We start from the raw sequence: 56,304 nt of genomic DNA, 5'->3' as shown, positions 1-56,304 counted from the left end.
TCGGCGTGGGCCTTGGACACGCCCGCCGCCACCGTGCCGACGCCGTTCTCGGAGACCAGCTTGACGTGCACGCGCGCCGCCGGGTTGGCGTTCTTCAGGTCGTGGATCAGCTGTGCCAGGTCCTCGATGGAGTAGATGTCGTGGTGCGGCGGCGGTGAGATCAGGCCGACGCCGGGGGTGGAGTGGCGGACTTCGGCCACCCACGGGTACACCTTGTGCCCCGGAAGCTGGCCTCCCTCACCGGGTTTCGCGCCCTGGGCCATCTTGATCTGGATGTCGGTGCAGTTCGTCAGGTAGTGCGAGGTGACACCGAACCGGCCCGAGGCGACCTGTTTGATCGCGCTGCGCCGCCAGGCCCCGTCGGGGTCGCGGTCGAAGCGCTTGACGTCCTCGCCGCCCTCGCCGCTGTTGGACCGGCCGCCCAGCCGGTTCATCGCGATGGCCAGCGTCTCGTGGGCCTCCGCCGAGATCGAGCCGTAGCTCATCGCCCCGGTGGAGAAGCGTTTGACGATTTCGCTTGCGGGCTCGACCTCTTCGAGCGGGATCGGTTCCCGCACACCGGCGCGGAACTTGAGCAGGCCGCGCAGGGACGCCATGCGCTCGCTCTGGTCGTCGACCAGGCGGGTGTAGTCCTTGAACACCTTGTACTGGCCGGTGCGCGTGGCGTGCTGCAGCTTGAAGACGGTCTCGGGGTTGAACAGGTGGTACTCGCCCTCGCGGCGCCACTGGTATTCCCCGCCCACCTCGAGCTCGCGGTGGGCGCGTTCGCCCGGCCGGTCCAGGTAGGCCAGGGCGTGGCGGGCGGCGACGTCGGCGGCGATGTCGTCCAGGGTGATCCCGCCGATGGGACAGCTCAACCCGGTGAAGTATTCGTTGAGCACATCCTCGGAGATGCCGACCGCCTGGAACAACTGCGCACCGGTGTAGGAGGCGAGCGTCGAAATGCCCATCTTGGACATCACTTTCAGCACACCCTTGCCGGCCGCCTTGATGTAGTTGTTCAGCGCCGTCTTGCGGTCGATGCCCTCGATCACGCCCCGGTCGAGCATGTCCTCGATCGACTCGAACGCCAGGTACGGGTTGATCGCCGCGGCGCCGAAGCTGACCAGCGCCGCCATGTGGTGCACCTCGCGGGCGTCACCGGTCTCCACCACCAGACCCACGTGGGTGCGTGTCCGGTCGCGCACCAGGTGGTGGTGCACCCCCGCCACCGCGAGCAGCGACGGAATGGGCGCCATCCGTTCGTCGGATTCGCGGTCGGACAGGATGATCACCCGCGCGCCGTCGGCGATCGCCGCCGATGCCTGCGCGCGCACGTCCTCGAGGGCGGCGGCCAGCCCGGCGCCACCTTCGGCCACCGGGTAAAGGCAGCGAATCACCTTGGAACGCATGCCATGCGGGCGTCCGTTGACCTCGTCGTCCGGGTTGAGGTTGATCAGCTTCGCCAGCTCCCGGTTGCGCAGGATCGGCTGCGGCAGCGCGATCTGGTGACACGAGAGCTCGGTCGGGGTGAGCAGGTCACGCTCGCCGCCGGTGGTGCCCTGCAGGCTGGTCACCACCTCCTCACGGATGGCGTCCAGCGGCGGGTTGGTCACCTGCGCGAACAGCTGCTGGAAGTAGTCGTAGAGCATCCGGGGCCGCTGGGAGAGCACCGCGACCGGGGTGTCGGTGCCCATCGACCCGATCGGCTCGGCGCCGCTGCGCACCATCGGCGCCACCAACAGGTTGAGTTCCTCGTAGGTGTAGCCAAATGTCTGCTGGCGCTTGACCAGTCGGTCATGCGGCATCCGCTTGTAGTGGCCCTGCGGCAGGTCGTCGAGGGGGACCAGGTTCTTGTCCAGCCACTCCTGGTAGGGGTGCTCGGCGGCCAGCTCCGCTTTGATCTCCTCGTCGGAGACGATGCGGCCCTGCGCGGTGTCCACCAGGAACATGCGGCCGGGCTGCAGCCGCATCCGACGCACCACCTTGGCCGGGTCCAGGTCCAGCACGCCGGCCTCGGACGCCATCACCACCAAACCGTCTTCGGTGACCCAGATCCGCGAGGGGCGCAAGCCATTACGGTCGAGCACCGCGCCGATGATCGTGCCGTCGGTGAAGGTGATCGACGCCGGCCCGTCCCACGGCTCCATCAGCGAGGCGTGGTAGCGGTAGAACGCGCGGCGCGCGGGGTCCATCGACTCGTTGCGCTCCCACGCCTCGGGAATCATCATCAGCACGGCGTGGGCCAGGCTGCGCCCGCCGAGGTGCAGCAGCTCGAGCGCCTCGTCGAAGCGCGCGGTGTCGGACGCGCCGGGCGTGCAGATCGGGAACAACTTCTCGACGTCGGCTTCCGAGCCGAACACGTCGGTCTTGATCAACGCCTCGCGGGCCCGCATCCAGTTCTCGTTGCCGGTGACGGTGTTGATCTCACCGTTGTGGGCGACGCGGCGGAACGGATGCGCCAGCGGCCACGACGGAAAAGTGTTGGTGGAGAACCGCGAGTGCACGATTCCCAGGGCGCTGGTCAACCGATTGTCTTGCAGGTCAAGGTAAAACGCCTTGAGCTGCGGGGTGGTCAGCATGCCCTTGTAGACCAGGGTCTGACCCGAAAGGCTCGGGAAGTAAACGGTTTCGCGGCCGGGGCCGTCTTGGCCCGGGCCCTTGGTGCCCAGTTCGTGCTCGGCGCGCTTGCGCACCACGTAGGCCCGGCGCTCCAGCGTCATACCGGACGCCCCCGCCATGAACACCTGCCGGAAGGTGGGCATCGCGTCGCGCGACAGCGCGCCCAGCGACGAGTCGTCGGTGGGGACGTTGCGCCAGCCCAGCACGGTCAGGCCCTCGGCTTCGGCGATCTTCTCCACCGCGGCGCACGCGGTCGCGGCGTCCTTGGACGATTGCGGCAGGAAGGCGATGCCGGTGGCGTAGCTGCCCGCCGGCGGCAACTCGAAGTCCACGACTTCGCGCAGGAAGGCATCGGGAACCTGAAGCATGATGCCGGCACCGTCGCCGCTGCGCGGCTCGGCGCCCTGGGCACCCCGGTGTTCGAGGTTGAGCAGCGCGGTGATTGCCTTATCGACGATGTCGCGGCTGCGGCGGCCGTGCATATCGACGACCATGGCTACCCCGCACGCGTCGTGCTCGAACGCGGGGTTGTATAACCCGACGCGCTTGGGCGTCATATGCACCTGACCCTTCACCTGAACGTTCTGCGCGGCCGTTACCAGCGGCCCCGATGAGATCGCACCCCGGACGTTGCGGGCGAATATCCCTTCGGTCTTGTCTCGATAGGCTGTGCCCCAGGCGGAGATGATCCTGTTCGGGATGTCCGTGCAGCTCTGAACGGTGGCCTGGAACCGGTCTCGACAAGTCGTAAAACGATATGACAATACCCGCCTGACATGCCAACTTCGTCAAGTCTAAACCGTCGGCGGGCACCCTCGTAAATTTCGCGGTTGCCGCTGATCGGCACTCGTGCGGTGCCGGGGTGCGGGCCGGTGATTTCCACCACGGCCGGCCTTCCACCGCGCGCTCGCGGCCTCGATCGACGGGCCGCGATAAGTTTGCTGCTGGCGCTTTGCGGTCCCGGTGGTAACGGCGCCTACGCCGGGGATCGACGTGCTCAGTGCCGCGATCGCGGCGGCGCGCCGATCCCGCAGCGAACCGGGCCGGGTTTGCGGGTTCCCACGCCGCCCGCGTGAGGAGATACTGGACCGGTATTGGTCACGTCCGGCGTCGCACGCCGGACCGTGGCGCTTATCACGTAACACGGCGCGACGACCGACCGCCCGGCACCTGAGGAGCCCATGAACGAGCGCGACGAATTCCTGCGGGACCGTCTGCAGCCCGCGCAGAAAACTGCGGCGGCCCGCCCGCCTGGCCCCCCTGCGCACGGGCCCCACGCCGCCCCGCGGCCACCGGCCCCGGCCCCGGCCCCCGCCCCGCCCCGGCCGTCCGCTCCGCCGCAGGGCTGGGCACCGGCGCCCCCGTCTCCCGCCGCCGCCCCGTCCTTGCGGCCACCACCCGCCGTGGCGCCGCAGCAACCCGCCCCTGCGCCGCCGCCCTCGCAGGACCTCCCCGACCGCGGTTGGCGACGCGTCCTGCGGATCGCCACCTTCGGCCTGATCACCCTGGGCCCTTCCCCGGCCCAGCGGCAGGAGGCTCAGTTCGAGGCGACCATCCAGACCCGCCTGCACGGCAACTACAAGGTCGGTGTGCTGGGCAAGGGCGGCGTGGGCAAGACCTCGGTGGCCGCCAGTGTCGGCTCGCTGTTCGCCCAACTCCGCCGGCAAGACCACGTCGTGGCGATCGACGCCGACACCGCCTTCGGGCGCCTCAGCAGCCGCATCGATCCGGGATCGACGCGCTCGTTCTGGGAGCTCACCGCCGACAAGAACCTGCGGTCCTTCGACGATGTGGTGGCGCGCCTGGGCCGCAATTCCGCGGGCCTGCACGTGCTCGGCGGCGAACCGGCGTCCGGACCGCGCCGCGTGCTCGATCCCGCGATCTACCGGGAGGCCGCGCTGCGGCTGGATCGCCATTTCACGATCTCGGTCATCGACTGCGGTTCGACGATGGACGCGCCGCTGACCCAGGAGGTGCTGCGCGATCTGGACGCGCTGATCGTGGTGTCCTCGCCCTGGGCCGACGGCGCGTCCGCCGCCGCGCGGACCATGGAATGGCTCGCGGATCAGGGCCTGACGACGCTGCTGCAGCACAGCATCGTGGTGCTCAACGATTCGGACGGCCACGCGGACAAACGCACCCGGGCGTTGCTGGCCCGCGAGTTCACCGATCACGGGCGGCCGGTCATCGAGGTGCCGTTCGACCCGCACCTGCGACCGGGCGGGGTCATCGACGTGGCCCGGGAAATGGCCCCGGCCACGCGGCGCAAGTTCCTCGAGATCACCGCGACCATCGCCGGCTATTTCGCGGCGCGCCCCCACCGCCCGGGCGAGCGCGGGCCGAAAGACCAATAGGCCTAGGCGTTCTCGGCAGCGTTGCCCGCCCGCGCCGACGGGTCGGCGATCGCCTCGATTTTGGTCACGCGCGCGCCGCGGATCGTCAGCACGATAACGGCGAACAATCGACGATCGCTGAAGGCCAGCAACACCGGCGCCCCGACCGGACCGCCGACCAGCGTCACGTCCGGCCACAGGTAGCGCAGCAGGTTGGTCGCCACCGCGTCGGGCCCGTGGTTGACCTGTGGTGGCGGCGCCGGGTCGGCGAGAATCGTGCCCACACCCCAGACCGTCGGATCCAGGACGGCGGCCAGCGCGGCGAGATCGCCGTTGGCGCACGCGGTGATGAACTTCTCCGTGACGAGCTGATGCTCGGCCACGGCCACGTCATTCATATTCGGTTGCGCGGCAACGAATTTGGCCCGCGCCCGACGCGCCAGCTGGCGGCAGGTGCCGACGGGACGGCCCACGGTTTCCGCGATCGAGTCGAAGGGAACGCCGAACACGTCGTGCAGCACGAAGCTCACCCGCTCACCGGGGCTGAGCCTCCGCAGGACCTCCAACAGCGCGCTGCGGACCTCGTCGTCGAGGGTGATCCGGTCGGCCGGGTCGGACCGGCGTGGTGCCGGCCGCTCCTCGACGTCGCCGGGGCGTTCGTAACGGGCGCGCGCGGAGCGCACCTGGTCGAGGCAGAGCCGGCTCGCGACTACGGTCAGCCAGCCCCGGACATCCTCGATGTCGCCGACCTCGGCGCGTGAGAGCCGCAGGAATGCCTCCTGCGCAACGTCTTCCGCGTCGCCGATGTCGCCCAGCATCTGGTAGGCCAGGTTGACCAGATACGGGCGGTGATGGCGCCAGGCCTCGGCGACCTGGTCGCCCGTTGACTGCGACTGGTTCATGACTCTTCGACGATCCGCCGCCCCGAAAAGTTACAGGTTCTGTCGTGTAACTTTCCCACCTTTTGCCCCGTCCTTGCAGCAGTGCACAAATCCACGAAAGGAACCGTCCCATGACAATCGTCGTCACCGGTGCGACCGGTAACGTCGGGCGCCCGCTCGTCGCGGACCTGCTTGCCGCAGGCGCGCGCGTGCGCGCGATCACCCGACAGCCGGGGCCGGCCGGATTTCCCCCCGAGGTCGAGGTGTTCGCTTCGGCCACCGAGGCGCTGCCGGGCGCGTCGGCGGTCTTTTTGAACTCCCGCGCGCTGCGCGGGCAGCTCGAAGAAGTGGTGGCCGAATGCGGGCGCGCCGGCGTCGGGAAACTGGTCGCCCTGTCGGCGATCAACGCCGACGACGACTTGTCCCGCCAGCCGTCCCGATTTCGCGGCGACCGCAACAAGGAGGTCGAACGGCTCGCCGTCGACTCCGGGCTGGCCTGGGTGAGCCTGCGGCCCAGCGTGTTCGCGTCGAACTTCGCCGGCATGTGGTCCGCGCAGCTCCGCGCCGGCGACGTGGTCGCGGGGCCGTACGCCGCGGCGTCGACGGCGCCGATCGTCGAGACGGACATCGCGGCGGTAGGGGCGCGCGCGTTGCTCACCGACGAGCTTGCCGGACAGCGCATTCCGTTGACGGGCCCACAGGCTTTCACCAACTCGGAGCTGGTGCAGGTCATCGGCGCCGTGCTGGGCCGGCCGCTCCAATACCTGGAGGTTCCCACAGACGCTGTGCGGCAACGCTTCCTGGGCTTGGGATTCAGCGCCGGATTCGCCGACGCCTACATCGCCATGCTCGCCGAATCGCTCGACAAGCCCGCGCTGGTCACCCACGACGTCGAGAAGATCCTCGGCCGCCCGGCACTTCCGTTCGGCCACTGGGTCGCCGAGCACCGCGACGTCTTCACCAACGAGAACCACGGAGCCTGACATGACCGAACCGCGTCCCCCGCGCTACCTCAAGCCCATGAACAAGTTCATGATGGCGGTGCAACGTCTGGGCATCCCGACCGGGCCGGCCATGGTGCTCACCGTGCCCGGGCGCAAGACGGGTCAACCGCGCAGCACGCCGATGACGCCGTTCGACTTCCAGGGCGGCCTCTATGTGGTGGCCGGCTATCCCGGGGCCGACTGGGCGGCAAACGCCCGGGCGGCGGGCACCGGCACGTTGCGCCGCGGCCGTCGCTCACGCCGGGTCCGGATCGTCGAACTGTCCGCCGGCGAGGCCCGGCCGGTGCTGCGGGAGTTCCCCGCCAAAGTGCCGGTCGGCGTGGCGTTCGCGAAACGTTCCGGGATGGTGCGCGACGGGACCGCGGACGAATTCGAAGCCCTGGCGGGCCGACTCGCCGTCTTCCGCTTCGAACCGGCGTGACGCGCCGGGTCACCAGACGATGGCGGCCATGTCGCGGTTGTCCGAACACACGCTGCGCACCGCCGCCTCGATATCGTCGGCGGAGATGATCTGCAGGTCCTCGACCGTCACCGGTTGGCCCGCCCGCTTTTGCGCGACCACCCGGGTGTCGCGGAAGCCCTCGGCACGTTCGACGACATTGCGGGCGAACCGGCCGTTCTGCATGGCGTCGATGCCGTGGCGCCCACCGGGAGTGGTGTAGTTGCGGATGGTCGTGGCCGCGTCCAGGAACTTCTCGCGCGCGGCGTCGTCGAGCAGGCTGGCGCGCGGCGTCGCATAACGGTGCGCGATCTCGACGATCTCCGCCGGTGAGTAGGACTCGAAGCGCAGCTTGCGGTTGAACCGGCCGGCCAAACCCGGGTTCACGGTGAGGAATTGGTCCACCTGGTCTTCGTAGCCCGCGCCGATGAAACAGAAATCGAAGCGGTGCGTTTCCAGCGCGACGAGGAGCTGGTTGACGGCCTCCATGCCGATCATGTCGGGCGTGCCGTCCTGGTGGCGCTCGATCAGGGAGTAGAACTCGTCCATGAAAATGATTCGGCCGAGCGACTTTTCGATCAGTTCGTTGGTCTTGGGTCCCGACTCCCCGATGAAGTGACCGCAGAAATCCGAACGGCGCACCTCCCGGATCTCGGGGTGGCGCACGATCCCCATGCCCGCGTAGATCTTGCCCAGCGCCTCGGCGGTGGTCGTCTTACCGGTACCCGGCGGGCCGACCAGCAGCATGTGGTTGGTCTGCCCTTCCACCGGCAGGCCGTGCTCGAGGCGCATCATCCGCACCTCGAGCTGGTCTTCCAGCGCCGCGACGGCCTGCTTGACGGCGGCCAGCCCCACCTGCTTGGCCAGCAGCTTGCGCCCCTCGGCCAGCAGCTCGGCCCGCCGGTCGGCGGTGGCGTCGTCGTCGAGTTCGTCGCGGCTCTTGGCCGTCGAGGCGTCCCAACGGTCGGTGCGGCTGTCGATGGTCTCTTCGTCGGTGACCACCAGGTGCAGGTTCGGGTCGGCCAGCGCTTCTTTGGCCGCCGCGGTCAGGACCCCGTTGATGGTGGCCTTGGACAGCCAGATCTGGGCCTTGTCCTCCTCACGCAGCTGGCGGTGCACCATCCCGCGCACGTACGCCAGATCCGCCACGAGCAGCGGAATGTCGGCCGGGCCGATCGACGCGGTCAGCACGTCGGCGTCGAAGCGCGACGACGACTGGGTGTGCCCGATCACGTCCACGCGGTCCAGCCAGTCGAGGGCGACCCGGCCCTGCCCGAGGTGGGCGGCGGCGTGCGCGGCCAGCGCGCAGATCGACGCCGTCACCGCCGACATCACGATCGCCTGCGGGGGCAACTCCTCGGCGGCCGCGAGCAGGACGTCGGGCCAGCGTTGTGTCCGGTACATCAGGAAGGTGCGGGCCAGCTGGTGCCACTGGTAGTTGGTCCAGGAGTCCAGCAGGTCGCGGTTGGCCAGCAGCCGGTCGGCCTCGGCGTACTCCCCGGCGATCGTCAACGCGGACGAGAGCGCCAGCCCGACCTGCGATGCGTCGGTGACGGTGATGCCGATGTAGGGGCCTAGCTGAATCTCCGCGGCCAGCGTCTGCCCGATCCGCGTGGTCTCCCGGTGCAGCCATTCGCTGGTGGCATAGAGACGCCGCAACGAGTCCAGGTCGCTGTCGCCGCAGGCGATGCGCCCCAGCCACGCATCGGCCATCGACGCGTCGGCGTCGGTCGCGGCGACGAACTCCGGCAGGGCCGCCGCCCGGCCCTGGCGGCCCATGATCCCCATGGCCCGGTCGAAATGCCTTCGGGCCGTTTGTAAATCACCCATCACATCCCCCATCGCGAGCGCCGCGACCGTGGTCATCGGGGTTGCGGGTAGCCGCCCTTGGCCGGAGCGAGCTGCCGCCGCGTGCGCTCATCAAACTATGCCTCAAACTCGCGTTGCCGAACTTCTACGTGCCGACCGACATGGTGACCGGATCCAGGCTGACGTAGCGGTGCTCGGCGCGGAACATGTCCATCTCGGCAAGCCAATTCTTCCCCGCGGCACTGACATTCACCACCGAGGGTCCTACTTGCTCGATGATCACCTCGAACCCGTGGCGCTGCCCCTCGGAGAGCCTGACGCCCGCGGGCGCGATGGTGATCACCGTCGCCGGCCGGGGGGTGGGCGAGATCGCGGCGTCCCGAATGTCGGTGCCCCCGCCGTCGGGGGCACCGTTGCCGTCCCTGCCCCGCCGCGCGGCGTATTCCACCACACTGACGGTGGTGCGCGGTGCCGGGCGCGAGCCGTTGACGACGCTGATCTCCGGCATCCGCACGCTGACCCAGCGCGCCATGTCACGGGTGTGCACGCAGACTCGTTCCCCGGCGCCCGCGGTGCGGATCACGATCCGCTTGGCGATCGGGTCGTCGGCGGCGACGAATACGCGCGACAGTTCACCGGCGTCGGTGACCGGCACCAGCAGCCGGTCGCCGTTGCTGAGTTTCCCGATCAGCACGCCCGAGGGCCCGATCTCGGTGACCAGCTCGGCGGGCAGCGGGCTGCGCCGGATTCCGCGCAGGTGCGGCCGGGGTCCGCACATGTTGGCCGAAGCCGCCGCGGCCTGCTCGCCGTTGAGCCGGCGCAAGATCACGCTGGGCGGGGTGGGCGCCGGTGTCGGCGTGCGCACCGTGATGGTCGCGGTGCACTGCCCGTCGGGATACACCGTGATGTTCTGGATGACCTCGTCGGCGCGCAGCGTCCACGCCTGCGACAGGTGGCGCGACGTGATCGCCTCGGGCGGATACGCATAGGTGGTCAGCCAGCCCGCTTCCCCGCGGATGGCTTTCCATCGCTGCGCCGGTCCCGACACCGCGTCCCAGCCGAGCCGGCGATCGAGCTCGATCAAATCGGTGGCGTTGGCCACCTTGGCCCGCAGGCCTTCACAGCGCAGCAGGCCCGCGATGCGCTGCGCGACCGAAATCGCCGCCGCGCCAACGGTCGTGCGCCACACCAACGCGTGCGCGTTGTCGAGCACCGCCAGCCGCATGATCAGCCACGTTTCGCGCCGGCCCGCGTACGGCGGGGTGCCGATCTCGGAGTCGTACACCCGCGGATAGTCGCCGACGGTGCCGTGCCGGGAACCGATGCTGACGACGCTGATCGAGTCGAGCTGCAGGCCGAGGGCCTGGCGCAGCATCGGCACCAGTTCGACGACGTCGAGCACGTTTTCGGTCTCGACGGTCACCGACCCGGTCACCATGGTGGCCCGATGCGCTCTGCCCAGCAGCTGCACCGCGACCACGGCGACACCGTCCTGCACGCGCACGCCGCCACCGGATCGGTTGTTGGCCACGGTGATTGGGGCCGACCAGTCGATCGGGCGCCGGCCGCGCCGCCACAGCACGGCCCACGACCACGCCGGCTGGCCCCACCAGCGCACGAACACCAGCGCGATGCCCACCACCACGGCGACCGCGGCGCCGATGTAGCCGGCCAGCAGCCAACTCGCGAGCGCGAGCACGAACACCACCCACACCCCGACGACCCGGCGATTGCTGCCGCGGCTGAACCCGGTGAGGTTGGGCCTCATCGCGCCCTCCGCAACCGCGCGGCGATCGCGAACACGAGCACGCCGGCGGCCACCACCCCCAGGAATCCGATGGCGATGTTGCGCGCCCGGTGGTCCGGCGGTGGGGGCGGCGCCGCCGGGGTGATGACCCGGCTCTGCGCGCCCGGCGGCATCCGGTCACCCGGCGGGATGTTGAAGGTCAACGCGGCGACCGGGTCCACCAGCCCGTAGCCGACCTTGTTGTCGACCCCGGCGGGCGGATTGTGGGCCGACTGCACGATCCGGTTGATCACCTGGTGCGCGGACAGGTCGGGGTACTTCGCGCGCACCAGCGCCGCGACGCCGCTGACGTAGGCCGCCGAGAAGCTGGTTCCCCAGAACGGCATGTTCTTCTCGCCCGGCCTCGACGGCGGGTAGGCGTTGACCGGCCCGCCGCCCTGGGGCGAGAGACCCATGATGTGCGTCCCCGGTGCGGCGACGCCGACCCACGGCCCCGACATGCTCTTGTCCAGGGCGCCGCCACTGGCATCGACGGCGCCCACCGACAGGACGTAATCGGAGAACCACGACGGCGCCGAGACGACCTTGACCTGATGCCAGTCCCGCGGATCCGACGGGTCCAGCGGGTCGTACATCGGGTTGTTGTTGCAGCCGGCTTCCCCGTCGTTGCCGGCCGCCGCCACGATCACCGCGTCCTTCGCTGTGGCCGCGTACCACAGCGCCGCGCCCAGGGCCCGTTGATCGGCCGGGGCCGCCGCGGGCAGGCACGCGGTGACCGAGATGTTGATCACCTTCGCACCCATGTTGGCGGCATGAACCACCGCGCGCGCAACCGAATTCAGCGTGCCGGCCTTGACTTTCTCGTCGGAGTTGGGATCCCCCGGCGGCGGGTTGACCGGTTCGAAGGCCCGCGAGGACTGCCGGATCGAGATGATCGTCGCGTGCGGGGCCACACCCACCACCCCGTCGGGTGCCCCCGGGGGAAGCGGCGGCACCGCGGGTTCTTCCTCGGTCTGCGGATCGGGTGGCCCGTTCGATGCGGCGGTGGCGCCGCCGCCCTCCGGCGGCGGGGGCGGCGGTGGCGGCGGCGGAAGAACCTGGGTGATCGTCACCGGCGGCGGCGGGGGCGGCGGCGCCATCGGGGGCGGCACCTCGACCGGTGGCGGAGGCGCCCCGGCGACCGGTGGCGGCCCGGCCGGCGGCGGGAACGCGGGAGTGGCCGGCATGGGCCGCGGCATCGGCAAAATCCCTTGCGGCGCAGCGCCGATGATCGAGCTGACAATGGTGCCATGGGCGTCGCAGTCCATCAGGCCGTCCTCGCCCATGATGTAGTCGCCACCGGGTACCACCGGCAGCCGCGGGTTCGGCGTCACCCCGGTGTCGATCACCGCGACGGGCACCCCGTTGCCGGTGCTGTATTGCCACGCCTTGGCGATGTTGAGCAGGTTGAACCCCGGAGCCAGCTGCGCCACGTCGGGGTTTCGCACGACGATCGGCGACGAACAGCTGTTGGCCCGGCGCATCGGCTGTTCGGGCCGCGGCGGTCCGTCGGGGGGCACCATCCCGGGATCCACCGAGGGCGGTGTGATCGCTTGGGCGGCAGGGATATTGGCGGATAACGCGACCAGGGTCAGGGCGGCGGTCAGCGCCGCAACGGTTCTCAGTGGCGAATCCACGTGAAGAGCCCTCCCAGGGCCGCCGCCGCCGGCAGCAGAACGATGAATGCGAGCACTTCCACCCATTCCACGGTCAACCGGATGAACGGTCTGAACCGCATGGCCGGAACCAAAAGCGCTGCGGCCAAACCCAATCCGGCGAACGTCGCCACCGCCACCACCGGCCACAGCAATCCCGCCATGGCGTCGTGGGCCCCGGCGACGGCGTATTTGACGACCCCCGCGCACACCGCGGCCGACGCCCCGCACACCAGCGCGACGGCCTGGTATTTGGCGGCGAATCCGCGGCCCTGGGTGATGAAGATCCCCACCACCAGGCCGGCGACCACCAGCGCCAACCACGCCCACGGGCGGCCCGGCGTCAAGACCCACCAGACCGCGGCGGGCAGCACGATCGAGACCCCGACGCACAGTCCCACCTGGACCGCGTTGACCAGGCGCGCCGAGGCGGCGATCGCGGCGCCGCGCGCGGTGATGTCGGTGAGTTCGTTGTCCTCGTCCTCGGATTCGTCCTCGCTGACCGGGGACACGGTGTCGACCGGCATCCCCTCGCGCCGCGCGAACAGGTCCCGTCCGGTGATCGACCCGAAGTGCGGCGGCCTGACCCGGGCCACCCACAACGCGATCAGCGGGGTCATCCGGACGAGGACCAGCAATCCGACCAACACGCACACCGCCAATACCTGCGCCGAGGCGGGGCGGAACATCCGGACGGCGGCAACGACGGCCAGGACGCCGCACACCGTCACGACGGCGGTGACCACCGCGGTCTGCCACCGGTTGCGTGCCGTCACCCCGATGGCGACGGCACCCAGGATCACCACCACGGCGCCGATCAGCCCGTGCGCCGCGCCCAGCACACCCGGCGGCGCGCAGGCGCCGGCGGTGGCCAGCGAGACCACCGCGAGCCAGGCGAACCCGCTGAACAGATCGCGCCGCTCCCGCCACCCGCTTCGCACCACCAGGGTCGCGATGACCAACAGGACGCCGACCCCGCCCGCCACCGCCGCCGGGATCGGGCCGTCGGTGAAGGTCCGTGCCCGCAGCGTCAGGGCCACCACCACCGAGACCGCCATCGCGATGACCGCGACCGCCGTGTGCGCGGCCGTCAGCGGCGTCACCGGCGCGAACATCCGATCCCCGCCGTCGCGGCCCAGCCACTTGCCCATCGCGGCCAGGCCCGTCGACAGGGACTCGTACTGCGGTTCGAACGACTCCCCGTCGACCCTGGGCACCAGCACCAGGGTGTCGCCGTCCTGGACGCCGAGCTCGTCGAGGCTCTTATTGATATCGAGCCGGACCCCATTGATCTTGTGGAGTTCGTAGCTGCCGGCCGGCAACGAAATGCCGTCAAAACCTTTGCGCTTCAGGTCCGCGTCGAACAGCTCGACCATTCCCTCGAAGAATCCCTCCATCGGAATTCCGGCGGGGAAGACTTGGGAACACAGATGCTTCTCGTAAGAAATGTTGACCGCACAACGCGCCGGAAAAGCGACCTTATGCGGCGAGGTCACGGTACCGCCCGCTCGGCGTCTGGAATGTATTTGTCGGCCAGCCCCGCGGTGATTTCAAAGAGGCGCAACCGCGTCTTTTTCTTCAACTCGTGAACCGTATCGATGATGCCGCCTTTGGCAAGATGCGGATCAAACGGCAGCGCCTCGACGGTCGCGCCGACCTTGGTGAACCGCTCGGTCAGGTACGCCAGCGCGTCCTTGTCGGTGATCTGGTCGGTGTGGTTCACGATCACGGTGCTGCGCGAGACCAACTCGTGGTAGCCCTGCGACCGCAGGTAATCCACCGCCCGCAGCACCGGACGCGAGCGGTCCGCGGTGATCCCCGAAACGAACACGAGGGTGTCGGTGTTCTCCAATACCGGCTTCATCACTTCGTGTTCGAGATCGGGGGAGGTGTCGACGATCATCACCGTGTGGGTGCGCCGCAGCCGCGACAGCACCCCGGAGAACATCGCCGGCACCAGCGGCCTGGGTTGGTCCGAGGTCCGGTTGCCGGCCAGCACGTCGAGCCCGATTGCGTTCTGCCCCAGATGTTCTCGGATATCAGCGTAGCCCTGGACATCGGTGTCGTTGATGATCGCGGTGTAGTCGCCCGGCGGGGAGTCGTCGATGCGGTCGGCCAGGGTGCCGAATCCGGGGACGGCGTCGATCGCAATCACGTTCTGCGGGCGGCATTCCCGGAACACGCCACCGAGGCAGGCCGTGAGCGTCGTGACCCCGACGCCACCCTTGCCGGAGACCACGGTGATCACATACTGCCGTCGAATATGCCGGCGGATGCGGTTTTGTAAGTCACGGTAGTGCCGTTCTCGGGGCGATTCACCGAGATTTATTTGTCGAAATGAGATGGCGTAAATGAATTTACGCCATCCTGACCCCGGTGGAATCTTTCGTGGTGCGGCCAGATCGGTAATTCGCATCGTGTCGGATACCGAATCCGGGAAGTTGCTGCCCCCTGACGGATCCCCCCGTCTGAGCGCTCCTTCGTCCGACATATTCGGGTCATTCCAAGGGCTCGTCACGACGAGATGCTAACACGGTTCGCGATACCGCGTTTACCCGTTGAGAAACCACCCATCAAGCGCGACAGGCGTTGTTATTACAAGACTTTGGTTAACTAAGTTACTTCGGCATCCGATAACACCGTCACACCACCCGCCGATACGAGTGCCACTCGTCGCCGGCGGGCAGCCGGCGGATGAGCCGTTGCACCGCTCCGCCGATGTCGCTGCGCGAGCCGGGCGAAAGAATCTGGTACCGGCGCTGCCCCGAGATGACGCTTTCGATGCACACGCGGCCCCCGGGGGTGTCGACGATCGACACCGTCGCATCGCCGACGGCCACGCGCGCCAGTTCGTCGGGCCCGACGCCCGCCTGCAGCGCGACGATGTTCGCGTGCGCCGAGCGCGCGGGATCGGCGGCGGTGAGAACCACCTGCAGCTGGTCGGCGTCGAGGCGCTGTTCGAGCAGGAATGCGCGCAGGCTGGCGGTGTCGCGCACCGAGTTCAGCAATTGCTCGGTGTCCAGGGTGATCGGCCGCAGCGGCGCCGCCTCGGCCACGCCGCACAGCCGCTCGATCTGACCCACCACGAGCTCGCTGGCCGAGGATTCGTTGCTGGCCGTGCCGGCCGGGTACAGACGCACCATCTCACCGTGCCGCTCCAAGACCACCCACCAGGTCGCGAAGCGGTTGATCGACGCGCGCGTGGGCTCGCGACCCGGCACGCCCATCATCACGACCAGACCCAGGTCGCGCCGCAGCAGGACGGTGAGCCATTCGCGGATCATCGGGTCGACGTTGCCGGCCTCATCGAGTGCGCCGGCGGCTATCAGGTCGGCGGCCGCGGGGTGGCCCAGCGCGCGTTCGGGGGTGTCCAGCCGCGGCAGCATCGGCCGCAACCCCAGCTCAGGGCATGTTTGCTCGACACCGGTGATCGCCTGCAACACCCATAGGCCATCGACCGTCGTCGTCAGCATGTCGCCCCGCCCCTAATCAGCGACTCCCTCGAATCGGCGTAGCAGAGACCGAAGGTGGGGCACATACGCTCGGCGCTCTGCCCCACCTTCGCTGGTCCCGGTGGTCGAGCGGGCTCAGAACAGGCCGGCGATGTGCTGGTCGGTGCTGAGCGCGCTGTCGAGCACGTGCGAGGTCGTCTGGCCGTGCTGGCGGATGGTGTCGATGAGGCCCTGCAACCCCGACAGCATCTGCGCCTGCGCCTCGAAGAAGCCCGACGCGCCGTGGCCGGCGAAGAATTCCTGCAGCGCGTGCGTCCGGTTGGAGGTGTCGTCGAAAATGGACTGCAACTGGCCGGCGCGGGAGGCGACGTCGGTGGCGAAGTCGGCTACGGCACCCGGGTTGTAAGTGATCGGGTCGGACATGGTGAATTTCCTTTCAAAAGACCTTTATGAATTGACGAATGGGTGGGCGGGTCAGGAGCCGTGGCCGCCGAATAGGGCGGTAAAGGCGTGCGAGGAATCCGCCTCGTGGCCTTCCATCAGTGCCGCCGCCTTCGTGAGGCCCTCGGCCAGGCGGGTGCCGCCGGTCAACACTTTGTTCAAGTCGTTTTGAACCTCGATGGCCGTCGCGTGCGACGCGGCGACCGCGTCACCGGACCAGGTGGCCGGGTTCATCACATTTTCCTGATTTGCGACGTATCCCTGACCGATCCCGATCGCATGTTCCATGTTTGCCTGAATCGCGTTTGAAGTATCGCGAAGCATTTGCGGGGTCACCTTGATTGTCACGGAATTCTCCTTCTGCGGTTGGCCGCCCCCCGTAAGGGCATGAAGCGAAGTGTATGGCGGCTATTCGGACCTGTCGATTCACCTTTCACCAGGGGGTGTGCTTCAGACTCTGGCGTCGACAACCCGCACGGTCGCCGGCTGTTCGGCTTTGTCACGGGATCCGCGGTCGCCTCCCGCCGCATGCCCCACGGGCATGCCGCCCATCGGGGCGCCGCCCGTCGTCGTGGTCTGCGGTCGCATGGCCTCGGCGCCCAACGCACCGGCCGGGCGCAACCCCACCGGCCGGCCACTGGTGGCGGGCTCGAATGCGCTGACCGGACGGGTGAAAGTGCTCGCGGGGACGCCCGCACTGCCCAGGGACGCGCCCCCGCCGGCCTCCGCCGCCGAAAGCCCGGTGGCCGAGACCGCGGAAACCGCGGGCGTCGCCCCGCCCATGCCCATGGCGCCGGGATTGGCGAACATGCCCATCAGCGGCTGCATCATCTGCATCGGGGCCTGCATCGCCTGCATGGGAGCCTGCATCATCTGCGGGGCCGCCCCCATCATCTGCTGCACGGGCTGCATGAACGTGCCGGCCTGACCCATGAAGTCCTGGGCGCCCGAGGTCGCCTGCCCCGCGCCCTGCGTACCGGTCTGGGCGCCCTGCATGGCGGCGCGCATGCCGTCGCCCGCGCCCATTTGCGCCGCGGACTCCCCCACCGCCGCCGCGGCCTGCGCCGGCGCCGCCGGCGAGGCGCCCATGGTCGCGATCGGCGGCGGAATGGTCAGGCTCGAGGACAAGGCCGTGAGGATCGATCCGTAGCTGGCCCCGACCGCGGAGTTGTTCGGCCACATCGACCCGAAGTACTCGAGCTCCAGCGACGTGATCCGTGGGGTGAGGGCGCCGAGCACCAGCGGGTTGATGCCGTAGTCGGTGGCGGTCTCGGTGCGGTTTTCGATGCATTCGGGCGCGGGCCGCATCGAGCCGTACGCCATCTGATACGCCGAGACCGCCGTCGAAACCACCGCCGGCTTCACGTCGACCCAGCCGGCGAGCCCGTGCAGCGACGCGTTGAGCGCGGTGGCGTTGGCCGCCGAGGCCAACGAACCGGCGCCGGTCCAGCTGGCCGACGTCGCGACGGTGTTGATCGTCGAGGCGATGCTGGAGCCGTGATGGGTGGCCGCCAGCGCGGTCCAGGCTGCCTGGTTGGCCAGATGAGTGACGACGCCCGCGCCGGCCTTGAGCAGCAGGTCGTTTTCCTCAGGTGTACGCGCAGCCCACCCAGGATCGGCCATGCGCACCTCCCCCTTTAAACGTTGCTAGCGACTAAGCGCCAATAGCCAGCGTCAGGCTGCGCATGAGCTCGGTGACCACATAGGTCCCCGAGGCGAGGGTCTGCGTGCCGGAGAACAAGCCGCGTTGGGCGGCGTGCTCGGAAACCACGCCCAGGTAGCTCGCGCCGCACGCGTTCAGCGCCGCCGCGAACATCGCCGAGTCGGGGTCGCCGCCCATCGGCAGCACTCCCAGCAGGACCGGCGACGCCGCCGAGGCCGCGGCCTCGGTCTCCGCGCTGATCGCCGACTCGGCGGCTGCAGACGCCAGCACCGCCTCCGACTGCACCGAAACAACCATGATTCCCTCCGAACCCTCAACGCCAAAGCCACGTGCTCGGGGCCTTCTTGGGGCCTTAGTGTAGTGCGGATTGGTTGATCTTGTATTCACTGCCAATCGGCCGGATGCGTGGCCCCTGATTTCGGTAATTCAGGCTGGTCCCAAGCGCGAAACTGGTGATTTCCCACAAAGAGTCGTTAATAAACCTCAATCGCCACTCGAGACTCGGCAGTCACAAAATCCCCGTCTTTTCTCGCCGGGGCGTCGAGTTTGATGCCGAATGGCAGGTTCCGAACGGCGGCGTAATGGTGTCGGGGATATTTGCGGGAAATGGCGGGCGGGTGAGTGCGCGCCGGCTGTCGAGGTTATCGGAGTAAACATTTCGCGGCGCGTTAAGAACGGCTCCGTCGGTCCAGGCAGGCGGCTAGGCCGGGCCACGCCCGTCGCCGGCGAGCCGCAACAGAAGTCGGGTGCCACCGAGTGGGCTGGTCTGCAATGCCGCTGTGCCGCCGTGCAATTCGGCCTGCTGGGCGACCAGCGCCAGGCCCAGCCCCGATCCCGAACGTGAGGCCGTCGATCCGCGGGCGAAGCGCTCGAACACCGTGGCACGTTCGGATTCCGGGACGCCGGTGCCGTCGTCGTCGATCGCGATCTCCACGCCCTCGCCGGAACTGCTGACGGTCAGCTGGATCTTGCCGGCGTTGCCGTGCTTGACGGCGTTGGCGATCGCGTTGTCGATCACCAGCCGCAGGCCGGTGGGCAGCCCGACCATCAGCACCGTCGGCGAGGGCACCAGGGAGACCTCGACGGCGGGGTAGCTGCGCAGCGCGTCGTGCGCGGCGCGGTCCAGCAGCTCGGTGATGTCGAAGGGGACGAAATCGTCGACGGTGGTCAGTTCGCCCTGCGCCAGCCGCTCCAGCGCCGTGAGCGTCCCTTCGATGCGGCTCTGGGTGCGGATGACGTCGCCGATGACCTCGTGCCGCTGCTCGGGCGGCAGGTCCAGGGTGGACAACACCTCGAGATTGGTGCGCATGGCCGTCAACGGCGTGCGCAGCTCGTGGGAGGCGACCGCCGCGAAGTCGCGCGCCGACTCGAGCGCCGCCTTGGTGCGCTGCTGTTCCTTGCCGATGCGGGCCAGCATCCCCTCCACCGCCTCGGCGATCTCCACCGCCTCGCGCACGCCGCGCACCTGGACCTCGTCCGGGCTGGACTGGGCGTTGATCGCACGGGCCTGCTGGGCCAGCAGCAGGAAGGGATTGACCATGATCAACGAGATCACCCAGCCCACCACGACCGTGCCACCGATGACGCTGGCGCAGATCAGCAACACCCGCAGGTGCAGTTCGTTGATCCGATGCTGGGCCTCGGCCAGCGGCGCGGCCAACGCTATCGAGGCGGGACCCGCGGTGAAGGTGCGAACGCGGTACTGCACCCCGTTGATGGTCGTGTTGGCGTAGCCGTCGGGCAGTTGGGGCAACACGATGCTGCTGGGCGCCGACACGGTCACCCCGCCGATGCGCGCGGTGCGCACCAGGTTGCCGTCCGGCATGTGCCGATCGGGGGTGGCGGGCGGCGCGGTGTTGAGCAGGCTGCTGATGTCGCCCAGGCTGCTGACCGAATCGAGCCGGCGATCGAGCTGGCTGTACTGGTCGTTGGTGACGCCCACCCACACCCAGGTGCCCAGCAGGACGACCAGCGTCATCACCGAGATGGCGGCGACGATGAGGATGGTGCGCAGCGACAGCACCCGCATCGGCAGCTGTACACGCGGGAAGACGCGGATGTCGGGCTCCTTTGTGGGTTCGTGACGACCAGCCTGAGTACAACCCTCACAGCCGCGGGGGTTCGGCACGTTCAAGCGCGATGGCGTTTCGCAAGAATTTACCGTCAACCGCGCCGCACCCGTGCCCGCCGCCGGCCGGGGACCGGACGCCGTTTGCTCGCCCGCATGGTGAGTGAGTACTCTCTCACCATGCTCACCGGGCCCGGCCGCGGACGTGACCGCCTGCTTTCCGCGGCGTTACGCCTGTTCGCCGCGAAGGGGTACGCGGCCACGTCGGTGGCCGACATCCAGCGCGAATCGGGCCTGGCGCCCGGCTCGGGCGCGCTCTACAAGCACTTCGGTTCCAAACGCGAGTTGCTCGAGGCCGCGGTCGCGCACCGGATCGACAGCATCGTGGCGGCCCGCGAGCAGTACGACGCGGGACAACCGGGCAGCGTCGAGCACGCGGTGCGCACCGCCGGGCAGCTGATCTGGAGCAACCTCAAACACAGCGAGGATCTGCTCAAGGTCATGCTGCGCGAGCCCGACGAGCTCGGCGATCTCGACGAGAAGACGTGGCAGGTCATCACCGACAACGCCTACCAACGCTTCGCCGACGAACTGGCCGCGTCGAATCGCTCCGGGCGCACCAGCATTCCCGACCCCGAAGCGGCCGCGGCGGTCGCGATCGGCTCGCTGTCCTACGCCGCGACCCTGCAAGCGCTCACCGGCCGCCTGCCCGGCAACACCGACGAAGAACGGTATTTCGAGGCGTGGGTCAACCAGACCGTCAGCGTCCTGGCCCAGCACGCGAATCCCCGAAACCCTTTGAACACCAACAATTCAGGAGACCAGCAGTGACGTTTTCACTACAACTGTCCGATGACGTGATCGAAGTCCGCGACTGGGTGCACAAATTCGCGGCCGACGTCGTGCGGCCCGCCGCCGCGGAATGGGACGAGCGCGAGGAAACACCGTGGCCGGTGATCCAGGAGGCCGCGAAGGTGGGGCTGTACTCCCCCGACCTGTTCGCCCAGCAGGCGGCCGAGCCGACGGGCCTGGGCATGCTGACGGTGTTCGAGGAATTGTTCTGGGGCGACGCGGGTATCGCGCTGTCCATCATGGGGACGGGACTCGCCGCGGCGGCGCTGGCGGGCAACGGAACCCCCGAACAGCTGGGCCGCTGGCTGCCCGAGATGTTCGGCACCGCCGACGAACCCAAGCTGGGCGCGTTCTGCTCGTCGGAGCCCGACGCGGGTTCCGACGTCGGCGCCATCCGCACCCGCGCGCGCTACGACGAGGCGACCTCCGAGTGGGTCCTCAACGGCACCAAGACGTGGGCGACCAACGGCGGCATCGCCAACGTGCACATCGTGGTGGCGTCGGTCTACCCAGAGCTCGGCACGCGCGGCCAGGCGACGTTCGTCATCCCGGCGGGCGTCAAGGGCCTGGCGCAGGGCCAGAAATTCAAAAAGCACGGGATCCGCGCCTCCCACACCGCCGAGGTGGTGCTCGACGACGTCCGGCTGCCCGAGGACCACATCCTCGGGGGCCGGGAGAAGTTCGAGGCGCGCATCGCCCGCGTCAAGTCCGGGGCCTCCGCGCGCGGGCAGGCCGCGATGAAGACCTTCGAGCGCACCCGGCCCACCGTCGGCGCGATGGCCGTCGGCGTGGCCCGGGCCGCCTACGAGTACGCGCTCGACTATGCCTGCCAGCGTGAGCAATTCGGCCGCAAGATCGGCGAATTTCAGGCGGTGGCCTTCAAACTGGCGGACATGAAGTGCCGCATCGACGCCGCCCGCCTGCTGGTGTGGCGCGCGGGATGGATGGCCCGCAACAACCAATCCTTCGACTCCGCGGAGGGGTCGATGGCCAAGCTGGTGGCCAGCGAAACCGCGGTCTATGTCACCGACGAGGCGATCCAGATCCTGGGCGGCAACGGGTACACCCGCGACTACCCCGTCGAGCGGATGCACCGCGACGCGAAGATCTTCACGATCTTCGAGGGCACCAGCGAGATCCAGCGCCTGGTGGTCTCCCGGGCGCTGACGGGTTTGCCTATCCGGTGACGATCGCCGCTTGACGCGTCGCGCGGCCCGCGGCCCGCGCCGGCCGGGGAACGCGACATGATGGCGGGATGGCTACCGAGATCCGGGTGCTCGACAGCGAGGACGATCTGATCGCCGCCGCGAACGTGTTTCGCACGGCCATGGTCGGGTTTCCGCCGCTTACGGGGCTCGCCCCCGGCCAGATCACGACGCTGCTCGAGCCGGGCCGGACCGTGGGGGCATTCGCCGACGGTCAACTCGTCGGCACCGCCGATGCCGTGACGAGCCGGTTGACGCTGCCCGGCCCCGTGATCGTGGGTCACGCCGCCGTCACCCATATCGGGGTGCTGCCGTCGTTCACCCGGCGAGGCATCGCCACCGAGCTGATCCGTCACCAGCTGCGCGACTTCGCCGCACGCGGTGAGGTGGTGGCGACGCTGCGGGCCTCGGAGGCGACGATCTATGGGCGCTACGGCTACGGCGTCGCGAGCTCGTCGCAATCCGTCGAGGTCCACACCGCGCGGGCGGGGCTGCGGCGCGACGTCGGGACCGGCGGTCGGGTGCGCCTGCTCGACACCGCGCAGGCGTGGGAGTTGCTGCCGCGCATCTATGCCGAGAACCGTCCCGCCCGCCCGGGCACCATCGACCGCCCACAGTCGTGGTGGCAGGGCGTGCGGCTGCGCGCCGAATCCGACCCGGGGGCCGCGTATGTCGCCGTGCACGGCGAGCCGGGATCCGAATCCGGCTTCGTCCGATACCGCCCGATCGACACCGAGCGGTGGTTCGTCAGCGACCAGCGCACCATCGTGGTGGAGGATTTCTTCGGGCCCACGGCCGAGGCCTATCTGGGGTTGCTGCGCTTTCTGCTCGGACTGGATCTTGTTGACCGCGTGCTGTTTTGGATGCTGCCGCTCGACGATCCGCTGCCCTGGCTGGTTGCCGACCGGCGCGCCGTGCGGGTCACCGCCGTGCACGACGAAACCTGGCTGCGCATCATCGATGTGGCGGCGGCGCTGTCCGCCCGCGGCTACGGTGGCGACGGTGCCGTCACCATCGCGGTCAATGACCCTGCGCTGCCGGCCAATTCGGCACGGTTCGCCATCGCGGCCGACGGCGTCACGGTCACCGACCGGCAACCCGACGTCACCGTCGACGTCGAGGGGCTGGGCGCCGTCCTGTTGGGCGGCACCACGTGGCGCGATCTCGCCGTGGCCGGGCTGGCCCGTGCCGACGATCCCGAAGCGCTAACGGCGGCCGATCGATTGTTCGCCGTGCCCGAGGCGCCCCACGCCGGGTTTTACTTCTGAGGGCGGGGGTGATGCGGATGATCGTCGTCATCGGCGCGGGAATATGTGGCCTCGCGGCGGCCTACGAGCTTTCGCGGCGCGGCCACGACGTCGTCGTGCTGGAGCGCGGGCGGCCATTCGGGGAGCAATCCGCCGGGCTGGCGCGGATATTCCGGGTCGCGCATCGGCGCCCGGCGCTGTGCCGGTTGGCGCTGACGGCGCGAACGGGCTGGCAACGGTGGGAATCCGAGTTCGGCGCGGGGCGACTGCTGGGCTCCGAGGGCTTCATCGCCGCCGGCGTCTGCGACGACGTCGCGGCGGCCATGAGCTCCGCCGGCGCGCAGTTCTCCCGGCTCGGGCGTTCCGAAATCGCGGCACGGATTCCGTTCGCGGTCGTGCCTTGGGAGACAGGAGTTTTCGATCCCCTCGGCGGCAGCCTGCGCATCCGCCGCGCCCTGAGCGCGTTGGCGCGCCGCGTCGCCATCCGCAACGCACACGTGCTGTCGGTGGCAGACGACGGCGCGACGACGCTCGCCGACGGCACCGTGCTGCGCGGCGACCGCGTGCTGATCTGTGCGGGTGCGCACACCCCAGACCTGTTCGGTCCGCTCGGGGTTGACTTCGTTCCGCACACCCGCTTCACCTACCGCGGCGCGGACGCGGTCGGCGCGCCGTGCCTGTCCGCGCCCGAGGGCTACGGATTGCCGCTCGGCAGTACCGGCCGGTGGGCGTTCGGCCAGGAGGTGGCGGACCCCGCGACCGTGCGCACGCTGTTCCCAGCACTTTCGCCGGTGGACCAGGTGGACTGCGTCAGTGTCCGCGCCCCGTGGCTCGATCCGGGCGGCGACGGCTGGACGGTGGCGCAGCGTGGGCGCGTGCTGGCGTTCGTCGGTAGCAATCTCATGAAATTCGGGCCGCTGCTCGGTGAACTGCTGGCGCGGGCCGTGCTGGACGACGAGGTGCCCGCGCAGTTGCTCCTGGACTAGGCGCTAAACCGCAAGGGCGGCAACGTAACCCACGTCACCGACCGAGTGCGTCAGCCGTGCGGCGCCTCGGAGATCTTCGTGTCCGGCTTTCCGAGCGTCTGGCAGTACGTCGTCACCGAGAGCCGCGTCGCCGAGATCTCGACGTTGCTCGGGTCTGCGCCGCTCTTGTCCTTGAGCATCTTGCTGACTTCGTCGTTCTGCTTCTTCTCGTCCTGCGTGGTGAAGTCTTTGCACTTTGTGTCGCCGCCGGTGTTGATGACCTGTGAGGCCGAACACGCGCTGGACAACAAGACGGAGATCGCGATCGTGGCTGCCGCAATGTACTTCATCGTGTGCCTTCCTGGGTGCGAGTAGTGGTATCAGTACACCAAATCCGCTGATTTCAAACCCCTTCACACCGCGAAGTCCGCGCCCGCAGCGGCGGCGCGATCACGTCCACGGGAATAACCACCCGGGTGGCGTCGCGTTCTACGATCGTCGGCCGCGCGTTGGAGGGGGAGAAGACCAGTGATCTCGTCGAGCGTGCGCAGCGGCCGCAACCGCCGAGCGCGTAACGGCCGGGCCGCCACCCGGGCCCTGTTCGTCAGCGTGCTGGCGTTGCTGCTGGCGACGGGATGGGTCGCCAACCACTTCGTCGCGTTGATGCCGGTGATCAGCGGCCGCGAACACCTCAGCACCGCGACCCTCGATGGCATCTTCGGCATCTACGCGCTCGGGCTGCTCCCCGGGTTGCTGATCGGCGGCCGCGCGTCGGACGCGTTGGGCCGGCGGCCAATGGCGCTGGCGGGCGCGGCCGCCACCGTGGCGGGGACGGTGGCGATGCTGCTGTCCCAGCACACCGGCGCGCTGCTGGTGGGCCGCCTCGTCGTCGGGGTCGGTGTGGGCCTTGCCATCAGCTCCGGCACCGCGTGGGCGTCCGACCTGAGGGGCCCGGCCGGCGCCGCGACCGCCGGCGCGGTACTCACCGCCGGCTTCGCCATCGGGCCGTTCGCCGGCGGGGGATTCGCGTGGGCCGGGCAGTCCGGCATCCAGGTGTCGTTCGCCGTCGCCGCCGCGATCGTCGTGCTGGCATCGCTTGCCGTCGCCGTCGCGGCCACACCCGGCGCACACGTGGCCCGGCCGGCGCCGCCCCCCGACGCGGGCCCGACGGGACCGGCGGCACAGGGAGTGTCGCGGCCCCTGAGTTGGGCCATGCCGCTCGCACCGTGGGTATACGCCTCGGCGACACTGGGTTTCGTCACCATCCCCACGCGGTTGCACACCGCGCTGGCGGCCCCGATCGCGGCGGGCACGGCCACCCTGATCGTCAACGGGGTCAGCGGTGTCGTTCAGGTCCTGGCCCGCACGCGCCGGTGGGGGCCACAGACCGGGACCGCCGGCGCGGCTTTGGCCGCGGTCGGCTACGTGGTGGCCGCGACGACGCCACCGGCCCTGACGCCCGCGGTCGGGATACCGCTGTTGTTGATCCTGGGCTGCGCTTCGGGCCTGTGCCTGCGGGAGGGCTTGATCGATCTGGAGGCCGCGGCGCCGCAACACCTGCGGGGCGCTCTGACCGGGGTGTTCTACGTCGTCACGTACATCGGCTTCGCGCTGCCACTGTTGTTGGCGACCGCCGAGCCTGGCGTCTCGGCGGCGATCCTGTCGGCCATGGCGGCGCTGGCGTCGGTGAGCGCGGTCGGCAGGGCGATGCGGCTACGACGAGATAGTCACCGCCAGAACTGATTTGGCTCCACAGCGGCCGTCACACCAGTTCGCGCAGCGTTTCGATGAGCTTGATCCGCTCGGCCGTGGTCGACGCGATGGGCGCCACGTTCAGCGTGGTTACCCCCGCCTCGCGGTAGGCCGCCAGACGTTCCTTGACGAACGCTCGGGAGCCGATCAGGTTGACGTCGCGCACCAGATCGTCGGGCACCACCTTGGCGGCGCCGTCCTTGTCGCCGGCAAGGTAGAGCTCCTGGATCCGGTCGGCCTGCGGGCCGTACCCGTACTTGGTGGCCAGGGTGTGGTAGAAGTTCTTGCCCTTGGCGCCCATCCCGCCGATGTAGAGCGCCAGGTGCGGTTTGACGAATTCCCTTAGCGGCTCGACGTTTTCGCCGATGGCCAGGACGGGTCCGGCGTAGACGTCGAGCTCGCCCAGCGCGGGGTCCCGCTTGGCCCGCCCGGTGGCCAGCGCCTCCCCCCAGACGTCCTGCGCCTTTTCGGGCAGGTAGAAGATCGGTTGCCAACCCTCGGCGATCTCGGCCGCCAGTTCGACGTTCTTCGGCCCCAGCGCGGCTACCAGTATCGGGATGCGTTCACGCACTGGGGAATTGATGAGCTTGAGGGGCTTACCCAGCCCGGTCCCCCGGTCGGGCGGCAGCGGGATCGTGTAGTGCTTGCCCTGGTGGCGCACGGTCTCGCGCCGCCACACCTGGCGGCAGATGTCGATGACTTCACGCGTCCGGCCGATCGGGGCGTCGTAGGGCACACCGTGGAAGCCCTCGATGACCTGCGGGCCGGACGCGCCCAGGCCGAGGGTGAACCGGCCGTCGGAGACGTAATCCAGGCCCGCCGCGGTCATCGCGGTCAGGGTGGGCGTGCGGGTGTAGAGCTGCAGGATGCCCGACGCCAGCCCGACCCGCTGTGTGCTTGCCGCCAGGTAGCCGAGCGCGCTCACCGCGTCGAACGAATACGCCTCGGGGACAAAAACAATATCCAACCCGGCGCGTTCCAGGTCGGCCACTTCGGCGGCCACGTCCTTGAAACCGCCCGCATAATTGACGCTCAAACCAATCCGCATGGTCCCTACTTCTACGCGGTGCCGGATTGATTGGCCAACTCCAGCGCCTCCCGCTGGATGCGGTCGAACTGGGCGCCCATCGCCTCCGACAATGCCGTCGCGCCCGACAGCGGCCGCACCATCACCACGAAGTCGTCGATCAGCCCGTCGTCGTCGAAATGCAAGAAGTCGCAGCCGGTGATCTTCAACCCGGGCGCCCCGACGATCCCGGTCTCGAAAACGAAGGCGTGGTCGCGGCCGCCTGCGTCGTGAATCTCCCGGATGTAGCGGAAGTCCTCGAAGACGCGCAACACACCGCGCAGGATGGCCGCGGTGATCGGCTTGCCGACATACGGCTTGAACGCCACCGGGCTGGTGAACACCACCGTGTCGGCCAGCATCGCCTGGATGGCCTGTTCATCGCGCTCTTCGACGGCCGTGCGGAACGGGTGCATCAGCGACCTCGCATAGTCAACTTGTTGAGTAATGAGGTCGACGCTAAGGCCGCCGTCGGGAATTGTCCAGGGTGCGGTTGGTCACTTTGTTGACTAGTCGCATCGCTGTACGATCGGCCGGTGTCGCTGCGTGACGCGGTGTTGGCGGCCCTCCTCGAGGGCGAGTCGTCGGGATACGACCTGGCCAAGGGTTTCGACGCCTCGGTCGCGAACTTCTGGCCGGCCACCCCGCAGCAGCTGTATCGCGAACTGGATCGACTGGCCGAGCAGGGCCTCATCCGGGCACGGGTCGTGCGTCAAGAACGGCGGCCCAACAAGCGGATGTTCTCGCTGACCGAGGCCGGGCGCGAGGCGATCCGGCAGTTCACCGCGAAGGCGCCGAAACCCTCGGTGATCCGCGACGAGCTGTTGGTCAAGGTCCAGGCCGCCGACGCCGGCGACATGCCGGCTGTGCGCGAGTCCATCCTCGAGCGGATGCAATGGGCGCGGGCCAAACTGCAACGCTACGAACGGTTGCGGGCGCGCATGATGGACGGTCGCACCGAGAAGGAGTACCTGGCCCACACCGACCGGGTCGGCCCCTACCTGACGTTGGTCCGCGGAATCTCGTTCGAGGAGGAGAACATTCGATGGGCCGAGCAAGCCCTGGCTGTCATCGAACGACGCCTGTCGGCGATTCGCGGACCGCGGTGAAGAACTTGGTGCGCATCAACCGGTCGAAGACCGCCGGCAATTCGTGGAAGGGCCGACCATACTCGGTGGCCGCCTTGTCGACCAGGTTCACGGCCGTGACACGCCAATGCCGCTGGGCCAGAAACTCTTTGGTGTCGATGCGCGCATCGTCGTACCACAGCTCGGCCACCGGAGGCTGACCGGTGTCTTGGCTGATCGTGGGGACATTGTCGGCGAATTCGCGCACTTCGCCCGGGGCGGGACCGAGTTCGGCGGCAATATGGCTACCGGTCGCCGACAACTCGTGCAGCCTTTCGAACAGCGCATCCTGGGCCGGCCCGGGCAAATACGGCAGCAGTCCCTCGAGCGCCCACGCCGTCGGCCGGTCGGGGTCGAAGCCGGCCGCGATCAGCGCGCCGGCCCAGTCATCCCGTAAATCCGTGGCGACGGTGATGCGCCTCGTCGAGGGCACGGCGCCCTGCCGGTCGAGGACCTGTTGCTTGAACGCGAGCACCCGAGGCTGATCCACTTCGTAAACCGTGTGGCCCGCGGGCCAGTCCAGCCGGTACGCCCGCGAATCCAATCCGGCCGCCAAGATGACCGCCTGGCGCGTCCCCGATCGGGTGGCATCAGCGAAAAACTCGTCGAAGAATCGCGTCCGCACCCCTACCCACTGCGCGTTGAAGGCCGCGGCACTGCTCATGTCGGCGTTGTCCACGGCCGCAATCAGATTCGGTTCACCGGCGGCGGCGACGAAGCCGGCGGCGAAGTCGTCGTTCGCCAACGGCGGCTGCAGACCCGCGTCGAGGGCCCGCGCCGCACACACCGCCAAGGCGGTGAAGCCGACGCTCGTCACGATATCCCAGGTATCGCCGGCGCTTCGGGCCACAACGGCCTCCCTTCGGTCATCAATCGGGAAGTCAAAGATTCGTTCGCACAGCTAACGATAGCGTACGCCGTGCACCGCCGGGCGCATCGCAGGTGACGAGCGCAGCGTTAGCCTGAGGCATGACCGACTACCGCTCACCGTCGACCGGTCGGGTAGTGCGTGCAGTTCTGTTCGATACGTTCGGAACGGTCGTCGACTGGCGCTCGGGGATCGCCGCCTCGGTACGGCGTTTCGCGCAGCGCCAACACATCGACGTCGACCCCGACGCGTTCGCGCTGGAGTGGCGCAGTCGATACCTGCCCTCCATGTCCGAGATTCGCTCGGGCCGACGGGAATTCGTGTCGCTGGACGTTCTGCATCGAGAGAACCTCGTCGCATCGCTCGCGAAGTTCGGCGTCAGTGCCGACGCGCTGCCCTGCGACGAGGTGCAGGCACTCGCCCGGTCGTGGCGCTGGCTGCCACCGTGGCCGGACAGCGTCGACGGCATCGCGGTCATGAAGCGGCACGTCATCGTCGGGCCCTTGTCCAACGGCAACACCGGGCTGCTGGTCGAGATGGCGAAGTACGCGGGCCTGCCCTGGGATGTGGTCCTGGGTTCCGACGTCAGTCAGGCCTACAAGCCCGACCCGCGGGCCTACCAGACTCCCGCGCGATTGCTGGGCCTGGAGCCCGGTGAGGTGATGCTGGTGGCGGCGCACACCGCCGACCTCGAGGCGGCCCGCGATAGCGGCCTGGCGACCGGTTTCGTCGCGCGCCCGCAGGAGTACGGGCCGGACCCGGTGCCCGCCCCCGCGCCCCCGGGCCCCTGGGACGTCTCAGGCACCTCACTGGTCGAACTGGCGGGCTCACTGTTCGGTGCGCAGGGCCGACCTTGAGTGCCCCGACTTTCGAAGAGGTTGCGCGAAAGCTACTTCCAGGCGAAAACGGGTTGTTCCAGCCCGTCGACCGGGTCGTGGCGGCCTTCCAGTCCCAGCCACCGCAGCTGCAGGAGCACCGCCCCGGTGGGCGCGTGGATCAGGTCGCCCCCCAACGGAATCTGGACAACCGGTCGCGGGCTCTCCGGGATGGCGATGAATCGCGGCGAATCGTCACGTTGCAGTTGGTGCAGGCCCACCCGGTACACCGCGACGACCTCGTCGGGCGATGGGCGCGGATCCAGGCGGCCGCCTCCCCAAATCACCACCGGCGTAATGACATATCCGGACCGGGTCGGGTAATCGTCGAGCAGTCCCAGCACGGTCGCCTCGGGGAGTTCGATGCCGACCTCCTCGCGCAATTCCCGCAGCGCGGCCTCGACGGCGGTCTCGCCCGGGTCGAGGCGGCCACCGGGTAACGCCCACTGCGCGGCGTGCGAAGTGAGTCGAGAAGCCCTGCGGCACAGCAGGAAAGCCGCCCCGCCCGACACGTCGACCATGCGCCCGTCGAGGCCGGCCGCGGGCAGCCCTCGATCGACGTTCCAGTCGTCCACCGGCGCCGGATCCACCCGGTCCTCCCCGACATCGGAGTCGACGAGCACCACCGCCACGGCGGCGTGCCGCTTGGCCGGATCGGCCACGCTTCGACGCTCGTGGCCGGCGAGATTGCTCCGGATCCGCTCGTGTAGTACCTGGTCATAGGGGATGGTCACCGCTCGAGCCTAGGCGGGGTCGTCCGGGCCGCGTGCTTGGTCCCCACCCGTCACCGGTGGTTAACTGCCAGCATGCGACGACAACCCGAGTTGGCCCGACGCTTCTTCGATCGCTACGAGCCGGTGCACGCGGTGACGTATTTCGCGCCCGAGGCCCGGGCGGCGTTGGACGCGTTGGGTTACCGGGGTTTCTGGATGGGCTATTTCGCGGCCCGCTCCGCGCCGCTGGGCATGGTGCCGCGGGAGGTCGTGACCTCGGTCTTCTACAACTTCGCGCCCGAACGGGTTGCCAAGGCGTTGCCGGCGGCGTGGGAGATCGCGGGTCCGGAGGCCGCATTGCGGGCGCGCCAGGAGTCCGCGGTGGCGGCGCTGCGCCGCTACGGCCTCGGGTCGGACGAAAACGTCCGCGTGGCAGCCGAACTCGCCGGGAAGGCGGCGCGCCACGCGCCGCTCGATGCCCGCCCGCTGTTCGCCGCTAATCTGGCCCTGCCCTGGCCCGACGATCCCCTGGCCGCGCTGTGGCACGCCACGACGCTGCTGCGCGAACAGCGCGGTGACGGGCACGTGGCGGTGCTGGCGGCGGCGGGCATCTCCGGACGTGAATCCAACGTCTTACACGCCGCGGCGGGCAACGTCGCGCGCGACTACATCGCCCGCACCCGCGATTACGACGAGGCGGCATGGCGCCATCACGAACAGCGCCTCGCCGAGCGCGGGTTGCTACGCGATGACGGGACGCTGACCGCCGCGGGGCGCGAACTGAAGGACCACATCGAGTCGAGCACCGACGCCCTTTGCCTGTCGGTGCTCGACGTGCTCAGCGACGACGAGGTCGAAACGCTGTTTCGGGCGCTGTCCCCCATCACGCGCGCCGTGGTCGCCGCCGGCGATATCCCCGCCGCGACCCCGATGGCGTTACGCCGCGACGAATTGCAGGATGACAACGCACATTTGGTGGACCGATGAGCGCCCGGCGAGTGCCCGGCGGGGTGGTGCACAAGCTGCCCGCCGACCTGCGCGAGTCGTTGCTCGCCAACCCCACGGCCCTGGCCGCCTGGAACGACATCACGCCGCTGGCCCGAAACGAGTTCATCTGCTGGGTCGAGGATGCCAAGCAGGAGGCCACCCGGGCGCGCCGCATCCGCCGCACCGAGGAGGAGCTGGAGGAAGGCAAACGCAGGCCGTGCTGCTGGCCGGGCTGCAAACACCGCGAACGCACCGGAAGGTAGGCGCCCTAGCGTCCCAGCGGTTTGTAGAAGACCAGGCCGTTGCCCTTGTTGTCATAGACCACGGCGCGTCGTTCGTGGGCGTCGTCGTAGGGGCCCTTGACGATGCCACCACCGCTGGCCTCGACAGCCTTCGCCGCGGCGTCGACGTCCGCGGTCTTGATGCCGACGACGACCTGGCCGGGGATGGGATGGTCCACGGCGGTTGCCAGCGCCAACGTGACCGGGCCCGCATCCAGGGCCGCGAAGTGCGCCCCGTCGCGAAACTTCAACGGCATGCCCAGGGTCTCGCTGTAGAACCGGATCGACTCGTCCAGGTCGTCGGTGGACAGGATGATCATCTTTGCTTCGTGCTCGGTCATGGCGCCTCCGTGTGGCTGGATCGCTATCAGCCTAGGCGGACGGGCATCCCGGGGAGCGGCTCAGGCGGCGTCGGTCGGAACCGGTTGCCCCTCAAGGTAATCCATCGGCGGCGCCTCCCCATGTCCCGCGCCGCGGTAGGCCACCGCGGTTGCCAGCGCCGAGCCACCTTCGATGGTGCCCACCACAACCACCCGGTCGTTGACGGTGAATTGCGGTGCCGCGACGGCGGGTTGGCTGCCGCGATGGGTGATGACGGTGGTGTCCGGGGTGAAGCGATAGGTCTGGGTGTACCCGTCGGGGCTGCGCATGGTGACCGAGTCCACCGTCACGGCGATCACGGTGCCCTCCTGCTTCACCGGCTGCGAGACGGAAGGCGGACTGACCTCGGCGGTCACGGTTCGTTTGTCGGCGCGAACCCCGTTGAGCACCAACGCCGTCAGGCACGCCGCGCATATCAGGGCAGCACAGACGATCTCGCACACCTTCGCCGCACCGGACAGACGCTGACCTCGATCGGTCGGCGTCTGGGTTTGCTCCAGCGACTCCGGCATGCGGTGTTTGGCGGCCACGATCCGTCCTTCCTGCGGCTTGCGCCGAAGGACATCGACACCCACCGAATCAGGTTGTTGCCGTGGAACTACCCGCCGTGCTATGCCGGTAAACCGGGCGCCCCCCGGGATGGGGGCACAGGACGGGCGTCAGCCTTTGGTCAGGGTGAACTGCGCGACGTCGGTGTAGCCCTCACGGAACAGGTCCGCGCAGCCGGTCAGGTACTTCATGTACCGGTCGTAGACCTCTTCGGACTGAATCTCGATGGCCTCGTCGCGGCGCGCCTCGAGTGCGGCCGCCCAGGTGTCGAGGGTGCGCGCGTAGTGCAGGCGCAGCGGCTGCACCAGCTTCACCCCGAAGCCGGCACGCTGGGCGTGCTCCACGACGCCCTTGGCCTGGGGTAGATCCCCGCCCGGGAAGATCTCGTCCATGATGAATTTCATGAAGCGCAGCTTGGTCATGGTGATGGGCAGCCCGCGCTCGGCGAACTCCTCGTCGCTGGGCTTGATGATTGTGTGCAGCATCATCACGCCGTCCGCCGGAAGAGCCTCATAGGCGGTCTTGAAGAAATCGTCGTAGCGGTCACGCCCGAAGTGCTCGAAGGCGCCGATCGACACGATGCGGTCGACCTTGTCGTCGAACTGCTCCCAGCCCTGCAGCAGCACCCGCTTGGACCGCGCGGACGGATGCGCGTCGAGGCGGCGCTGCACGTGCGCCTGCTGATTGCGGCTCAGCGTGAGCCCGACGACGTTGACGTCATAGCGCTCGAGCGCGCGGACGATCGTGGTGCCCCAGCCGCACCCGACGTCGAGCAACGTCATGCCCGGCTGCAATCCCAGCTTGCCCAGCGAGAGGTCGACCTTGGCGATCTGCGCCTCTTCCAGCGTCATGTCCTCGCGCTCGAAATACGCGCAGCTGTAGGTCCGCGTCGGATCCAGGAAAAGCGCGAAGAACTCGTCGGACAGGTCGTAGTGCGCTTGTACGTCCTCGAAATGCGGTTCCAAGCTGACGGCATCGCCGGGATTTTCGGACAAGGCACAACCTCTGACTTATTCATATCGGGTTCAACGGCGCGATCGAATCGATCGCCGCACGGACGCCCCAGTGTATCCGGCCGGCACACCGTGCCCCTCCGCCGAGTTCCCGACCAGCCTAGTGCCGCCGAAATGGCTCTCAGCCTGCCAGAACACTTACGTCGGCGCAAATTTGCTAATCCCCTGCGGCGCAGAGCAACTCGGGCACGCACATCCAGGCGGTGCCGGCGGGGTCGTTACATCGACCCCGCAAGCGGGTAAGACGAGGCTGGCGTTCTTCAATGATGTCGAACGCGATAACCCAGCCGGCTGACCGGCGTCACAGGGGCGGAGGAGCACCGATGGCCGCCATCACCATGTTGATCCTCGCCGACCACGATTGGTTCCGCGAACAGTTCGCCCAGCTGGATTACCTCCAGGCACAGCAGCCGGCCGACCACACCGGGCTCGAACGGGTGTGGCGGCCGCTCGCCGACAAGCTCGACGTGCACGCCTACATCGAGGAAAAGATCTTCTACCCCCAACTGCTCAAACGGGGTGGCGAGGACGCCGAGGGCGAAACCCTCGACGCCATCGGTGACCACAACGACATCCGCGACGGGGTCCGCGACGCCGACGCGGCCGAACTCGGCAGCGAGCAGTGGTGGGCGGCGGTCGGGCGCACCCGCGAGGCCAACGACGATCACATGGGCGAGGAGGAACGCGAAGGGCTCTCGGACTTCCGCCGCAACGCCCCGATCGGCCTTCGCGAAGCGCTCGGGCGCCAATACAGCGAGTTCATGGCCGAGCACCCCACCACCGAGGGGCTGCCCATCACGGACCGGGACCCGCGTCGCTATGTCGAGCAGGTGGAGGCCCCCCGCCCCGAGCCCGCGGACTTCTCGTTGCGCATCGGCAGCCTGAAAGGCCAGTGACGCGCGCCCGTGACCGGGCGAACGTGACAGGGATAACCGCGCGTCGGCTCCGGTGGCGCAGCGATGCCGCCGACGTCAATGCCGGCGACCCGTTCTAGCTGGCGTTTGTCGCACGCGATCGTGGCCGAGCGGGATCGCGGCGATCGCCGCCGGTCGTCCCACGTCAGGCCCGTGAAGCCCACCCCGCCGGTTGTCCCTGAGAAAGTTGTGGGTAAGTCTTGATTCGATGGTTATTCGACGCCGCCGGAGGAAATGGGCACGTAGAGAAATCAGGGTCGCCGACCCCGCGATGCGCCGAACCATCATGGGCACCGCGATCGGGAACTTCATGGAGTGGTACGACTTCGGGGTCTACGGGTACATCGCGACCACGATCGCCCAGGTGTTCTATCCCGGCAAGAACGTCAGCGGAGTCCACCTCATCGCGACCTTCGGAACGCTCGCGGCGGCGTTCGTCGTGCGTCCGCTCGGCGGGTTCATCTTCGGTCCGCTGGGCGACCGGATCGGGCGCCACCGCGTCCTGGTGGTCACCATCCTGATGATGACGGTGAGCACGACCGTGACCGGCCTGCTGCCCACCTACAGCACCATCGGCATCTGGGCGCCGATCCTGCTCGTCCTCGCGCGAATATTCCAGGGCCTGTCGACCGGTGGTGAATACGTCGGCGCCATGACCTATCTCGTCGAGCAGGCCCCCGATCACAAACGCGGCATGATGGTCGGGTTCCTGCCGATGGGCAATCTAGTGGGGTTCGTCCTGGCGGGGTTGCTGGTGACCGGGCTGCAGACCTGGCTGCCCGAGGACGCCATGCTGACCTACGGCTGGCGGATTCCGCTGCTGTTGGGCTTGCCTTTCGGGCTGGTCGCGCTGTTCCTGCGGCTGCGGCTCGAGGAGTCCTCGGCCTACCAGAGCGCCCACGACGACGCGCACGCGGGCGACCAGGGCCGTCAACAGATTCACCGCACCATCGTCGAGCAGTGGCGACCCATGCTGATCTGCGCGGCGCTGGTGCTGACCTCCCAGGTCGCCGACTTCATGCTCACCGGATACCTGCCGACGTACCTGCGGCTGTTCGTGCGCGTGGGCCACACCGCCGGACTCGTCATGATCGTGACCACGTTGGCGATCCTGATGGGCACGGTGGTGCTAGTCGCGGCCTTGTCCGATCGCATCGGCGTCAAACCCATCATGTGGACGGGGTGCGGCCTGCTGATCGTCGCCTCCATCCCGGCGTTCCTGCTCATCCGCTTCGGCGGCATCTACCCGGTGATCTTCATCGGCGTGCTGCTGATCGGCCTGATGGAGCTGTGCTTCGACAGCACCGGGCCGGCCATGCTGCCGGCGCTGTTCCCCACCAACGTGCGCTACGGCGCGCTGGCCATCTCCTACAACATCTCGATTTCACTCGTCGGCGGCATCACGCCGCTGATCGCCCAGGCTCTGGTTTCGGGCACCGGCAACGTGATGGTGCCGGCCTACATGCTGATCTTCGGGGGCGTGGTGGGCGCGATCACGCTCCTGTTCACCCCCGAGGTCGCCGGCAAGCCGTTGCCGGGCTCCGGGCCCGCGGTCGAAACCGAGCGGGAGGCTCGCGCGCTCGCCGACGACGTCCGCTAGCGACCGTCCCGCGGCGGATGGCCGTTTGGGCCGCCACCCGCTGTGGCTATTAGGAGGTAGGCCGTCCCTCCGGTGGGCGGCGCGACGGCAACAGTTGGGGGCGACACGCATGGAACCGATATCACCGACGGATGCGCTGTTCCTCATCGGCGAATCACGCGAACATCCGATGCACGTGGGCGCGCTACAGCTCTTCGAGCCGCCCGAGGATGCCGGCCCGCATTTCGTCCGCGAGTCCTATCAGGCGATGCTCGAATGCACCGACGTGCAACCGGCCTTCAGCAAGCGTCCGGCCTTCTTCGGCGGCGTCACCAACGTCGCGTGGTCCTTCGACAAGGAGGTCGAGCTCGACTACCACCTTCGCCGTTCCGCGCTTCCGGAACCGGGACGGGTGCGAGACCTCCTGGAGCTGGTTTCCCGGCTGCACGGCAGCCTGCTCGACCGGCACCGCCCGATGTGGGAGGCGCATTTGGTCGAGGGCCTGCAGGACGGGCGGTACGCCGTGTACACGAAGTACCACCACTCCCTGATGGACGGCGTCTCGGCGCTTCGCCTGATGCAGCGGGCCTTCACCTCCGATCCCGACGACGACGAGGTGCGGGTCCCGTGGAGCATGGCGCCGCGCAAGCGCGGCGGACGCAGAAGTCCGTCCCTGTTCGGGCGGGTGGGCCGCACCGCGGGGTCGGCGCTGGCGCTGGCGCCGTCCACGCTGAAGCTCGCGCGGGCCGCGCTGCTCGAACAACAACTCACGCTCCCGTTCCAGGCGCCGCGGTCGATGTTCAACGTCCGGATCGGCGGTGCGCGGCGGGTGGCGGCCCAGTCCTGGGCGTTGGAGCGCATCAACGCGGTCAAGGCGGCCGCCGGCGTCACGGTCAACGACGTCATTCTCGCCATGTCGGCCGGGGCCCTGCGCGCTTACCTGCTGGATCAGAACGCGCTGCCGGACGCCCCACTGACCGCGATGGTCCCGGTGAATCTGCGCAAGGACGACGACGACCGCGGCGGGAACATGGTCGGTACCTTCCTGTGCAACCTCGCCACCGATCTCGACGATTCGGCGAGACGGCTCGAGGTCATCAGCGCATCCATTCGCGACACCAAAGAGGTGTTCTGGCAGCTGCCGCCGGTTCAGCAGTTGGCCCTGTCCGCCTTCAACATCGGGGGCCTGTTCCTCGGGTTGGTCCCCGGCTACCTTTCCGCGGCCTCGCCGCCGTTCAACATCGTCATCTCGAACGTGTCGACGGGTCGCTCGGAGCAGCTGTACTGGCGCGGGGCCCGCCTGGACGGAAACTATCCGCTGTCCATTCCCCTCGACGGCCAGGCGGTCAACATCACGGTGACCAACAACGCCGACAACCTCGACTTCGGCCTGGTCGGCTGCCGGCGCAGCGTCCCGCACCTGCAGCGGATGCTCGGTCATCTAGAGGAGTCGTTGAAGGACCTGGAGATCGCCACGGGTGCCTGAGATGCCGTGCGCCACAGCCCTTTTCGGATCGGCGGTCAGGGCAGCTTGATCACCGACACGTACATCTCGACGATCGGGCGGAAGAGGTCCACGTCATCGAGTTGACTGCCCAACACCACCGAGTCGCTGGTGGCGACGAGGACCTGGGCGAACGTCGACGCGGGGATCAGCAACGTCCCGCCGAGCCGGTCGATGCCCGCCACGATGAACTTGGCCAGCGCCTCGACGGCCTCTGATCGCTTGGCGGCCACGCGTTCCCGCGCCTCGGGGTTGCGCAGCAGGTACAGCATGAACTCGTGACCCAGCGCGGCGTGCTCCGCCCCCCGATCGCGGCTGAGCTGACTCCAGCGCTTGGCGATCTCGTCGAGTTCGCGCGCACCGACCTGCGTCGCCGGCGCCATCACCTCGGTGAAGTTGACGAAGTACCGGCGCCAGTAGCGGTCGCTGACCGCCAGAAACAGGTCTTCCTTCGTCGAGAAGTGTTTGTAGATGGCGCCTTTCGTGTACCCGGCGGCGTGGGCGATATCGTCGAGCGTCGCGGCGACGAACCCCTTTTCGCCGAAGACTTCCTCGGCGGCGTCGACCAATAGCGAGCGAGTGTGCTCGAGGCGGCGCTCTCGCGTCCAACGCTCAACCATGCGCCAGATTCTGCCAGAGCTTGCGAGAAGCTATTCCGTTTCTCAGATACTCGTGAGTATATTGCTCGGAGCGTGGAATGCCGACCCCGGAGGACACCAGCGTCATGAGCGATCTCGCGAACAGGAACCAGCCGTCGTCCGTCACCGAGCCACTGCCCGGCGCGGGCGAACTCGGCGCGCAGGCCGCGTCGCCGGTGCGACCGATCAAGATTTGGGCCGCCGCCGGTGGCGCGCTGCTGGTGCTCCAGCTCTACGTGTGGATCCGGTGGATCACCGGCCCGTATTTCGAACGGGTGCCGTCGGGGCCGAGCGAGCCGCCGATGTACATGAAGGTGCCGCTGATGGCGAACGCGGTGGTGTTGTGGATCGCGCTGCCGGTCGTCGTGTGGTGGTTCTTCATCAGGCCGTGGCGGCGCGAGCGGCGGATCACGTTGGACGGCATGCTCGTGCTGTCGATGGGCCTGATGTTCTTCCAGGATCCGCTGCTGAACTACTTCAACACGTGGTGCACCTACAACACCTGGCTGTTCAACCGCGGCTCCTGGTCGTCGAACATTCCGGGTTGGGTCTCCCCGGAGGAGCCGGGCCGTCAGGTGTCCGAGCCGTTGTTGACCAACGCTCCGGGTTACGCCTACGGCGTCCTGCTGATCACGATCGTCGGGTGTTGGATCATGCGCAAAATCAAGACGCGCTGGCCGAACCTCAGCAATCTTCGCTTGGTCCTCGTCACCTACGCGCTCGCGTTTGTCTTCGATTTCGTCATGGAGGGTCTGGTCCTGCTACCGATCGGCTTCTACACCTACCCCGGCGCCATCAGGTCCGTGTCGATCAATGCCGACACCTACTACCAATGGCCGGTCTACGAAGGCCTGATGTGGGGTGGTGTGCAGGCCGCGCTGTGCTGTCTGCGCTTCTTCACCGACGATCGCGGCCGCACCGTGGTCGAACGCGGATTGGACCACGTGCGAGGCGGATTCGCCAGACAGCAGTTCACGCGCTTCCTGGCGATCTTCGCCGGCGTCAGCTCGTGCTTCTTTTTCTTCTACAACGTGCCCGCGCAATGGATCGGGATGCACTCCGACCCGTGGCCCCAAGACCACCAGAAGCGTTCGTACTTCAACGGCGGCATCTGCGGCGACGGGACGGACACGCCATGCCCGAATCCCGCTCTGCCCATACCCACCAAGCGTTCCGGGTACGTCGACGTGCACGGCCATCTCGTCCTCCCGCCGGGCGGCCAGCTGCCGGAGGTCGTCCCCTTCGAGCGCGCGCGAGGGCGCTAGGTGCTGACGAATTCCCAGACCACCGTGCGCCCGGCGTCGGAGGCGCCGTTCTATCGGCCCGCCGGCGATGAGGTGGAGGTGTTCCGCGCCGCCGCCCGCCGCGGCCTGCCGGTGCTGCTGAAGGGCCCGACGGGATGTGGGAAGACCCGGTTCGTGGAGGCGATGGCCCACGCGCTCGGCCGCAACCTGATCACCGTCGCGGCGCACGAAGACATGACGTCGGCCGACTTGGTCGGGCGTTTCCTTCTCAAAGGGGGAGAAACGGTCTGGGTGGACGGGCCGTTGACGCGGGCCGTTCGCGAGGGCGCGATCTGCTACCTGGACGAGATCGTCGAGGCGCGCCAGGACACCACGGTGGTCATCCATCCGCTCGCCGATCATCGCCGCGAACTTCTGGTCGACCGCCTGGGAACGACGGTGCCCGCGGCACCGGGATTTCAACTGGTCATTTCCTACAATCCCGGCTACCAGAGCGTGCTGAAGAACATCAAAGAGTCGACCCGGCAGCGATTCGTGGCCATCGAACTCGACTTCCCGCCCGTCGAGGCCGAGACGGAAGTCGTTGCCCACGAAGCGGGAATCGACGATGCGACGGCGCGCGCCCTGGTCACCGTGGGCAACGCGATCCGAAAGCTCGATGGCTCACCGCTGCGCGAAGTGTCATCCACCCGCACGCTGATCCTGGCCGGCAGCCTGGTCGCCGAAGGACTCAGCCTGCGCAGCGCCGTCCAGGCGGCGATCGTGCGGATCCTCTCCGATGACCGGGAGGTCGTCACGGCGCTCGGCGAGCTCGTCGATTCCCTGCTGCCTCCAGGATGATGGAACCCGTTGGCCCGCAACGGTATCGGCTCCTCGCCACCCACCTGGCCGGCCGGGCGGTCGACGTCGCCCAGGCGGCGCCCGGCCAGGACGCCTACACGAACGGCGGCGTCATCTTCGTCCCGGCCGCCGACCCCGCCGGGCAGCAGCGCCGGCAGGTGCTGGTCCAGGCCGCGCTGCTCGGCGCGGGCAGCCTGGATCGGCGGCTGGTGAAGCGGCTGCGGGGCCGGCCGGCGATCGCGCGCCGCTACCTCGCGCTGGAAGGCCACCGGGTGCTCGCCGAACTCGCCCCCACCGTTGCGCTGGCGGCGGCGCTTTGCCCCGACGGTGAGCCCCGCACCGCAACCGCGGACGGGTCCCTCGAAATGGCCAGGGGCACAAGCCGAATCGCGGACCCTCCGGCGTGGTTCGGTGTCATCCGGCCGGCCCAACTCCTGGCGTCGTCCGACAGCGGGGCCGCGCCGGCCACGAATACGAACCTGCGGACGGCGAGCGAGCTCGTCGCCGAGCGGGAGCCCGACGACGAGGACGAGGCCGCCTCCGAGGAAAGCAAGGTCCTCAAGCTGTTCGAGAACCCGCTGTTCAGTTCGCGGGCACTGATGGACTTTCTGCGAAAGCTGTTGGGCGAGGCGCCGTCGCGCGGCGACGACCCGTCGGGCGGGGAGTTTGAGGCGCGCTCGATTCGGCCGGCACGGGCGGTCGGCGCGTCAGCCCGTCCACTTCCGACGCGCATCAATTTCGTCGGCGACCGGCCCGGCGCGGCGCTGGGAATCGGCGGTGCACTGCATCCGGAATGGGACGTCTTCAACAACCGCTATCGGGCGGACTGGTGCCGCGTCATCGATTTTCCGCTCACCGAGCCCACCCACATCTCGGCCGCGCACGTCTCGCACGACGACGAGCTGCGGCGACGATTGGCACGCGTCGGTCTCGGCCCCAAGCTCCTACGTGCGCGCCCCGACGGTGACGAGATCGACATCGAGGCGCTCGTCGATCTCTTCGTCGACCTGCGCTCCGGTTGTTCACCCACGGACGCCGTCTACACCCAGCGCCGCAACGTCGTTCGGAACCTCGGCGTCCTCATCCTGCTCGACGCGTCCGGATCGGCCACCGACGCCGACCAGCGGGGGAACAGGGTCCACGACCACCAGCGGCGCGCGGCGGCAACCGTGGCGATGACCCTGGAGGAACTCGGCGACCGCGTGGCCATCTACGCGTTTCGGTCCCACGGGCGGCACGCCGTGCACCTGCCGGCGATCAAAACGTTCGGACAGCGTTTCGGCGCCCCGCAACGCGCGCGGCTCAATCAGCTTGAGCCGTCGGGGTATACGCGCCTGGGTGCGGCGATCCGCGGCGCGGGGGAGATACTCAACACCGAGTCCGGCACACCCAACCGGCTGCTTCTTGTCCTGTCCGACGGGTGCCCCTACGACGACGGCTACGACGGTCGCTACGCGGAGGCCGACGCGAACAAGGCGCTCGAGGAACTCCGTGGCGACGGCGTGGCCTGCCTGTGCCTGTCCATCGGGAGCGCCACCGCCGCCGAAGAGCTCGAGCGCGTCTTCGGCTCCGCGCGCTACGTCAGCGCCGCGACCCTGGCCGAGGTGAGTCCGCGGATGGACGAGATGTTCCTGACGGCGCTACGCGAGCGCGCCGCACCGGGGCCGGCGTGAGGGGGCGATTGCTACCACGGCACCTACTGTAAGGTCCACGGTAAGACCGCGCATGCCCGATTCGGGGAAGGGTGAGCCATGCCAAGCATTGTTGACACGCGAAATCGGCCACGGCCCGACGTCGATCTGACCGACGGCGCCTTCTACGCGGGCGACTCGCGCCCGGTCTATCGGTGGATGCGCGAGAACGAGCCGGTCTTTCGGGACCGCAACGGGTTGGCCGCCGCGGCGACGTATCAGGCCGTGATCGACGCCGAGCGGGCGCCCGAGCTGTTCTCCAACGCCGGCGGTATCCGGCCGGACCAGGACGCGCCGCCCATGATGATCGCGATGGATGACCCCGCCCACCTGTTGCGGCGCAAACTCGTCAACGCGGGCTTCACCCGGAAACGCGTCAAGGACCGGGAGGCCTCGATCGGCGCGCTGTGCGACGCCCTGATCGACAACGTCTGCGAACGCGGCGAGTGCGACTTCGTCTGGGACCTTGCGGCCCCGCTGCCCATGGCGGTCATCGGCGACATGCTCGGGGTGCTGCCCGAGGAGCGGCAGATGTTTCTGCGCTGGTCTGACGACATGGTCACCATGCTCAGCAGCACGACCGCGCAAGAGGACTTCCAGGTCTCCATCGACGCCTTCGCCGCCTACACCGAATACATGACGAGCATGATCGCGGCGCGCAAGGCCGAGCCGACCGATGACTTGGTCAGCGTGCTGGTGCACGCGGAGGTCGACGGCGAGAAGCTCGCCGACCACGAGATCGTGACCGAGGTGTTGTTGTTGCTCATCGGCGGCGACGAGACCACCCGGCACACGCTGTCCGGCGGCACCGCGCAGATCCTGCGCCACCCGCGACAGCACCGGCAACTGGTCGACGACGTGGCGCTGCTGCCCAACGCGATCGAAGAGATGCTCAGGTGGACCGCGCCGGTCAAGAACATGGCCCGCACCATGACCGCCGATCTCGAGTTCCACGGCACCCAGCTCGCGCGGGGCGAGAAAATCATCCTGCTCTTCGAATCGGCGAACTTCGACGAGGCCGTGTTCGGGGATCCCGAGAGCTTCCGGATCGACCGCTATCCCAACAACCATCTGGCGTTCGGCTTCGGAACCCATTTCTGCCTGGGCAACCAGCTGGCGCGTCTGGAGCTCTCGATGATGCTCGAGCGACTACTCAAACGCCTGCCCGACATGGAGCTGGTGTCTCAGGACCCGCTGCCGCTGCGGCCGGCCAACTTCGTCAGCGGCCTCGAGCGCATGCCGGTCACGTTCACGCCCTCGGCGCCCTCGGGCGGCTGAGCTGGAACCCAGCGTGAAAGTTATTGTTGGACAGCGTTATCCGCGTCGGTTGTGTAGTCCAAGTAGACGCTGGTGCCGTTGGGGCGGGCGTGGATCGTGCAGTGATCGGCGAGGCGGTGCATCAGCGTGATGCCACGCGAGGCGCGGGGATCGGTGGTCAGCCTCGACGAGGGCTTGCGCCAACTTCCGCGATCGCTGACGCATACCCGGATTGACTCGGCGCCGGGATCGTAGCTGGCCTGCAATTTCATTGCGCCGGCCTCGCGACGGGAGCGGTAGGCGTGCTCGACGCAATTGGCCAACGCCTCGTTCACCCCCAGAACGACGTCCTCACGAATGTCCTCCGGCGCGCGCACCTCGTGCCGCAGCCAGTGTTGCAATACATGGCGCCACTTCGCCGCCGTGTCGGGGCGCGCTGTGCCGGCGAGCGTCAAGCGCACCGGCGCGGCTGTCTCCTGCAGTAGCGGACTCATGAGAGCCGGATACCCAGATGCGGTTGCGGCGATAACCTTCTCGCGGTATCGCTTCGGCCACAGACCGGTTTCCATCCAGGATCGCCTGGTCACGGCGCCGGGAGGCGGTCAGCGCCGACGGCGCGGCGTCAGCACCGGCGTCACGAGTTCGCCGGTGTCGAGGTAGCTGTCGAGGTTGCGGATCGCCAGCAGCGCCATCGCCCGGCGGGTCCGGGCCGTGGCGCTGCCGATGTGCGGGAGAAGGACCACGTTGTCCAGGTCGCACAGTTCGGCCGGCACATGCGGCTCGTCGGCGTAGACGTCCAGGCCGGCCCCCGCCAGCCCGCCGCCGACGAGCAGCTCCACCAGCGCGTCCTGATCGACGACGCTGCCCCGGGCGATGTTGATCAGATACCCCTCGGGACCCAAGGCCGCCAGCACGGAGCGGTCGACCAGCTTGTGGGACTCGTGGTCGCCCGTGGTGGCGACGACCAGCACGTCGACCGACTCGGCGAGCTCCACAGCCGACGCGGCGTAGCGGTAGGGCGACCCGTCGATGCGACGCCGGTTGTGATACGCGATGGCGCAATCGAATCCGAGCAGCCGGGTGGCGATCGCCGAACCGATGCGGCCCAGGCCGAGGATGCCCACCTGGAGGCCGCTGACGTCCCTGGCGTACGGGAACCGGCCCTCGCGCGCCCAGCGGCCCGCCCGCACGTAGCGGTCGGCGGCGCCGAAGCGGCGCAGGGTCATCAGCATCAGGCCCAGCGCCGTGTCGGCGACCGTGTCCGACAGCACGTCCGGGGTGTTGCTCACGCCGATGCCCCGGCGCTTCGCCGCCGCCAGGTCGATCAGGTCCACCCCGGCCCCGTCGTTGACGATGGCCTCGAGGTTGGGCAGCGCGGCGATGGTGTCGGCGTCGACGCCCGGCGGTCCCCACGTCAGCAGCACGCGCACGTCGGCTCCGTGCTCGGCCAGGAATCGGGCTCGCGCCGGGCCGTCGGGAAGCTTCGCAATGTCGTAGCGCGCCGCCAGTTCTTCTGCCAGCGTCGGCTCCAGCTCGCCGACCCTCAGCACGCCGCTCAGTTCCTTGGCCGTCACGTCCCCATCATGCGTGAAGCCCGCGCGGTATCCAGCGACGGGCCGCGTGGGAAGCAATCGCGATGCGGGACGGTTGAACCGCGAATGCGCATCGGAGTCGTCTTCCCGCAGACCGAGCTCGGACCGGACCCCGCCGTCGTACGCGCCTACGCCGAGCGCGTCGAAGAACTCGGGTTCGCCCACATCCTGGCCTACGACCATGTCGTCGGCGCCGACACGACCGTGCACCGGGGCTTCGAGGGCCCCTACGACATCGACTCGACGTTTCACGAGCCGTTCGTCATGATGGGCTACCTGGCCGCGGTCACCAGCCTGGAACTCGTCACGGGCGTCATCATTTTGCCGCAGCGGCAGTCGGTGCTGGTGGCCAAGCAGGCCGCCGAGGTCGACCTGCTCACCGGCGGGCGCTTGCGGCTCGGTGTCGGATTGGGCTGGAACGCCGTGGAGTACGAAGCGCTCGGGGAGACGTTCACCAACCGCGGAAAACGTTCCGAAGAACAGGTCGAGCTCATGCGCATGCTGTGGACGCAGCGATCGGTCACCTTCAAGGGCAAGTACCACACCGTGACCGGCGCGGGCCTGGCCCCCCTGCCCACCCAGCGGCCGATCCCGGTGTGGTTCGGGGCGGCCTCCGATCGGGCCTACGAACGCGCCGGTCGCCTCGGCGACGGGTGGTTTCCGATGACCGCGCCGGGCCCCGACCTGGACCACGCGCTCGCGCAGGTGAACCGGGCGGCCGAGGCGGCGGGCCGGGACCCGCGGAGCATCGGCATGGAAGGCCGGGTCAGCTGGACCGGTGACCCCGACAAGCTCGCCGCCGACATCGCCGCGTGGAAAGCCGCCGGGGCCAGCCATCTGTCGGTGAACACCATGAAGGCCGGCTTCGCGCACGTCGACGACCACCTCGCCGCATTGGAACGAGTGGCCGCCGACCTGAGCTAGCGTCCCGCGTCAGGCGCGCGCGTCCGCGGACAGCTGAGCGACCAGGCTCAGGTGCGCGTTGCGGCGGTGGGGTTTTGACGGCTTGCCCTCGTCCCCAACGGATTCCGTCTCGAACGTTTCGCGGAGATGAACCTCCCCGCCCATGGCGGTATGCCGCCGCTCCCAGTCGCTGATCGCCTGATGGGCCGCATGGTCGAGATAGGTCGTGAGCAGGTGCAGCGTCACCGACGTGCGTTCCGGGATGGACGCCAGGACACCGGTCAGCCTCGGCAACGACAGGAACGTGCACGCCCCCTCGACGACGACGTGCCATCCATCCCCCACGGGCTTGGCCTCGATCCGGGCGCGCACCACCCGCCAACCGGTCACGATGACGGCCAAGGCGAGTCCGATCATGACGCCGTGCAGCAGGTTGAGAAAGACGACGCTGGTGATGGTCACCAGGTAGACGGCGAGATCACCGTTGCGCAAGGCGGTTTCGATGTGCGCCGGTTTGAGCAGTTCGATCCCGATGACGATGAGTAGGCCGGCAAGCGCAGCGGTCGGGATCTTTTCGACCAGCCCGGCGAAGGGCACGGCGAAGAGCAGGATCCAGAACCCGTGCATGATCGTCGAGGCACGCGTTCTCGCACCGACGTTCACGTTGGCCGCACTGCGCACGATGACACCGGCGATGGGCAGCCCACCGATCGCCCCCGATGCGATGTTCGCGGCGCCCTGCCCGATCAGCTCGCGGTTGAAGTCGGTTCGCGGTCCGTTGTGCATGCGATCGATCGATACCGCAGTCAGCAGGCTCTGAACGCTGGTGATCAGGGTGACCGTGATGACGGCGATCACGACGGCGCCCCAATTCCCGTGCGGCAGCGTCGGTAATTGCAGCGCGTCGAGCACCGAGCCGTTCAGCACGATCCGGGATACGTGGAAGGGGAACACCACCGAGATCGCCGTGACCACCACGATGGCGACCAGTGGCCCGGGGATGCCGGCCACCCGCGCCGGAGCCCAGCGCCAGGCGACGAGGATGGCGATCACCAGCAGCCCCAGCACCAGCCCCGGCCGGTGGGCGCCGACGATCTGCGCGGGCAGCCCGGTGACATTGCTCCATGCCGAGCTTTCCGAGGCGCCGCCCAGCAGCACGTGCACTTGCTGTAGCGCAATCGTGATCCCGATGCCGGCCAGCATGGCGTGCACGACGACCGGCGAGATCGCCAGTGCGGCGCGTGCAATTCGGCTGAATCCCAACACAACTTGCAGGATTCCGGCGACGACCGTGATGAAACATGTGATGCCCCAGCCGAACTGATGGACGACATCGGCGACGATGACGGTCAGTCCGGCGGCGGGCCCACTGACCTGCAGCGGCGATCCGCCGATCCATCCTCCGACGATGCCCCCGACGATCGCCGCGATCAAGCCGGCGAGAACGGGCGCATCCGAAGCGATTGCGATCCCGAGGGACAACGGGAGCGCCACCAGGAAAACCACCAGCGATGCGGGCAGGTCGTATTGGGCGATCTCGCGGAACCGGTCAATGCGGGACGATACGCCCTGCTCCACGCCTTGCCGACCCGACGATTCAGCGTGTTGCAAGAGCTTCTCCTGAATTCGTCAATGACGGTGGACTTTTGGGGTATCCATCCGACAACGGCAACCGGAACACTTCGTAAAGCCGTGCGGCCCAGGCGATTCAAATTCACTGAACATCATTGTTCAGCGGGGCGTGCCTGGCCTCTGCGTACGAAAGTAGGTGGGCAACCAAGACCGGTCAACCGGACGGGCCGGGCGCATATCGAATGCAAATGTTTGCGCGGGCCCGTCAGCGGTGCCGCAAATCTCTCATTCCAGAACGAAGACCGGGATCTGTCGTGCCGTCTTGGTTTGGTATTCCGCGTAGGGAGGAAAGGCCTCAACGGCCCGCTGCCACCACTCGTCGCGCTCGGGCCCCTCGAGTTCGCGAGCCGTGAGCGTGGCGACCTTGTCGCCGTCTTGCAGCGTCACCGTCGGGTTCGCCTTGACGTTGGCGTACCACGCGGGATGCTCGGGGGCGCCACCGTGGGACGCGACGATGACGTAGCGGCCGTCCTTCTCGACCCGCATCAGCGGTACATAACGCCGTTTGCCGGACTTCGCCCCCGTGACGGTCAGCAGGACGATGGGCCGGTCGAAGACCTCGACCCCGTCGGTGGTGCCGCGGCCCAGGATTTGTTCGGTCTGCTCGCGGACCCAGCCCCTGGGGCTCAGCTCGATGTGGTCGCCCATAACGACAGTGAACACCACCGCCTGCTCCGGCGGAGCGGGTACAGTCGAGTCGACACTTACATAAGCTAACTAATCAGGCGTTCGTGGCCGAGAGGAGATTGGCGTGGCCCGCACCGAGAACGACACGTGGGATCTGGCGTCCAGCGTCGGAGTCACCGCGACAGCGGTCGCCGCACAGCGCGCGATCGCCTCCCAAGGCCCGGACGCCCTGCTGAACGACCCCTGGGCCGACCCGCTCGTGCGCGCCGTCGGCACCGAGACCTTCATCAAGCTCCTCGACAGCCCGCTCGACCGCAGCGACGATCCGCTGCTGAACCGCCAGGCCGTCAAGGAACAGATCACGGTGCGCACCCGGTTCTTCGACGACTTCTTCCTGCAAGCGACGGGCTCGGGCATCCGGCAAGCCGTCATCCTGGCGTCCGGACTGGACACCAGGGCCTACCGGCTGGCCTGGCCCGCGGGCACGATCGTCTACGAGATCGACCAACCCGAGGTCATCGAGTTCAAGACGCGGACGCTGGCCGGCCTGGGTGCCGCGCCGGGCGCGGAGCGGCGGACGGTTCCGATCGACCTGCGAGACGATTGGCCGGCGGCGCTCGCGGATGCCGGATTCGACGCCGCACAACCGACCGCCTGGAGCGCCGAGGGCCTGCTCGTCTACTTGCCGCCCGAGGCGCAAGACCGCCTGTTCGACAACATCGCCGCCGCGTCGGCGACCGGCAGCCGGATCGCCACAGAACACTTGGACCTGCGCAAGATTCCGTCGGATTGGGCACAGAAGCTGACCGAGCGGTCACGGCGCATCGGGTCCAGCATCAATCTGGCCGAGCTTTTCTACACCGGCGAGCGCAACACCGCGGCCGAATACCTCGCCGCGCGCGGGTGGCAGACCGACATCTGGACCACCGAGCAGGCCTTCGCCGCCCAGGGGTTCGGCGTGCCCAACGATGAGCTGGCCTCGTTCGGCGACGCGTCGGGCTACCTGACCGCGACACTTCGGTAGCGGCCACCACGGGCATCGCCGGGCCGATCCCCGCTATATCAACTTTGTTGACACATATCAGGTTGGTTGATATCAATGGTGGTATGACTCAGCCAACGCAAGAGATGTTCGAAGCTGCTTACCGGGGCGAGGCCCCCGAGATGGGCGAGGGCAACCGGCCGCCATGGAGCATCGGTGAGCCGCAGCCCGAGATCGCGGCCCTCATCGAGGCCGGCAAGTTCCACGGCGACGTGCTCGACGCCGGTTGCGGTGAGGCGGCGGTGTCGCTGTACCTCGCCGAACGCGGTTTCACCACGGTGGGCCTGGACCAGTCGCCCACCGCCATCGAGTTGGCGCGCGAGAAGGCCGCCCGGCGCGGCCTGACCAGCGCCAGCTTCGACGTCGCGGACATCAGTGCCTTCACCGGGTACGACGGCCGCTTCGGAACCATCGTCGACAGCACCCTGTTCCACTCGATGCCCGTCGAGCTGCGCGACGGCTATCAGCAGTCGATCGTGCGGGCCGCCGCGCCCGGAGCGTCGTACTTCGTGCTGGTCTTTGACCGCGCCGCCATGCCGGCCGATGGCCCGGTCAACGCGGTCACCGAAGACGAACTGCGCGACGCGGTCTCCAAGTACTGGGTGATCGACGAGATCCGCCCGGCACGTATCCACGCCAACGTGCCGGAGAGCTTTCTGGAAGGCTTCCAGGCCTTCGCCGGTGCCGACATCCGTGACGAGGGCAACGGCCGCAAGTCCGTAGGGGCCTGGTTACTGTCCGCGCATCTCGGTTAGCGGCGCGACCTACGGGCCGTCCCAGCTCTCCGGCAGCATCGGCAGACGGGCGCCGTCGCCGGGCTGATCGCCGGCCAACGTGATCAGGCCTCCCGCCCGCACGCCGGGCTTGGGCAGCGTCCCGGTGAAACCCTCGATCGCACCAGGGGAGTCCGACGCCAGGGCGCGGACGGGCTGGGACGGGCTCACCGCGCCGGAATCGTCGTCGGCCTCGATGAATTCGTACCGGTAGCCGGGGTCGATGACCGAACGCGGGCGGCGCCGCGACCGTGCCTGCTCCCGTTCCGGTGCGCTCACGCGCGCCGGCGCCGCGGCGCCCTGCGCGGCCGGTAGCTCGGTTCTGGTGCGGCTCTGCGCTTTCGAACCCATGCCGAGGCCGAGGCCGCCCACCATGTAGCCGAAGCCCTCGGCGCCGGTCACCGGAGCGGGGGGCGTGGGGGGCGCCGCGGGCGGCGCGACGGTGGAGACCGTGGTCGCCGGGGCCGACGCCACCGACGTGACCGGCGCCGCCGGTGAGGCCGGGGCCATCGGAGCCATCGCCGGCGCAACCGACACCAGCGGCGGCTGCATCCCCACCACGGCGGGTTGCGGGGCGGCGACGGGCGCCGGGGCCGGCGCAGCCACCCCGGCCAGCCCCGCCAGACCCGCCAGTCCGGCGAGTCCTCCCAGGCTGGTGATGGACAGGCTCAAGCCGACCTGCAACAGCAGCGGCAGCTCCTGGAGGATGAACCGCAGCGTCCTGATCGTCCAGTTGATGATCCGGAAGGTCTGCCAGGCGATGAAATAATTCATCAGCGCCGGGAATGTGGACGGGTTGAGCAGACCTGACGCGTTCTGCTGAAGCCACGCCAGCGCCTGGGCGTTTCCGTTGAAGAAGTTCCCCAGATTCTGCAGATACTCCGACGGGCTCCAGTTCGGCTGTCCCTGGCCGGGGATCTTTTCGCCGTCGGGCCCGAAGAGCATCTCCCAGATCTCTTCGGGTGTGGGCAATTGGAACGACCCCTGCCCGCCGCCGCCGCCTGACCCAGTTCCGGTCCCGCCGCCCGCCCCAGTTCCGGTCCCGGTGCCGGTCCCCGCGCCGGCCCCGGTTCCAGTGCCGGTCCCCTTGCCACCGCCCGACCCGGCGCCGCTGGTCAATTGCACGGCTTCGGTCGTGACCTGATAGGTGCTCATCGTGGTGGCCGCCTGGGTCCACATCCGCGCGTAGTCGGCCTCGTTGAGCGCAATCGGAATCGTATTGACCCCAAAGAAATTCGTTGCCACCAAGGCGGCGTGCATGGCATGGTTGGCGGCCAACTCGGGCAGCGTCGGCATCGCGGCCAGGGCGGCCGTGTAAGCGGTGGCCACCCCCTGATGTTGGGCGGCCGCCTCGGCGCTCAGCGTGCCGGCCAGCTCCAGCCAGGCCAGGTACGGCATGTGCGCGGCGACATACGTTTCCGCGGTCGGGCCATCCCACACCCCGGCCGATCCGGTCAGTACCGCCGTCAATTCCGTTGCCGCCGACTGGTATTGGGAGCTCAGGGCGGCCCAGGTGCCCGCCGCGGCGAGCAGCGGGCCCGGCCCGGGACCACTGCTCAGCAACGTCGAATGCACCTCGGGGGGCAGCGCCATCCATACCGGAGCGGTCATCGTCAGCCGCCTGCCCCCAGGTACGTCGCCGCGTCCGCCGCGTCCTGGGCGGCGTAACCGACGCCCGCGAGGCTCACACCCAGCCCGGCCCGGCCCAACACCTCGACGCCCTTGGCCGCCGCGGCCGTATGCTGGCTGCCCCTGCCGCTGAAAACCGCGGCGGCTCCGAGCGATACCGGATCGGCCGCCGGTGGAACCACCGCCGAGACCACCGGGGCGGCGGCCGCGTGTGCGGCCGCGAGCTGGGCGGTGATGGCCTCCACCGCCGCGCTCGTCGCGGCCAGGCCCTCGGGAAGGACTCGTAGCGTCATAGCGGCCACTCCTCACATCGGTTTCTGCCCATGAACATCGCCGCCACCCAGGCGAGCAGACCGGCTGACAATCCGAAAACCAGATGCCAGCCGGCCTTTTCGAGCAGCCCGCTCGACACCCAGGTCGACACATGACCGCCGGCGCGCAGGCCGAACACCGAACTGGCCAGTGCGACAAGATGAATCGGGGCGGCGGCTGGCGCCAACAACCATCGCCGCACCCGCACCGCCGGCAGCGCGGCGGCGGTGTACAGCAACGCCGCCGCGGCCACATAGCGACTACTCCACAACGGGTCGCCCCACCCGTGCATCGGCAACGTCGCCACCGTGGAGGCCGCCCCGACCACGAGTACCGTCTCGCGCCGGACGGTTACCAGCGCCACCGCCACCAAGAGGGTCAGCCAGACCAATCCACGGTGCCCGGGCAGGCCCAGCGGGATCCGGACATCGGTGGAGGCGACGATCGTGGCGGCGGCAAGCAGGGGGAACACCGCCTCGCGGGCGGCCATGAAGCCGGCCGCGGGGCGTTGCATCACGGTCATCCGGAAAGCATAAATTGCGAGCAGCTACCCTGACCCTCATTTGCGGCGTATTCACAGGATAGGATCCGAAAATGCGCAGCTATACGCCGTCGCTTCGGGCAGTCGCGGTCCTGGCCGTCAGCGCTGGGATCGCGGCGTGCGGCCCCTCCGGGACCGACAACCGGCTCGTCGTCCAGGACAACCACCGCGTCCTCGACCAGTTCACCATCGCGCAGCTGCAGCAGCTCCCCCAGGTGGAGATCACCACGCCGCAATCGCACGGAGCACAGGCCCAGAAGGGGCCCAGCGTGCGCTCGATTCTCAACGCGGCGGGCGCGGCCGACGCCACCCGGGTCCGGGTCGAGGGGCGTGACCCGGCCCAGACGCTGATCGCCGCCGCGCTCGACGATCAGACCATCCTCAGCTTCACCAAACGCAACACGCTCAAGCTGACGGGCGCGCGGCTCAGCCGCGATCAATGGGTTCGCGATGTCACCGCCCTGGTGGTCAACCCATGACCGAAGCTGTCGCGCTCGCCGGTGTGGACCTGCTCGTCGGCATCGACGACACCGACAACGCCTACACACCCGGCACCGGTCGGCGCGCCCGCGCGCTGCTTCGCGAGTTGGCGGCGGCGGGCCTCGGCGCCCCCGCCGGCGCCACCCGTCACCAGCTGCTCGTCGACGACCGGATCCCCTATACGTCCCACAATTCGAGCGCCTGCCTGGCCTGGCGCAGCGCCGACGGCGACCCCCACGGGGCACGAGGCGAAATCATCGAACTCGCCGGGCGATTCCTGGAACGGGTCTGCCCACCCGACGCCGACCCCGGCCTCGCCGTCGTCATTCCGGGGGATCTCGACGACGCAGCGCCACTCATCGAGTTCGGTCGCCGCGCCAAACGAGAGGTGTTGCATCCCAGCGAAGCCCGCGAACTCGGCCCGGCGCTCGGGGTGCATCTGTCGGGACACGGCGGCACCCATGAGGGCATGACCGGCGCGCTGGCGGCGATCGGACTGCACCTGTCCGGCAACGACGGCCTGTTCATCACCCTGCCCGGCATCCGCAAGCTGCCCCATCACGCCACGCTCGACACCGTCCGCACCCTGACACCGATCGATCTCGCCCGCGACGACCTGCACCGCCAGCCGACACCCGGCGAGGTGATCGAACTGGGCGACTGGGTGCGCCCGGTGCTGCTCGACGGACTGGCCGTCCTGCTTCTCGAGCCTCCGCGCGGTCGGGACGGGGGCGGCAGAACCTGGCGAACCGCCCCGCGCGCCGTGGTCAAACGGTATTGAGTGTTTCGACGCGTGCGATTCGGGCGACCCTGACAGGAGCCATCGCAGACGTTCGGAGGAGATCCCGGTGGATCAGGAAGTCAACGCCGACTCGCCCGCTGCGCCCCAGGACGCGCGGAAGACAACCGAGGAACAACGCAAACTGCAAGAACAGCTCGAGCACCAGCACGAAGACCCCAACGCGCCGGGTTTGCACCAGTCGCGGCATGACACCCCCGACGAGAGCACGCGATAGGCTCACCGACAACTGTTGATTACCAAGCGTTTTCGGATCCCGATTATTGTCGATCAGCCTTCGCTGTGCTCGATGCGGGCTCGACGATCGTGGGCGAGCGCCGCGGCCGCCACCCAGGTCAGGGTCAGGCCCCCGAGGGCGGCCGCGGGGATCGCCCACGCGCGCCGGGCCATCAGCGCGTTATTGCACTGGCGCACGTAGTTGTTGCCCGCCGCGTGCGGCGCACCGGCGCTTGCCTTTTGGCCGGGCGGCTTCTTCTCCGCATTGGAGGCCTGGGTCAGATCGGTGGTAAAACCGCTGCCGCATTTGACTTGCCAACCGAACTGGTCGTAGGCCTCGATGAAAACCGGGAACCGGAGCGCGAAAAGTCCGCCGGCCAAGAACACCACCGCCGCGAAGACAATGAGCGGTCCGCGGGTGACCATCCCCCTGAGCCCCTAGGTCATGCACACGTTGGCGAAAAGCAGCACCGGCCAGGACACGATCGAGCCGAGGAACGACACCACCAAATCGACGCCGTGCATGTCGTGCAGATGCGCCGTGTGGGTGCTCGACCAGATCACGCCGACGATCAGGTACGGCGTACCCAGCAGGATGCCCAGTCCCAGCAGTTCGGCGATGCTCAACTGATACTCGAGGAGCTTGCGGAGTCTGGCGAGCATGAGCGTCCCTTTCGCGCGGGCGCCGCCGGAATTGCCGCCGGCCCACACCAAGCGATGAGGACCACCACATTCCGGCGCGCGGACTAGACGCTGAATATGTTAATCCCTATTCGCACGTTTTGGTAGTGCAGGGGAACGGCCGGCGGTGATCGGCATGGCGACTTTACGCGGAGATATGCTGCTGCAACAGCACGTTCAGTACCACCGACTCGTCGGTCGCTGCGCACGCATCACAGCAAGTGCAGCGCGGTTCTTCGGAGTGAATTGTCTTTCAGCGACGTTGTCGGATCTCGCCGACCGCGTCGGGCGACGCGGCCGGCCGCCCCAGCACCGTCACTTCCATCAGGCGACGAACCGTGAGTGTGGCGGACTGACTGGTGTCGGGGTACACGAGTCGCCCGATGTCCACCGCGAGCGCGAACGCGGCGTGCACGGCGTACCGCGCGCGTCCCAGGGTGAGTTCCGGTCTTGCCGCGACGGCCAACCGGGCCCAGGATTCGACGGTCGAGCGCTGAATGTTGTAGAGCAGCACCGCATCTGACTCGGGCAGGTTGTGACGCTCGGTGTAATAGACGCACGCGAGCTCGGGGTTGGCGAAGGACCGGGTCACATAGGCGTCGATGAGCCGGGCGAGTGCCTGCTCCGGATCGTCGCTGGTGGCCAGGATGCTGGACAGGTCGCCGGAGAGTTGGTCGGCGGCGCGCCGGTAGTAGACCGCCAAGATGGCGGCCTTCCCCGGAAAGTATTGGTAGATGCTGGCAACCGGTATGCCCACCGCGGCGGCGATGTCCTCCATCCCGGTCTCGCGGTAACCGCGCTCGTTGAACAGGCGCATCGACTCATGGAGCAGCAGCTCGTAGCTGCCCGCGGCGCTGGTCAGCGTCGACGTCCGCAGCGGTTCGGAGCCGCGTGGGTGCTGCGCCGGCAACTCGGCGTGCAACACCGCGGTCGCGATATCGGTGAGCGCTGCCCGGATCTCCGCGTTGCCGAGGCGGGACCGATGGTCGGTGATACTGCCGATGACGCTCAACGTGGCCGCCGACAGCAACCAGCGTTGCCGCGATGTGAGTTTGGGGCGCAGCCTGACCAACGGCCGCTGCAGGCGCCGGTTGATCCGCTTGATCTGCTCCGCCGAAGCGCGTTGGTCGTCCCCGCGCAGATAGCGGCCTTCCCACCGATACAGCCCGCCGGTGGTGCGGTTGACGATGGTGGTGTCGATCAGCGCACGGGTGAGCGCGCTGAGGACCTTTTCGGGATCGGCGTCGGCGGGCACGTCGTCGGCGAACGCCGTCGCGTCGACCAGTTGCTGGCCCAGCGCCAAGACGACATCGCGGAACAGGTCGTATTTGCCTTGCGAATGCCGGTACAGCGCGGCCGCGGAAATCCCGACCCTCGCCGCGATGTTCTCCATGCTG

56 protein-coding genes and 1 pseudogene (2 of these 57 only partly in view) are annotated in these 56,304 nt (G+C 68.5%); 25 read left to right on the top strand and 32 right to left on the bottom strand.

Annotation, left to right across the window (positions count from 1 at the left end; translation table 11 throughout):
• On the bottom strand, positions 1–3,158 hold the 5' portion of the coding sequence (gltB, locus tag OCQ_RS00835; protein ID WP_008262912.1) for a glutamate synthase large subunit. The gene continues 1,426 nt to the left of window position 1, outside the view; only the first 3,158 of its 4,584 coding nucleotides appear in the window; its start codon is at positions 3,156–3,158; its stop codon lies off the left edge, out of view.
• Between the two features lie 624 nt (positions 3,159–3,782).
• Between gltB and OCQ_RS00830 the strand changes: the two genes are divergently transcribed.
• On the top strand, positions 3,783–4,955 hold the full coding sequence (locus OCQ_RS00830; protein WP_231504820.1) for a MinD/ParA family ATP-binding protein: 1,173 nt from the start codon (positions 3,783–3,785) through the stop codon (positions 4,953–4,955).
• 2 nt (positions 4,956–4,957) lie between these two features.
• On the opposite strand, the gene sigI is transcribed toward OCQ_RS00830, so the two are convergent.
• Positions 4,958–5,836: an RNA polymerase sigma factor SigI gene (gene sigI / locus OCQ_RS00825; RefSeq protein ID WP_008262902.1), complete on the bottom strand. Its 879-nt coding sequence runs from the start codon at positions 5,834–5,836 to the stop codon at positions 4,958–4,960.
• A gap of 110 nt (positions 5,837–5,946) precedes the next feature.
• On the opposite strand from sigI, the gene OCQ_RS00820 reads away from it, so the two are divergent.
• Complete coding sequence (locus tag OCQ_RS00820) at positions 5,947–6,798, top strand: NAD(P)H-binding protein (protein WP_008262901.1); 852 nt, start codon at positions 5,947–5,949, stop codon at positions 6,796–6,798.
• A gap of 1 nt (position 6,799) precedes the next feature.
• A complete protein-coding gene (locus OCQ_RS00815; RefSeq protein ID WP_008262900.1) occupies positions 6,800–7,240 on the top strand; it encodes a nitroreductase family deazaflavin-dependent oxidoreductase in 441 nt (146 codons plus the stop codon).
• 9 nt (positions 7,241–7,249) lie between these two features.
• On the opposite strand, the gene eccA2 is transcribed toward OCQ_RS00815, so the two are convergent.
• The 11 genes and pseudogenes from eccA2 to OCQ_RS00760 form a co-directional block, all read right to left on the bottom strand.
• On the bottom strand, positions 7,250–9,100 hold the full coding sequence (gene eccA2 / locus OCQ_RS00810) for a type VII secretion system ESX-2 AAA family ATPase EccA2 (RefSeq protein WP_170320649.1): 1,851 nt from the start codon (positions 9,098–9,100) through the stop codon (positions 7,250–7,252).
• A 112-nt stretch (positions 9,101–9,212) separates the two neighbouring features.
• Positions 9,213–10,835, bottom strand: a complete 1,623-nt coding sequence (gene eccE / locus OCQ_RS00805; protein WP_014378832.1) for a type VII secretion protein EccE — start codon at positions 10,833–10,835, stop codon at positions 9,213–9,215.
• Positions 10,832–12,490 carry a type VII secretion system ESX-2 serine protease mycosin MycP2 gene (gene mycP2, locus OCQ_RS00800; RefSeq protein WP_014383622.1) on the bottom strand — a complete coding sequence of 553 codons (1,659 nt, stop codon included), beginning with the start codon at positions 12,488–12,490 and terminating at the stop codon, positions 10,832–10,834. Before mycP2 ends, eccE begins: the two co-directional genes overlap by 4 nt.
• Positions 12,475–14,004, bottom strand: coding sequence for a type VII secretion integral membrane protein EccD (gene eccD / locus OCQ_RS00795; protein ID WP_080587972.1), 1,530 nt, complete (start codon positions 14,002–14,004; stop codon positions 12,475–12,477). Before eccD ends, mycP2 begins: the two co-directional genes overlap by 16 nt.
• On the bottom strand, positions 14,001–15,026 hold the full coding sequence (locus OCQ_RS00790; RefSeq protein ID WP_008262890.1) for a MinD/ParA family ATP-binding protein: 1,026 nt from the start codon (positions 15,024–15,026) through the stop codon (positions 14,001–14,003). The genes eccD and OCQ_RS00790 overlap by 4 nt, the downstream gene beginning before the upstream one ends.
• Positions 15,027–15,150: 124 nt before the next feature.
• Positions 15,151–15,981, bottom strand: coding sequence for an ESX secretion-associated protein EspG (locus OCQ_RS00785; protein WP_009955255.1), 831 nt, complete (start codon positions 15,979–15,981; stop codon positions 15,151–15,153).
• A 114-nt stretch (positions 15,982–16,095) separates the two neighbouring features.
• Positions 16,096–16,383 (bottom strand): WXG100 family type VII secretion target, encoded by a 288-nt coding sequence (locus OCQ_RS00780; RefSeq protein WP_008262888.1) that lies wholly within the window; start codon positions 16,381–16,383, stop codon positions 16,096–16,098.
• Positions 16,384–16,434: 51 nt separating this feature from the next.
• Positions 16,435–16,725, bottom strand: a complete 291-nt coding sequence (locus OCQ_RS00775) for a WXG100 family type VII secretion target (protein WP_136244239.1) — start codon at positions 16,723–16,725, stop codon at positions 16,435–16,437.
• Between the two features lie 126 nt (positions 16,726–16,851).
• The gene (locus OCQ_RS00770) at positions 16,852–18,024 is read right to left on the bottom strand and encodes a PPE family protein (protein WP_014381602.1); all 1,173 of its coding nucleotides are present in this window, start codon (positions 18,022–18,024) and stop codon (positions 16,852–16,854) included.
• Positions 18,025–18,130: 106 nt separating this feature from the next.
• Positions 18,131–18,361 (bottom strand): annotated as a pseudogene (locus OCQ_RS00765) (PE domain-containing protein); the annotation flags it as partial.
• A 403-nt stretch (positions 18,362–18,764) separates the two neighbouring features.
• Complete coding sequence (locus tag OCQ_RS00760; protein ID WP_009956853.1) at positions 18,765–20,093, bottom strand: sensor histidine kinase; 1,329 nt, start codon at positions 20,091–20,093, stop codon at positions 18,765–18,767.
• A 219-nt stretch (positions 20,094–20,312) separates the two neighbouring features.
• Here OCQ_RS00760 and OCQ_RS00755 point away from each other — a divergent pair, with 219 nt between their 5' ends.
• The 4 genes from OCQ_RS00755 to OCQ_RS00740 all read left to right on the top strand — a co-directional run bounded on the left by OCQ_RS00755 (position 20,313) and on the right by OCQ_RS00740 (position 24,422).
• Entirely contained in the window at positions 20,313–20,963 is a 651-nt protein-coding gene (locus OCQ_RS00755; RefSeq protein ID WP_014383620.1) for a TetR/AcrR family transcriptional regulator, read from the top strand.
• A complete protein-coding gene (locus OCQ_RS00750) occupies positions 20,960–22,171 on the top strand; it encodes an acyl-CoA dehydrogenase family protein (RefSeq protein WP_008262881.1) in 1,212 nt (403 codons plus the stop codon). The genes OCQ_RS00755 and OCQ_RS00750 overlap by 4 nt, the downstream gene beginning before the upstream one ends.
• A gap of 68 nt (positions 22,172–22,239) precedes the next feature.
• Positions 22,240–23,457, top strand: coding sequence for a GNAT family N-acetyltransferase (locus OCQ_RS00745; protein WP_014383619.1), 1,218 nt, complete (start codon positions 22,240–22,242; stop codon positions 23,455–23,457).
• A 17-nt stretch (positions 23,458–23,474) separates the two neighbouring features.
• The gene (locus OCQ_RS00740; RefSeq protein WP_026071079.1) at positions 23,475–24,422 is read left to right on the top strand and encodes an NAD(P)/FAD-dependent oxidoreductase; all 948 of its coding nucleotides are present in this window, start codon (positions 23,475–23,477) and stop codon (positions 24,420–24,422) included.
• Positions 24,423–24,472: 50 nt separating this feature from the next.
• On the opposite strand, the gene OCQ_RS00735 is transcribed toward OCQ_RS00740, so the two are convergent.
• The gene (locus tag OCQ_RS00735) at positions 24,473–24,751 is read right to left on the bottom strand and encodes a hypothetical protein (protein WP_008262877.1); all 279 of its coding nucleotides are present in this window, start codon (positions 24,749–24,751) and stop codon (positions 24,473–24,475) included.
• A 178-nt stretch (positions 24,752–24,929) separates the two neighbouring features.
• Between OCQ_RS00735 and OCQ_RS00730 the strand changes: the two genes are divergently transcribed.
• Positions 24,930–26,144, top strand: coding sequence for an MFS transporter (locus OCQ_RS00730; RefSeq protein WP_014383618.1), 1,215 nt, complete (start codon positions 24,930–24,932; stop codon positions 26,142–26,144).
• Between the two features lie 19 nt (positions 26,145–26,163).
• Here OCQ_RS00730 and OCQ_RS00725 read toward each other — a convergent pair whose 3' ends face one another.
• Together OCQ_RS00725 and OCQ_RS00720 are read right to left on the bottom strand one after the other, a co-directional pair.
• On the bottom strand, positions 26,164–27,201 hold the full coding sequence (locus OCQ_RS00725) for an LLM class F420-dependent oxidoreductase (RefSeq protein WP_014378822.1): 1,038 nt from the start codon (positions 27,199–27,201) through the stop codon (positions 26,164–26,166).
• Positions 27,202–27,212: 11 nt separating this feature from the next.
• Positions 27,213–27,635: a nuclear transport factor 2 family protein gene (locus OCQ_RS00720; RefSeq protein WP_014378821.1), complete on the bottom strand. Its 423-nt coding sequence runs from the start codon at positions 27,633–27,635 to the stop codon at positions 27,213–27,215.
• 120 nt (positions 27,636–27,755) lie between these two features.
• Here OCQ_RS00720 and OCQ_RS00715 point away from each other — a divergent pair, with 120 nt between their 5' ends.
• Positions 27,756–28,328 carry a PadR family transcriptional regulator gene (locus tag OCQ_RS00715; protein ID WP_009956861.1) on the top strand — a complete coding sequence of 191 codons (573 nt, stop codon included), beginning with the start codon at positions 27,756–27,758 and terminating at the stop codon, positions 28,326–28,328.
• Here OCQ_RS00715 and OCQ_RS00710 read toward each other — a convergent pair.
• Positions 28,288–29,196, bottom strand: a complete 909-nt coding sequence (locus OCQ_RS00710; RefSeq protein ID WP_014381601.1) for an SAM-dependent methyltransferase — start codon at positions 29,194–29,196, stop codon at positions 28,288–28,290. The genes OCQ_RS00715 and OCQ_RS00710 overlap by 41 nt on opposite strands.
• A 119-nt stretch (positions 29,197–29,315) precedes the next feature.
• Between OCQ_RS00710 and OCQ_RS00705 the strand changes: the two genes are divergently transcribed.
• Complete coding sequence (locus OCQ_RS00705; RefSeq protein WP_014378819.1) at positions 29,316–30,071, top strand: haloacid dehalogenase type II; 756 nt, start codon at positions 29,316–29,318, stop codon at positions 30,069–30,071.
• A gap of 32 nt (positions 30,072–30,103) precedes the next feature.
• Here OCQ_RS00705 and OCQ_RS00700 read toward each other — a convergent pair whose 3' ends face one another.
• Positions 30,104–30,823 carry an NUDIX hydrolase gene (locus OCQ_RS00700; RefSeq protein ID WP_014378818.1) on the bottom strand — a complete coding sequence of 240 codons (720 nt, stop codon included), beginning with the start codon at positions 30,821–30,823 and terminating at the stop codon, positions 30,104–30,106.
• 72 nt (positions 30,824–30,895) lie between these two features.
• On the opposite strand from OCQ_RS00700, the gene OCQ_RS00695 reads away from it, so the two are divergent.
• Positions 30,896–31,789 (top strand): SCO6745 family protein, encoded by an 894-nt coding sequence (locus OCQ_RS00695; protein WP_014383617.1) that lies wholly within the window; start codon positions 30,896–30,898, stop codon positions 31,787–31,789.
• Entirely contained in the window at positions 31,786–32,052 is a 267-nt protein-coding gene (locus OCQ_RS00690; protein ID WP_014710794.1) for a YdeI/OmpD-associated family protein, read from the top strand. Before OCQ_RS00695 ends, OCQ_RS00690 begins: the two co-directional genes overlap by 4 nt.
• A 5-nt stretch (positions 32,053–32,057) precedes the next feature.
• Here the strand turns inward: OCQ_RS00690 and OCQ_RS00685 are convergent, their stop codons facing one another.
• The 3 genes from OCQ_RS00685 to OCQ_RS00675 all read right to left on the bottom strand — a co-directional run bounded on the left by OCQ_RS00685 (position 32,058) and on the right by OCQ_RS00675 (position 33,995).
• Positions 32,058–32,411, bottom strand: a complete 354-nt coding sequence (locus tag OCQ_RS00685) for a VOC family protein (protein ID WP_009956869.1) — start codon at positions 32,409–32,411, stop codon at positions 32,058–32,060.
• Positions 32,412–32,471: 60 nt separating this feature from the next.
• Entirely contained in the window at positions 32,472–33,026 is a 555-nt protein-coding gene (locus OCQ_RS00680; protein ID WP_009956871.1) for a hypothetical protein, read from the bottom strand.
• 84 nt (positions 33,027–33,110) lie between these two features.
• Complete coding sequence (locus OCQ_RS00675) at positions 33,111–33,995, bottom strand: cyclopropane mycolic acid synthase family methyltransferase (protein ID WP_009956872.1); 885 nt, start codon at positions 33,993–33,995, stop codon at positions 33,111–33,113.
• Between the two features lie 341 nt (positions 33,996–34,336).
• Between OCQ_RS00675 and OCQ_RS00670 the strand changes: the two genes are divergently transcribed.
• The 3 genes from OCQ_RS00670 to OCQ_RS00660 all read left to right on the top strand — a co-directional run bounded on the left by OCQ_RS00670 (position 34,337) and on the right by OCQ_RS00660 (position 37,992).
• Positions 34,337–34,909: a hemerythrin domain-containing protein gene (locus tag OCQ_RS00670; RefSeq protein WP_014383616.1), complete on the top strand. Its 573-nt coding sequence runs from the start codon at positions 34,337–34,339 to the stop codon at positions 34,907–34,909.
• Positions 34,910–35,198: 289 nt separating this feature from the next.
• Positions 35,199–36,527 carry an MFS transporter gene (locus OCQ_RS00665; protein ID WP_009956874.1) on the top strand — a complete coding sequence of 443 codons (1,329 nt, stop codon included), beginning with the start codon at positions 35,199–35,201 and terminating at the stop codon, positions 36,525–36,527.
• A 109-nt stretch (positions 36,528–36,636) separates the two neighbouring features.
• Positions 36,637–37,992, top strand: coding sequence for a WS/DGAT/MGAT family O-acyltransferase (locus tag OCQ_RS00660; protein WP_009956875.1), 1,356 nt, complete (start codon positions 36,637–36,639; stop codon positions 37,990–37,992).
• Positions 37,993–38,027: 35 nt separating this feature from the next.
• On the opposite strand, the gene OCQ_RS00655 is transcribed toward OCQ_RS00660, so the two are convergent.
• Positions 38,028–38,630 carry a TetR/AcrR family transcriptional regulator gene (locus OCQ_RS00655; RefSeq protein ID WP_008262849.1) on the bottom strand — a complete coding sequence of 201 codons (603 nt, stop codon included), beginning with the start codon at positions 38,628–38,630 and terminating at the stop codon, positions 38,028–38,030.
• Positions 38,631–38,734: 104 nt separating this feature from the next.
• Here OCQ_RS00655 and OCQ_RS00650 point away from each other — a divergent pair, with 104 nt between their 5' ends.
• The 4 genes from OCQ_RS00650 to OCQ_RS00635 all read left to right on the top strand — a co-directional run bounded on the left by OCQ_RS00650 (position 38,735) and on the right by OCQ_RS00635 (position 43,701).
• A complete protein-coding gene (locus tag OCQ_RS00650) occupies positions 38,735–39,913 on the top strand; it encodes a spirocyclase AveC family protein (protein ID WP_157742375.1) in 1,179 nt (392 codons plus the stop codon).
• Positions 39,914–40,732 carry a CbbQ/NirQ/NorQ/GpvN family protein gene (locus OCQ_RS00645; protein WP_009956878.1) on the top strand — a complete coding sequence of 273 codons (819 nt, stop codon included), beginning with the start codon at positions 39,914–39,916 and terminating at the stop codon, positions 40,730–40,732.
• Complete coding sequence (locus OCQ_RS00640; RefSeq protein WP_014383615.1) at positions 40,729–42,405, top strand: nitric oxide reductase activation protein NorD; 1,677 nt, start codon at positions 40,729–40,731, stop codon at positions 42,403–42,405. The genes OCQ_RS00645 and OCQ_RS00640 overlap by 4 nt, the downstream gene beginning before the upstream one ends.
• 78 nt (positions 42,406–42,483) lie before the next feature.
• The gene (locus OCQ_RS00635) at positions 42,484–43,701 is read left to right on the top strand and encodes a cytochrome P450 (protein WP_009956881.1); all 1,218 of its coding nucleotides are present in this window, start codon (positions 42,484–42,486) and stop codon (positions 43,699–43,701) included.
• A 20-nt stretch (positions 43,702–43,721) separates the two neighbouring features.
• On the opposite strand, the gene OCQ_RS00630 is transcribed toward OCQ_RS00635, so the two are convergent.
• On the bottom strand, positions 43,722–44,141 hold the full coding sequence (locus tag OCQ_RS00630; RefSeq protein ID WP_014383614.1) for an ATP-binding protein: 420 nt from the start codon (positions 44,139–44,141) through the stop codon (positions 43,722–43,724).
• Between the two features lie 141 nt (positions 44,142–44,282).
• The gene (locus OCQ_RS00625; protein ID WP_009956883.1) at positions 44,283–45,254 is read right to left on the bottom strand and encodes a 2-hydroxyacid dehydrogenase; all 972 of its coding nucleotides are present in this window, start codon (positions 45,252–45,254) and stop codon (positions 44,283–44,285) included.
• 84 nt (positions 45,255–45,338) lie between these two features.
• Here OCQ_RS00625 and OCQ_RS00620 point away from each other — a divergent pair, with 84 nt between their 5' ends.
• Entirely contained in the window at positions 45,339–46,196 is an 858-nt protein-coding gene (locus OCQ_RS00620) for an LLM class F420-dependent oxidoreductase (protein WP_014383613.1), read from the top strand.
• Between the two features lie 9 nt (positions 46,197–46,205).
• On the opposite strand, the gene OCQ_RS00615 is transcribed toward OCQ_RS00620, so the two are convergent.
• A complete protein-coding gene (locus OCQ_RS00615) occupies positions 46,206–47,753 on the bottom strand; it encodes a SulP family inorganic anion transporter (RefSeq protein WP_014378806.1) in 1,548 nt (515 codons plus the stop codon).
• Between the two features lie 279 nt (positions 47,754–48,032).
• Entirely contained in the window at positions 48,033–48,455 is a 423-nt protein-coding gene (locus OCQ_RS00610; protein ID WP_014378805.1) for a nitroreductase family deazaflavin-dependent oxidoreductase, read from the bottom strand.
• A 103-nt stretch (positions 48,456–48,558) separates the two neighbouring features.
• Here OCQ_RS00610 and OCQ_RS00605 point away from each other — a divergent pair, with 103 nt between their 5' ends.
• Together OCQ_RS00605 and OCQ_RS00600 are read left to right on the top strand one after the other, a co-directional pair.
• Entirely contained in the window at positions 48,559–49,458 is a 900-nt protein-coding gene (locus tag OCQ_RS00605; RefSeq protein WP_014378804.1) for a class I SAM-dependent methyltransferase, read from the top strand.
• An 83-nt stretch (positions 49,459–49,541) separates the two neighbouring features.
• The gene (locus OCQ_RS00600) at positions 49,542–50,231 is read left to right on the top strand and encodes a class I SAM-dependent methyltransferase (protein ID WP_014378803.1); all 690 of its coding nucleotides are present in this window, start codon (positions 49,542–49,544) and stop codon (positions 50,229–50,231) included.
• Between the two features lie 9 nt (positions 50,232–50,240).
• On the opposite strand, the gene OCQ_RS00595 is transcribed toward OCQ_RS00600, so the two are convergent.
• Genes OCQ_RS00595 through OCQ_RS00585 form a run of 3 tightly spaced genes read right to left on the bottom strand, consistent with a single transcriptional unit; the run spans position 50,241 to position 52,713 of the window.
• Entirely contained in the window at positions 50,241–51,860 is a 1,620-nt protein-coding gene (locus OCQ_RS00595; protein ID WP_225331989.1) for a PPE family protein, read from the bottom strand.
• A 2-nt stretch (positions 51,861–51,862) separates the two neighbouring features.
• A complete protein-coding gene (locus OCQ_RS00590; RefSeq protein WP_009955621.1) occupies positions 51,863–52,171 on the bottom strand; it encodes a PE family protein in 309 nt (102 codons plus the stop codon).
• Positions 52,168–52,713, bottom strand: coding sequence for a hypothetical protein (locus OCQ_RS00585; RefSeq protein WP_009955622.1), 546 nt, complete (start codon positions 52,711–52,713; stop codon positions 52,168–52,170). The genes OCQ_RS00590 and OCQ_RS00585 overlap by 4 nt, the downstream gene beginning before the upstream one ends.
• Before the next feature lie 71 nt (positions 52,714–52,784).
• On the opposite strand from OCQ_RS00585, the gene OCQ_RS00580 reads away from it, so the two are divergent.
• From OCQ_RS00580 to OCQ_RS26755, 3 genes are all read left to right on the top strand, one after another.
• Positions 52,785–53,210: a hypothetical protein gene (locus OCQ_RS00580; RefSeq protein ID WP_009955624.1), complete on the top strand. Its 426-nt coding sequence runs from the start codon at positions 52,785–52,787 to the stop codon at positions 53,208–53,210.
• A complete protein-coding gene (locus OCQ_RS00575; protein ID WP_009955625.1) occupies positions 53,207–53,992 on the top strand; it encodes a hypothetical protein in 786 nt (261 codons plus the stop codon). Before OCQ_RS00580 ends, OCQ_RS00575 begins: the two co-directional genes overlap by 4 nt.
• A 67-nt stretch (positions 53,993–54,059) precedes the next feature.
• Complete coding sequence (locus OCQ_RS26755; protein ID WP_009955626.1) at positions 54,060–54,227, top strand: hypothetical protein; 168 nt, start codon at positions 54,060–54,062, stop codon at positions 54,225–54,227.
• 53 nt (positions 54,228–54,280) lie between these two features.
• Here OCQ_RS26755 and OCQ_RS00570 read toward each other — a convergent pair whose 3' ends face one another.
• The 3 genes from OCQ_RS00570 to OCQ_RS00560 all read right to left on the bottom strand — a co-directional run.
• A complete protein-coding gene (locus OCQ_RS00570) occupies positions 54,281–54,652 on the bottom strand; it encodes a hypothetical protein (RefSeq protein ID WP_009955627.1) in 372 nt (123 codons plus the stop codon).
• Between the two features lie 12 nt (positions 54,653–54,664).
• Complete coding sequence (locus tag OCQ_RS00565; protein ID WP_014710781.1) at positions 54,665–54,889, bottom strand: hypothetical protein; 225 nt, start codon at positions 54,887–54,889, stop codon at positions 54,665–54,667.
• A 271-nt stretch (positions 54,890–55,160) separates the two neighbouring features.
• A protein-coding gene (locus OCQ_RS00560; RefSeq protein WP_009955629.1) for a TetR/AcrR family transcriptional regulator crosses the window boundary here: on the bottom strand, positions 55,161–56,304 show its 3' portion. 116 nt of this gene lie beyond the right edge of the window; 1,144 of the gene's 1,260 nt are visible here — the last part of the coding sequence; its start codon lies beyond the right edge, outside the window; its stop codon occupies positions 55,161–55,163.

Source organism: Mycobacterium paraintracellulare (genome assembly GCF_000276825.1).
GTDB classification, from domain to species: domain Bacteria; phylum Actinomycetota; class Actinomycetes; order Mycobacteriales; family Mycobacteriaceae; genus Mycobacterium; species Mycobacterium intracellulare.
The sequence above is the reverse complement of the archived record's forward strand: the minus strand, read 5'-3'. Positions and strand labels throughout refer to the sequence as shown.

Bases quoted from the DNA above. Each gene is read 5' to 3' on its own strand.
- OCQ_RS00830 (WP_231504820.1), top strand. From the start codon at position 3,783: ATGAACGAGCGCGACGAATTCCTGCGGGACCGTCTGCAGCCCGCGCAG.
- sigI (WP_008262902.1), bottom strand. From the start codon at position 5,836: ATGAACCAGTCGCAGTCAACGGGCGACCAGGTCGCCGAGGCCTGGCGC.
- OCQ_RS00820 (WP_008262901.1), top strand. From the start codon at position 5,947: ATGACAATCGTCGTCACCGGTGCGACCGGTAACGTCGGGCGCCCGCTC.
- OCQ_RS00815 (WP_008262900.1), top strand. From the start codon at position 6,800: ATGACCGAACCGCGTCCCCCGCGCTACCTCAAGCCCATGAACAAGTTC.
- eccA2 (WP_170320649.1), bottom strand. From the start codon at position 9,100: ATGGGGGATGTGATGGGTGATTTACAAACGGCCCGAAGGCATTTCGAC.
- eccE (WP_014378832.1), bottom strand. From the start codon at position 10,835: ATGAGGCCCAACCTCACCGGGTTCAGCCGCGGCAGCAATCGCCGGGTC.
- OCQ_RS00785 (WP_009955255.1), bottom strand. From the start codon at position 15,981: ATGCTGACGACGACGGTCGATGGCCTATGGGTGTTGCAGGCGATCACC.
- OCQ_RS00780 (WP_008262888.1), bottom strand. From the start codon at position 16,383: ATGTCCGACCCGATCACTTACAACCCGGGTGCCGTAGCCGACTTCGCC.
- OCQ_RS00775 (WP_136244239.1), bottom strand. From the start codon at position 16,725: ATGCTTCGCGATACTTCAAACGCGATTCAGGCAAACATGGAACATGCG.
- OCQ_RS00770 (WP_014381602.1), bottom strand. From the start codon at position 18,024: ATGGCCGATCCTGGGTGGGCTGCGCGTACACCTGAGGAAAACGACCTG.
- OCQ_RS00760 (WP_009956853.1), bottom strand. From the start codon at position 20,093: ATGCGGGTGCTGTCGCTGCGCACCATCCTCATCGTCGCCGCCATCTCG.
- OCQ_RS00755 (WP_014383620.1), top strand. From the start codon at position 20,313: ATGCTCACCGGGCCCGGCCGCGGACGTGACCGCCTGCTTTCCGCGGCG.
- OCQ_RS00745 (WP_014383619.1), top strand. From the start codon at position 22,240: ATGGCTACCGAGATCCGGGTGCTCGACAGCGAGGACGATCTGATCGCC.
- OCQ_RS00740 (WP_026071079.1), top strand. From the start codon at position 23,475: ATGATCGTCGTCATCGGCGCGGGAATATGTGGCCTCGCGGCGGCCTAC.
- OCQ_RS00735 (WP_008262877.1), bottom strand. From the start codon at position 24,751: ATGAAGTACATTGCGGCAGCCACGATCGCGATCTCCGTCTTGTTGTCC.
- OCQ_RS00725 (WP_014378822.1), bottom strand. From the start codon at position 27,201: ATGCGGATTGGTTTGAGCGTCAATTATGCGGGCGGTTTCAAGGACGTG.
- OCQ_RS00720 (WP_014378821.1), bottom strand. From the start codon at position 27,635: ATGCACCCGTTCCGCACGGCCGTCGAAGAGCGCGATGAACAGGCCATC.
- OCQ_RS00705 (WP_014378819.1), top strand. From the start codon at position 29,316: ATGACCGACTACCGCTCACCGTCGACCGGTCGGGTAGTGCGTGCAGTT.
- OCQ_RS00695 (WP_014383617.1), top strand. From the start codon at position 30,896: ATGCGACGACAACCCGAGTTGGCCCGACGCTTCTTCGATCGCTACGAG.
- OCQ_RS00690 (WP_014710794.1), top strand. From the start codon at position 31,786: ATGAGCGCCCGGCGAGTGCCCGGCGGGGTGGTGCACAAGCTGCCCGCC.
- OCQ_RS00685 (WP_009956869.1), bottom strand. From the start codon at position 32,411: ATGACCGAGCACGAAGCAAAGATGATCATCCTGTCCACCGACGACCTG.
- OCQ_RS00670 (WP_014383616.1), top strand. From the start codon at position 34,337: ATGGCCGCCATCACCATGTTGATCCTCGCCGACCACGATTGGTTCCGC.
- OCQ_RS00665 (WP_009956874.1), top strand. From the start codon at position 35,199: ATGCGCCGAACCATCATGGGCACCGCGATCGGGAACTTCATGGAGTGG.
- OCQ_RS00660 (WP_009956875.1), top strand. From the start codon at position 36,637: ATGGAACCGATATCACCGACGGATGCGCTGTTCCTCATCGGCGAATCA.
- OCQ_RS00655 (WP_008262849.1), bottom strand. From the start codon at position 38,630: ATGGTTGAGCGTTGGACGCGAGAGCGCCGCCTCGAGCACACTCGCTCG.
- OCQ_RS00650 (WP_157742375.1), top strand. From the start codon at position 38,735: ATGAGCGATCTCGCGAACAGGAACCAGCCGTCGTCCGTCACCGAGCCA.
- OCQ_RS00640 (WP_014383615.1), top strand. From the start codon at position 40,729: ATGATGGAACCCGTTGGCCCGCAACGGTATCGGCTCCTCGCCACCCAC.
- OCQ_RS00635 (WP_009956881.1), top strand. From the start codon at position 42,484: ATGCCAAGCATTGTTGACACGCGAAATCGGCCACGGCCCGACGTCGAT.
- OCQ_RS00620 (WP_014383613.1), top strand. From the start codon at position 45,339: ATGCGCATCGGAGTCGTCTTCCCGCAGACCGAGCTCGGACCGGACCCC.
- OCQ_RS00610 (WP_014378805.1), bottom strand. From the start codon at position 48,455: ATGGGCGACCACATCGAGCTGAGCCCCAGGGGCTGGGTCCGCGAGCAG.
- OCQ_RS00600 (WP_014378803.1), top strand. From the start codon at position 49,542: ATGACTCAGCCAACGCAAGAGATGTTCGAAGCTGCTTACCGGGGCGAG.
- OCQ_RS00595 (WP_225331989.1), bottom strand. From the start codon at position 51,860: ATGACCGCTCCGGTATGGATGGCGCTGCCCCCCGAGGTGCATTCGACG.
- OCQ_RS00590 (WP_009955621.1), bottom strand. From the start codon at position 52,171: ATGACGCTACGAGTCCTTCCCGAGGGCCTGGCCGCGACGAGCGCGGCG.
- OCQ_RS00585 (WP_009955622.1), bottom strand. From the start codon at position 52,713: ATGACCGTGATGCAACGCCCCGCGGCCGGCTTCATGGCCGCCCGCGAG.
- OCQ_RS00580 (WP_009955624.1), top strand. From the start codon at position 52,785: ATGCGCAGCTATACGCCGTCGCTTCGGGCAGTCGCGGTCCTGGCCGTC.
- OCQ_RS00575 (WP_009955625.1), top strand. From the start codon at position 53,207: ATGACCGAAGCTGTCGCGCTCGCCGGTGTGGACCTGCTCGTCGGCATC.
- OCQ_RS00570 (WP_009955627.1), bottom strand. From the start codon at position 54,652: ATGGTCACCCGCGGACCGCTCATTGTCTTCGCGGCGGTGGTGTTCTTG.
- OCQ_RS00565 (WP_014710781.1), bottom strand. From the start codon at position 54,889: ATGCTCGCCAGACTCCGCAAGCTCCTCGAGTATCAGTTGAGCATCGCC.